General features: G+C 72.5%; 37 protein-coding genes. 13 read left to right on the forward strand and 24 right to left on the reverse strand.

Translation table 11 applies throughout. The features are described 5' to 3' along the window. Window positions 1–124: 124 nt before the first annotated feature. The 7 genes from AB0J46_RS48755 to AB0J46_RS48785 form a co-directional block, all read right to left on the reverse strand. Window positions 125–670 (reverse strand): isochorismatase family protein, encoded by a 546-nt coding sequence (locus AB0J46_RS48755; RefSeq protein WP_364343285.1) that lies wholly within the window; start codon window positions 668–670, stop codon window positions 125–127. Window positions 671–1678: 1008 nt separating this feature from the next. After that, entirely contained in the window at window positions 1679–4615 is a 2937-nt protein-coding gene (locus AB0J46_RS48760; protein WP_364343288.1) for a ComEC/Rec2 family competence protein, read from the reverse strand. 1 nt (window position 4616) lies between these two features. After that, complete coding sequence (locus tag AB0J46_RS48765; protein ID WP_364343291.1) at window positions 4617–5258, reverse strand: ComEA family DNA-binding protein; 642 nt, start codon at window positions 5256–5258, stop codon at window positions 4617–4619. Window positions 5259–6505: 1247 nt separating this feature from the next. Continuing rightward, on the reverse strand, window positions 6506–7321 hold the full coding sequence (locus AB0J46_RS48770; RefSeq protein ID WP_364343294.1) for a DegV family protein: 816 nt from the start codon (window positions 7319–7321) through the stop codon (window positions 6506–6508). A 35-nt stretch (window positions 7322–7356) separates the two neighbouring features. Beyond that, window positions 7357–8565, reverse strand: coding sequence for an imidazolonepropionase (gene hutI, locus AB0J46_RS48775; protein WP_125633626.1), 1209 nt, complete (start codon window positions 8563–8565; stop codon window positions 7357–7359). Window positions 8566–8992: 427 nt separating this feature from the next. Beyond that, entirely contained in the window at window positions 8993–10405 is a 1413-nt protein-coding gene (gene hflX, locus AB0J46_RS48780) for a GTPase HflX (protein WP_352322792.1), read from the reverse strand. 84 nt (window positions 10406–10489) lie between these two features. Further along, entirely contained in the window at window positions 10490–11182 is a 693-nt protein-coding gene (locus AB0J46_RS48785; RefSeq protein ID WP_364343298.1) for a DUF4097 family beta strand repeat-containing protein, read from the reverse strand. 157 nt (window positions 11183–11339) lie between these two features. Between AB0J46_RS48785 and aceB the strand changes: the two genes are divergently transcribed. From aceB to AB0J46_RS48820, 7 genes are all read left to right on the forward strand, one after another. Beyond that, window positions 11340–12917: a malate synthase A gene (aceB, locus tag AB0J46_RS48790; protein WP_364343301.1), complete on the forward strand. Its 1578-nt coding sequence runs from the start codon at window positions 11340–11342 to the stop codon at window positions 12915–12917. A 142-nt stretch (window positions 12918–13059) separates the two neighbouring features. Further along, on the forward strand, window positions 13060–14499 hold the full coding sequence (locus AB0J46_RS48795) for an FAD-linked oxidase C-terminal domain-containing protein (protein ID WP_364343304.1): 1440 nt from the start codon (window positions 13060–13062) through the stop codon (window positions 14497–14499). Beyond that, window positions 14499–15692, forward strand: a complete 1194-nt coding sequence (locus AB0J46_RS48800) for an FAD-binding oxidoreductase (protein ID WP_364343307.1) — start codon at window positions 14499–14501, stop codon at window positions 15690–15692. Before AB0J46_RS48795 ends, AB0J46_RS48800 begins: the two co-directional genes overlap by 1 nt. A gap of 2 nt (window positions 15693–15694) precedes the next feature. Next, complete coding sequence (locus AB0J46_RS48805) at window positions 15695–16897, forward strand: heterodisulfide reductase-related iron-sulfur binding cluster (protein ID WP_364343363.1); 1203 nt, start codon at window positions 15695–15697, stop codon at window positions 16895–16897. Then, a complete protein-coding gene (locus tag AB0J46_RS48810) occupies window positions 16894–17643 on the forward strand; it encodes an IclR family transcriptional regulator (protein WP_364343310.1) in 750 nt (249 codons plus the stop codon). Before AB0J46_RS48805 ends, AB0J46_RS48810 begins: the two co-directional genes overlap by 4 nt. Window positions 17644–17681: 38 nt before the next feature. Beyond that, complete coding sequence (locus AB0J46_RS48815; RefSeq protein WP_358291960.1) at window positions 17682–18422, forward strand: IclR family transcriptional regulator; 741 nt, start codon at window positions 17682–17684, stop codon at window positions 18420–18422. A gap of 4 nt (window positions 18423–18426) precedes the next feature. Next, entirely contained in the window at window positions 18427–18639 is a 213-nt protein-coding gene (locus tag AB0J46_RS48820; protein ID WP_352322770.1) for a DUF2277 domain-containing protein, read from the forward strand. Between the two features lie 22 nt (window positions 18640–18661). Here the strand turns inward: AB0J46_RS48820 and AB0J46_RS48825 are convergent, their stop codons facing one another. Beyond that, window positions 18662–19072, reverse strand: coding sequence for a hypothetical protein (locus tag AB0J46_RS48825; protein WP_352322769.1), 411 nt, complete (start codon window positions 19070–19072; stop codon window positions 18662–18664). 93 nt (window positions 19073–19165) lie between these two features. Between AB0J46_RS48825 and AB0J46_RS48830 the strand changes: the two genes are divergently transcribed. Then, window positions 19166–19843, forward strand: a complete 678-nt coding sequence (locus AB0J46_RS48830; RefSeq protein ID WP_352322768.1) for a response regulator transcription factor — start codon at window positions 19166–19168, stop codon at window positions 19841–19843. After that, window positions 19840–21099 carry a HAMP domain-containing sensor histidine kinase gene (locus AB0J46_RS48835; RefSeq protein ID WP_364343315.1) on the forward strand — a complete coding sequence of 420 codons (1260 nt, stop codon included), beginning with the start codon at window positions 19840–19842 and terminating at the stop codon, window positions 21097–21099. The genes AB0J46_RS48830 and AB0J46_RS48835 overlap by 4 nt, the downstream gene beginning before the upstream one ends. Here the strand turns inward: AB0J46_RS48835 and AB0J46_RS48840 are convergent. The 12 genes from AB0J46_RS48840 to AB0J46_RS48895 all read right to left on the reverse strand — a co-directional run bounded on the left by AB0J46_RS48840 (window position 21086) and on the right by AB0J46_RS48895 (window position 35651). Continuing rightward, window positions 21086–21754 (reverse strand): HNH endonuclease family protein, encoded by a 669-nt coding sequence (locus AB0J46_RS48840; protein WP_364343318.1) that lies wholly within the window; start codon window positions 21752–21754, stop codon window positions 21086–21088. The genes AB0J46_RS48835 and AB0J46_RS48840 overlap by 14 nt on opposite strands. A 60-nt stretch (window positions 21755–21814) precedes the next feature. Next, a complete protein-coding gene (locus tag AB0J46_RS48845) occupies window positions 21815–24916 on the reverse strand; it encodes a 2Fe-2S iron-sulfur cluster-binding protein (protein WP_364343321.1) in 3102 nt (1033 codons plus the stop codon). Beyond that, the gene (locus AB0J46_RS48850) at window positions 24913–25161 is read right to left on the reverse strand and encodes a sarcosine oxidase subunit delta (RefSeq protein WP_358291951.1); all 249 of its coding nucleotides are present in this window, start codon (window positions 25159–25161) and stop codon (window positions 24913–24915) included. The genes AB0J46_RS48845 and AB0J46_RS48850 overlap by 4 nt, the downstream gene beginning before the upstream one ends. Beyond that, on the reverse strand, window positions 25161–26363 hold the full coding sequence (locus tag AB0J46_RS48855) for a sarcosine oxidase subunit beta family protein (RefSeq protein ID WP_364343325.1): 1203 nt from the start codon (window positions 26361–26363) through the stop codon (window positions 25161–25163). Before AB0J46_RS48855 ends, AB0J46_RS48850 begins: the two co-directional genes overlap by 1 nt. Continuing rightward, window positions 26360–28753 carry an FAD-dependent oxidoreductase gene (locus tag AB0J46_RS48860; RefSeq protein WP_364343328.1) on the reverse strand — a complete coding sequence of 798 codons (2394 nt, stop codon included), beginning with the start codon at window positions 28751–28753 and terminating at the stop codon, window positions 26360–26362. The genes AB0J46_RS48855 and AB0J46_RS48860 overlap by 4 nt, the downstream gene beginning before the upstream one ends. Before the next feature lie 82 nt (window positions 28754–28835). After that, window positions 28836–29459, reverse strand: a complete 624-nt coding sequence (locus AB0J46_RS48865) for a GNAT family N-acetyltransferase (RefSeq protein WP_364343331.1) — start codon at window positions 29457–29459, stop codon at window positions 28836–28838. Between the two features lie 26 nt (window positions 29460–29485). Further along, a complete protein-coding gene (locus tag AB0J46_RS48870; protein WP_358291943.1) occupies window positions 29486–30244 on the reverse strand; it encodes a glucose 1-dehydrogenase in 759 nt (252 codons plus the stop codon). A 1-nt stretch (window position 30245) separates the two neighbouring features. Then, window positions 30246–32525: a tetratricopeptide repeat protein gene (locus tag AB0J46_RS48875; RefSeq protein WP_364343334.1), complete on the reverse strand. Its 2280-nt coding sequence runs from the start codon at window positions 32523–32525 to the stop codon at window positions 30246–30248. 19 nt (window positions 32526–32544) lie between these two features. After that, window positions 32545–33300, reverse strand: coding sequence for a hypothetical protein (locus AB0J46_RS48880; protein WP_364343337.1), 756 nt, complete (start codon window positions 33298–33300; stop codon window positions 32545–32547). A 52-nt stretch (window positions 33301–33352) separates the two neighbouring features. After that, window positions 33353–34165 carry a diaminopimelate epimerase gene (gene dapF, locus AB0J46_RS48885; protein ID WP_352352416.1) on the reverse strand — a complete coding sequence of 271 codons (813 nt, stop codon included), beginning with the start codon at window positions 34163–34165 and terminating at the stop codon, window positions 33353–33355. A gap of 9 nt (window positions 34166–34174) precedes the next feature. Then, a complete protein-coding gene (gene miaA, locus AB0J46_RS48890; protein ID WP_358291935.1) occupies window positions 34175–35080 on the reverse strand; it encodes a tRNA (adenosine(37)-N6)-dimethylallyltransferase MiaA in 906 nt (301 codons plus the stop codon). A gap of 40 nt (window positions 35081–35120) precedes the next feature. Beyond that, window positions 35121–35651, reverse strand: a complete 531-nt coding sequence (locus tag AB0J46_RS48895; protein WP_364343341.1) for a methylated-DNA--[protein]-cysteine S-methyltransferase — start codon at window positions 35649–35651, stop codon at window positions 35121–35123. Between AB0J46_RS48895 and AB0J46_RS48900 the strand changes: the two genes are divergently transcribed. Then, entirely contained in the window at window positions 35650–36552 is a 903-nt protein-coding gene (locus AB0J46_RS48900) for a ribonuclease Z (RefSeq protein WP_358291932.1), read from the forward strand. The genes AB0J46_RS48895 and AB0J46_RS48900 overlap by 2 nt on opposite strands. Before the next feature lie 22 nt (window positions 36553–36574). Here the strand turns inward: AB0J46_RS48900 and AB0J46_RS48905 are convergent, their stop codons facing one another. The 3 genes from AB0J46_RS48905 to AB0J46_RS48915 form a co-directional block, all read right to left on the reverse strand. Next, window positions 36575–37246, reverse strand: a complete 672-nt coding sequence (locus AB0J46_RS48905; RefSeq protein WP_364343345.1) for a hypothetical protein — start codon at window positions 37244–37246, stop codon at window positions 36575–36577. A 38-nt stretch (window positions 37247–37284) separates the two neighbouring features. Further along, window positions 37285–38031 carry an isocitrate lyase/phosphoenolpyruvate mutase family protein gene (locus AB0J46_RS48910; protein WP_364343348.1) on the reverse strand — a complete coding sequence of 249 codons (747 nt, stop codon included), beginning with the start codon at window positions 38029–38031 and terminating at the stop codon, window positions 37285–37287. 81 nt (window positions 38032–38112) lie between these two features. Further along, window positions 38113–38652, reverse strand: a complete 540-nt coding sequence (locus tag AB0J46_RS48915) for a hypothetical protein (protein ID WP_364343351.1) — start codon at window positions 38650–38652, stop codon at window positions 38113–38115. Between the two features lie 325 nt (window positions 38653–38977). On the opposite strand from AB0J46_RS48915, the gene AB0J46_RS48920 reads away from it, so the two are divergent. After that, on the forward strand, window positions 38978–39424 hold the full coding sequence (locus AB0J46_RS48920) for a hypothetical protein (RefSeq protein WP_364343354.1): 447 nt from the start codon (window positions 38978–38980) through the stop codon (window positions 39422–39424). Between the two features lie 57 nt (window positions 39425–39481). Here AB0J46_RS48920 and miaB read toward each other — a convergent pair whose 3' ends face one another. Further along, complete coding sequence (miaB, locus tag AB0J46_RS48925) at window positions 39482–40975, reverse strand: tRNA (N6-isopentenyl adenosine(37)-C2)-methylthiotransferase MiaB (RefSeq protein ID WP_364343357.1); 1494 nt, start codon at window positions 40973–40975, stop codon at window positions 39482–39484. A 137-nt stretch (window positions 40976–41112) separates the two neighbouring features. On the opposite strand from miaB, the gene AB0J46_RS48930 reads away from it, so the two are divergent. After that, window positions 41113–41868, forward strand: coding sequence for an amino acid ABC transporter ATP-binding protein (locus AB0J46_RS48930; RefSeq protein ID WP_358291921.1), 756 nt, complete (start codon window positions 41113–41115; stop codon window positions 41866–41868). 25 nt (window positions 41869–41893) lie between these two features. Further along, entirely contained in the window at window positions 41894–42745 is an 852-nt protein-coding gene (locus AB0J46_RS48935) for a glutamate ABC transporter substrate-binding protein (protein ID WP_364343360.1), read from the forward strand. Window positions 42746–42866: the final 121 nt, after the last annotated feature.

A 42866-nucleotide genomic window follows, 5' to 3' on the forward strand; every position in this document is an offset into this window, starting at 1 on the left:
GGGCGAGGGGCGCGGCCTGAGGGCGAGGGGCGCGGCCTGAGGGCGAGGGGCGCGGCCTGAGGGCGAGGGGCGCGGCCTGAGGGCGAGGGGCGCGGCCTGAGGGCGAGGGGCGCGGCCGTGATCGCTAGCCCGACAGGCCGTGCAGAGCGGTGATGACGCCGCGGCCGACGGGGGTGGTGAAGTCACGCACCATGCTGGTGACGAAGCTCGCCACGGACGTCACCGTGCCACCCGCCGCTTCGATCTGGCGGAAGGCCGCGCTTTCCGTGCGCTCCGACATGCCGCCGCTCGCGTCAACCGGCACGATCACGTCATAGCCGTCAGCCAGGGCGTCGAGCGCGGTGTGCAGGACGACGATCTCCAAGGTCACGCCACAGACGACCAGCGTTTTGCGGCCCTCGACGGCGATCGCCTCGCGCCATGCCTGGTCGTCCCAGCAGCACGGTCCGCCGCGCACGAAGGGGGACGCCTCGGGAAGTTCGGCGATGACACCGGGCCCCCCGGGCCTGGGGGCGACCGACACGGTGAAGGGGATGTCCAGCGCCTGCGCGACCGTGCCGAGCACGCCAGCCGACCGCCTGATGACGTCGGGGCTGTTCGTGCTGCTCAGGGCCACGATGCTGTCCTGCAGGTCGGCAAAGACGATCTGCACGGTACGGGAATCGATCACTATTCTCTCCCAAAATCGTTCATAAGCCGAATGATAAGAGGACGGTAGCATGTCGCACATGAACGATGCCAAGTGAATCTGCCCCCGCTTCCGGCTCAGCGGGCCGACTCGCGACGCCCTGCTCGAGCACCTCAACCCCATCTGGGCACCCTCGAACGGCTCCACGCCCCGACCAGCCGTGGGCCACCGCGCCGCGAGGCCCGCCCATGCCACCACCGCCGACCCCGACCTTCGGTGGCCATGGCCTCCCGAAAGCCACGGGCCCTGTCCGGACGCCAGTGGCCCTGTCCGGACGCCAGTGGCCATGGCCTCTCAAGGCGGCCGCCGCAGAGCACCGCGCTTCTCACGGCGGCTGACGGTCACACCTGCCCCTGACCTCTGCAAGCAGCGCAACACTGCCGAGAGGTTGTGGAGCGGGCCGGGGCGACTCTTCACGCCAGCGGCAAGGCGATCTCCCGGCAGGAACGCTGCCCGGACAGAAGATCCGCGGGGCCGGCCTTCCGGTTCGACAGAATGCCCGGCAGCCATCCGAACGGCCCACGCCAGCGGGGAGCCCTTACTGCCCCGGGCCCTTTCGACCGGCCCGGAGACCTTCTTTGCGCGTGAAGAGACACCGGCCCCCGACCCGTTGACATCCCCGTCCGGAAGACCGGCTCGCCACCAGGCGCGAACAGTCACCACCCCAAGAACCGCTGACATCCCCGTCCAGGAGATCGGCTCGCTGCCAGGCGCGAACAGTCACCGCCCCAAGAACCGCTGGCATCCCCGTCCAGGAGATCGGCTCGGCATCGGACGTGAAGAGGCACCGGCCCGAGACCCACCGTCACCCCCGTCCGGAAGACCGGCTTGCCACCAGGTGTGAGACGTCACCAGCCCGCGACTCACCCATAACCTCGACCACGGCCCCGGCGGCCAGTTCCTGATCCGTTCGGGCGACCCACCGGTGCCAGCCCCCTGCTCCCTTCCGCCTCGGTGAGCCTGGGTCGCGCTCGTTCGCTGTCGGATCACTCATGGTCCACGGGGGACTACGGCCAGGCTGCCTTCGTGTTCGACGACTGCCAGGTCGCCCGATCGATCGGTGCGGTAGATGGCGGTGCCGAGGCGGTGGAGGAGGGCGAGGGTCGATGTGGCCGGGTGGCCGTAGTCGTTGCCGGCGCCCACGCTGATCAGGGCGGCCCGTGCACCCAGCGAGCCGAGGAAGGCCGGGGACTGGCGATTCGAGCCGTGGTGCGGGGTCTTGAGGATGTCGGCATGCAGGGCGAGGTGGCGTGCGAGATCGTCCTGGGCCTCGGTCTCCAGGTCTCCGGCGAGCAGGGCGGAACCGGCGCGCCAGCGTACGTGGATCACGACGCTGGAGTTGTTGATCACGCTGCCTTCGCCTTGGCCGTTACTCCCGCCTGACGCCGGGTCAGGGGCGACGACGGTGAACTCGGACGGGCCGAACCGCCATCGCGCGCCAGGTTCCGCGTTCCCTTCGGGAATCCGGTGTCGAGCCAGTACGGCCGAGATCCGCGCGCTGGACTGCACCGCCGTCGGCCGAGGGCTGACGATCACGGCTCCCACCCGCCGGTTCCTGAGCACGCCTGGCAGGCCGTCAACGTGGTCGGCGTGCGGATGGGTCAGGACGAGCAGGGGAACGTCCTCGACGCCGAGCCTGCGCAGGCATCGATCCATGACGACCGGGTCAGGACCGGTGTCCACGACCACGCCTCGTCCAGGTCCGGCCGCCACCACCAGCCCGTCGCCCTGCCCGACGTCGCACATCACCATCAACCAGCCCTTAGGCGGCCAGGCTCCCGTCAGCGGACGGATCACCAGCACGGCGACCAGAGCGGCTCCTGCCGTCAGCAGCGCCATCGTCCGCCAGCGGCGGTGCCTGAGCACCGGGATCGCGACGGCCACGGCGAGGGCGAGGAGCGCCAGCCCGGGGAGGCCGCCCGGCCAGGGCAGGGTGGCGAGAGGCACGTTCACGGCCCAGCGAGCCACGGTGACGATCCAGCCCACCGCGTATCCGGCCGGGATGACCAGCATGCCGGCGGCGTCCGGCCAGATCGGGGCCACCAGGGCGGCGGCGAAACCGAGCAGGGTCGCGGGGGCAACGGCGGGAGCCACGAGCAGGTTGGCGGGCACCGCCACCAGCGTCAACTGACCCGACATGAGCACCAGGACGGGCGTCACGGCCGCTTGCGCGGCAGCCGCTACGGCCAGCGCCTCCGCCAGCCATCTCGGCAAACGGCACCTCCTTGCGACGGCACGTCCTCGGCCGGTGGACGCGTCTTCGGGGAGAGAGGTCGCGCGGCAGTCGCCGGCCTCTTCAGATGCACTTGCCGCACGCCCATGTACGCTGCCGCGTCCCCTTCCCTTCTCCGGTTTCCGGTCTGTCGTCGTGGGCGCTTCGGTGGCGTCGCGGTCGCCGATCTCCGTCGGTGGAGGAGTGGAGAGTTTGTCGCGCCAGCGTGGTGCGAGGAGGAGGATGCCGGCGGTCGCCACGACCGAGAGGGCGAAGCCGTACGAACGCGCCAGTTCCGGCGCGAACAGCACCAGCAAGAGGACGGTTGCCGAGAGGGCGGCGAGGCCGTCCTTCGCCCGCCCGGTACCCAGGGCGAGGGCCGCGGCCAGCCCCATCAACAGGGCACGCAGAACGCTCGGGGACGGCCTGGCCACCACGGTGAACGCAAGCATCGCGACGGCCGCGAAGACGGCTCTCAGCGGCAGGGAGAGGCCGACCAGGCGGGAGAGCGCCAGGGCGGCGCCTGCGACGATGGCGAGGTTCGCGCCGCTTACGGCGTTCAGGTGGCTCAGGCCCGCTTCTTTGAGGTCGGCGGCCACCTGAGGGTCGATGCGGGAGACGTCTCCGACGACCAGACCGGGCAGGAGGCCACGCTGGTCGGGCGGGAGCGGGTCGGCGGCTGTCCGGAGGCCGGTTCTGAGGGTGCCCGCCATGGTCTGCATGGACGAAGGCGATGTCAGGATGCGGGGCTCGCCTCGTACCAGGAGGATGGCTGCCACCAGGTCGCCGGGCGTTGGTTGCGCCAGGCGCCCGGTGACCTGCAGGCGTTGGCTCGGCAGCAGGGTGCTCCAGGCGTTGCCGCCGGCGAACACCGTGATGGGGACGTCTACGGCCTGGCGTTCCGGTGGCGCGGATGCCTGCGCCACATCTCCGTCATTGCCTCCAGGGACATCGGGACGGTTCCCCCCAGGTTGACCGGTAGTGGATCTGCCTCTCTGCCCCACAGCCGACTCGATGATCTTGAGCGTGGCCGGGATCACGTAGCTGTCCCGGTTGAAGTGGCCGCTTCTGCGTGGCCTGCGCTTCGGGTCGTCGGACAGGACGATCTGGGCGGTCACGTTCGCGTTCCTGGCGGCGAGCTCGGCCACCGGGCCGGTGGTCAACGCCTGGACGCGGAAGGCGACAGACGCGGACGCCGCCGCCGCGCAGATGAGTGTCGCGAGCACCACGTTCCGCCAAGCCCCCAAGAAGGGCGAAGGCCGACCGGGAGGGATCCATCCAGAGGGAGAGGGCGACGAACGTCGCGACCGGTGGCGGCTGAACGGCAGGAGCAGTGGAAGGGCGTACAGGACGGATCCGAACGACGCAGGCAGGAACCTGCTGATCAGCGAACCGATGAGGGGCCAGCGGGTGAACGGCGAGCTGGTGCGCCAGGTCAGGACGCCTGCGGCCAGGGCGGTGATGGCGGCTGTCGTCATGCCCACAATGGGCGATTGGTCGAGCATGATCAGGGCGCTGGCCCAAGCGGACAGCGCCGGGAGGACCAGTGTCCAGGAGCGCTTGTGCTCGCCGCCGTCTGCGATGGCCAGGCGCAGAGGGTCGGTGGCGGCAGGGCGCGGAGGACCGGTGGTGGCGGGGCGCAGAGGATCGGTGGCGGCGGGGCGCATGGGGATTGCAGAAGGGCAGGGGGTCGAGGGGTCGTTGAAGTGCGGCATGTCAGACGCGGACCTTCGGCTTGATTTCCTCATACTTTCTCGGGCCGATGCCACTCACCTCGCGGAGCTGGTCCACGCTGGTGAAGCCGCCGTGGGCGGTGCGGAACTCGGCGATCCTGGCGGCCAGCACCTCTCCCACTCCCGGGAGTTCTTCGAGTTGGTCGGGGGTGGCGGCGTTGAGGTCGAGGATGGCTGTGGCGGGGTCCGAGCCGGGATATCCGGGAGGTACGGCGGGGACGATCCCAGAGGGGGCGCCCACGATGATCTGCTCTCCGTCGATCAGGCGTCGGGCCAGGTTGAGGGGGCCCGTGGAGGCGCCGTGTTTGAGCCCGCCCGCCGCCGTCACCGCGTCCGTCACGCGGGAGCCCTGCGGGAGCAGGTAGACGCCGGGGTTGCGGACCTTGCCCGCCACCTGGACGGTCACCTTGGCGGCAGTGGGTGACGGGGATGGAAGGCTTGTCGCGGGTGGCGGCGGGAGGGGCTCCGGGGTGGGCTGGGAACGCCAGACGAAGAAGACGGCGACCGCGACGGCCAGGGCACCGACGGCGACGAGCACGCGCAGGCCGGGCTTGCTGAGGTCGATGGTGCTGGAAGGCTGGGCCGAGGTGATGGCGTCGCGGAACGCTTGGAAGGTCGGGGGCATGGGAGCGGGGCTGCCTGTGATCCGCCGAGGGATGTGCGGGGGCGCCCCTGTGGCCGCCTGCCGCTCGATCCCCGGCCCGCTCCGACGCCCAGCCCGACGCTCGGCTCCGGGGACGCTCTCCTCCGGTTCATCCTGCCGCTCTGCCTGCTGCTCAGGCTGCGACATCGCCTGAGGCCCCGCCGAACGCCCTCCCGCGAATTCGGGCCGAGGCTCACCCCACAACTCGGACGACGGCTCACCCCCGCCAGCACTCCCCGGCTCGAAGGAAGGCGCAACCCCACGGTCGCCCCACAGCTCGGAAGCTGACTCAACCCCACGCCCATCCCACCGCTCGGAGGATCGCTCAACCCCGCGCCCATCCCATCGCTCGGAGGAGGGCTCACCCCCACGCCCACTCCACGACTCGGAAGCCGTAACCCCACGGTCGCGCCACGGCTCGAACGAGGGCTCAACCCGATGCTCGGCCTCCGGCTCGGACCGAAGCTCATCCCCCAGGTCGGCCTGGGAGGCCCTCTTCGGGGCAATCTGGCGGGTGGACGGCCTCGCCTGCGAGTCACGCCAAGACCCCGCCGGAAGGAGCTCCCACGCCCGCGCCAAGCCCGCCGGAGAAGGGTCCGTCAGAGACGGGCCTGCGCAGGAAGGGCCTGTGAGAGAGGCGGACGCAGCAGCCGCCGGTGCGGGTGGCGCGGAACCAGGAGCAGCGAACGTAGGACAGGCGGACGCAGGAGCCCCCAGCGCAGGAGCCGCGAACGCAGGAGCACCTGGCGCAGGAGCTGCCAGTGCGGGTGGCGCGGAACCAGGAGAAGCGAGCGTTGGAGACCCGAACGCAGAAGCCCCCAGCTCAGGAGACCCGGACGCGGGAGCTCCCGGTGCAGGAGCTCCCGGCGCAGGAGACGCGGGCACGAATGAAGAGGGCGCGGAAGAAGCGGAAGCCGAAGAAGTAGGCGCAGCGAATGGCAGGGATGTGCTGAGTCGGGAGGTCGGAAGGTTCTGGGCCTCGTCGCCGTAAGGATGTCGGTTGCGTCGTCCCGGACGCGGCCGCCGGGCAGGACTCGTGATCGACCGGAGCCTGGATTCGGCTATGGTCCGCTCTGCCGTCGGGTCCTGAGATCGCACGCCGACGAACCTAGGGACGCCACCCCCACCCCCGAGCCACCGAACCGAATTCTGGGGACGACGGCCCCAACAAACGAGACGGCTGTGGAAAACACAGCACCGACCAGAGAAAGGCCCAAAAAAAAGCCGGTCTACCCCTCGTACGCCGTAACGGTCACCCCCAGCATCCCCGGCCCCACATGAGCCCCGATCACCGCCCCCACCTCCACCACCCGCACCTCACGAACCCCCGCCACCCGCTTCGACAACCGCTCCCCCAACGCCTCGGCCCGCCCCCGAGCCCCCATGTGCTGCACCGCCACCCCGGCCCCGCCCAGCTCCACGGCCGCCTGCACCGCCAGGTCCTCCAGCCGCGCGATCGCCCGTCCCGACGTCCGCACCTTCTCCAGCAGGGAGATGCGCCCGTCCACGATGTGCAGCAGCGGTTTGATCATGAGGGCCGACCCGAACAACGACGTGGCGGCGCCGATGCGGCCGCTCCGTCTCAGGTACTCCAGGGTGTCCACGTAGAAGAACGTCCGGGTGACGGCGGCGGTGCGGCGGGCGGCGTCGGCCACGTCGGCCAAGGAGGCTCCGGCGGCGGCCGAGCGCGCCGCCGCCAGCACGGGATAGCCCAGGCCCATCGCGATGGACCGGCTGTCGATCACCTCCACCGGCACCGGCGCGTCCTTGGCCGCCGCGAGGGCGGACTCGACGGTGCCCGACAGTTCGCCGGACAGGTGGATCGAGACCACGCCCGTGGCGCCGGCGGCGGCCAGCTCGTCGTAGCAGGCCGCGAACCGGGCGGGCGACGGACGTGAGGTGGTGGCGGTGGCCAGGTCGCCGGTGAAGGAGTCCTCGTCGAGCGGGATGCCGCGGGCGACCACCTGCACCGGCACCACCGTCACACCGGGCACAGCGGGCAGGTAAGCGGTGGAATCGGTGACAACGGCGACAGAGGGCGGCATATCCCGAGATTAGCCACCCGCCCCCGAGTCCGGGGTTACTGGACCGGCGTGCCGCCCCGCCAGACCCGGCGCGGCTTGAGCCCGAAGGACCAGGCGAAGGCGCCTTCGTGGTCGGCGTCCCACTGGACGATGTCGGCCAGCCGCCCGGGAGCCAGCACCCCGCGGTCGGGCGCCCCGAGGACGGTCGCGCCGCCCAGCGTGGCCGCGCGCAGCGCGTCGTTGACGCTCATGCCGAACGCCGACACCGCCATGGCGATGACCAGCGACATCGAGGTGATGCCGCAGTAGCCGGGGTTGTGGTCGCTGCCGAGGGCGATCTGCACGCCGTGCTTGATCATCTGACGGACCGGCGGCACGTGGCCGCGCTGCAGCGCCGTGGCCGGGCAGACCACCGCGGGCACGCCGTAGCGGGACATGATCGCGATGTCCTCGTCGGACATGTGGTGCAGACCGTCGGCGGAGGCGCAGCCGAGCTCGGCGGCCAGCTGCACGGCGCCGCGACGGCTGAACAGGCCGGCGTGGATGCGCGGGAGCAGCCCCACGTTGCGGCCCGAGGCGAGGACCCAGCGGGACTCCTCGGTGGTGAAGTGGCCCTCGTCGCAGTAGACGTCGACGCTGTCGGCGCCGGCCGCCGCCGCGTCGGCGCACCAGGCGCCCACGGCCTCGACGTACTCGCGCTGGCGGCCGAAGTACTCGGGAGGCACGACGTGCGCCGCGAGGAAGGTGACGTGCACCCGCGGCATCATCGGCTCCTTCTCCAGCTCGCGCAGGAGCCGCACGTCGGCCAGCTCGCCGTCGCGGGTGAGGTGGTAGCCGGTCTTGGCCTCGACGGTGGTGGTGCCGCTGAGCAGCCAGCTCCGCAGCCGCTCGCGCACGCCGTTGCACAACGTCCAGGGGTCGGTGCCGCGCGTCACGGTGACGGTGGAGCCGACACCGCCGCCCGCCGCGGTGATCGAGGCCGCGCTGGAGCCGCCGGTGCGGATGGCCAGCTCGGCGTAGCGGTTGCCGGCGTAGACCGGATGCGTGTGGGCGTCGATGAGGCCGGGCGTGACGAGCGCGCCGCCGAGGTTCTCCACGTGGTCGACGTCGACGATGTCGTCGACGACGCCGGGCACGCTCTGCGGGAGGTCGGGCGCCCGCCCGACCCAGGCGATGCGGTCGTTGTGCACGAGGATGGCCGCGTTGCTGAGGACCTCGTTACCCGTCCACAGGCGGCCGATGTTGGTCAAGAGCCGAACGGTCATCGCACCACCGCCCCCTGCAGGCGCAACACCCAGCGCACGGCCTGTGCCGCGCCCACTGAGTCCGCTCCGGGTCCGGACGACATGGGGGGTCTCCTGCTCTCATCCGCGTGATGTTGTGCGGTGACCGTATCGCCGGAGACATGACCCGGCGATTTCAGTTCAGTTACGTTATTTCACAGCCGGGCTTGGTGTACAGGGTTATTCGGAAGAAAGACCACTCATCCCATCCGTCACCCAGCCACGCCTCGCCCCCCTGGCCCCCGCTGACGACTGCCGCACTCGACGTCGTCATCCGAAACCCAGAACCGAAACCAAAAAACCAGACCAACGTTGGGTCTGGCCATCCTAGCAACCCCAGGGTTCCGGGACCACTGCACTATTTGGGCAGCTCTGCGCTACTTTGAGCGAGAGCTGCCCAGCCGTCCCGCTAAGAGACGCGTTCGACCGGCTTGCCCACCCGCTCCAGTTCCTGGAACAGGCTCGGCAGCACGCGGGCGTGCAGGACGGTGCCGTCCTGGACGTGTTCCACGGAGAGCACCTCGCCCTCCTTGTGGGCCCGCGAGACCAGGTCGCCCCGGTCGTAGGGCACCAGCAGGTGGACCTCGTGGTCGAGGCGCGGCAACCGCTCCTCGATGAGCCGCATGAGCTCGGGGACGCCCTTGCCGGTGCGGGCGGAGACCACGATGCTGTCGCGCTCGCGCCTGGCGATGCGGTCGAGCACCTCCTGGTCGGCCGCGTCGGCCTTGTTGATCACCACGACCTCGGGCACCTCGGAGGCGCCTTCGATGTCGGCGAACACCTCGCGGACGGCCGCGAGCTGACCCTCGGGGTCGGGGTGCGAGCCGTCGACGACGTGCAGGATCAGGTCGGCGTCGGCGACCTCCTCCAGCGTGGACCGGAACGCCTCGACGAGCTGGTGGGGCAGGTGGCGCACGAAGCCGACGGTGTCGGCGATCGTGAACAGCCGGCCCTCCGGCGTGCGGGCGCGGCGCACGGTCGGGTCGAGCGTGGCGAACAGCGCGTCCTCGACCAGCACACCCGCACCGGTGATGCGGTTGAGCAGCGAGGACTTGCCCGCGTTGGTGTAGCCCGCGATGGCCACGGCAGGGACCTCGCGCCGCTGGCGCCGGTGGCGCATGGTCTCGCGTGAGGTGGACATGCCGCTGATCTGGCGGCGCAGCTTGGACATGCGGTCGCGGATGCGGCGCCGGTCGAGCTCGATCTTGGTCTCACCGGGGCCGCGGCCGCCGATGCCCACGCCGCCCGCGGCGCGACCGCCGACCTGACGGGACAGGTTGCCGCCCCAGCCTCGCAGGCGCGGCAGGAGGTACTGCAGCTGCGCCAGCTCGACCTGGGCCTTGCCCTCACGGCTCTTGGCGTGCTGGGCGAAGATGTCGAGGATCAGCGCCGTACGGTCGATGACCTTGACCTTGACCGTCTCCTCCAGCTGGCGGAGCTGGCCGGGGGTCAGCTCGCCGTCGCAGATCACGGTGTCGGCGCCGGTCGACTCGACCACGTCGCGCAGCTCCAGGGCCTTGCCCGAGCCGATGTAGGTGGCCGGGTCGGGCTTCTGGCGCCGCTGGATGAGCCCTTCGAGCACCTCGGACCCGGCGGTCTCGGCCAGGAGCTTGAGCTCCAGCAGGGAGTTCTCGGCGTCTTCGGCGGTTCCGGAGGTCCAGACACCGACGAGGACGACCCGCTCGAGCCGCAGCTGCCGGTACTCGACCTCGGAGACATCCTGGAGTTCGGTGGAGAGGCCCGCCACGCGGCGCAGCGCCTGGCGCTCCTCGAGGTCCATGTCGCCGGTCTCGAACTCGTCGAGCGCGGTGTATTCGTGCATTCGTGTCATCTCTATGAGGGAACGTCTGGACACCTCGGTGTCTTCCCACGATGGTGGCACGACATCCCCGGCGTCATCACCTGGTTATCCCGCCGAAAGCGTCACGTCGCCGGAATCGGCGCTCAGGGAGATCTTGCGGGGCGAGGCAGGGTCGGACTTGACCGAGACGGTGGCGTCACCGGACCCCACGTCCGTTCTGACGTCGTAGGAGCCGGTGGGCACGCGCAGGACGACGTCGCCCGAGTCGCAGTCCAGTTCGACGCTGTCGGGCGGGGAGGTGTACTTGAGCTCGATGTTGCCCGAGTCGTTCGTGGCGTGCACCTTCTTGCCGGTCATGCCCGAACCGTCGAGGTCGCCGGAGCTGACCCGTGCGTCGAGCTGCCCGCTCAGCGCCCGCAAGGTGGCGTCGCCGGAATCCATGTCGAGATCGACGGCAACGCCCTTGGGGATCTCGATCTTGTAGTCGACGCTGCAGCTCCCCCAGTTCGAGGGGCAGTCGTACGTCACGAAAAGCGCGTCGGTCTCGACCTTGTGCTGCGGCTTGGGCTTGTCGTCGTTCCGCCAGCGCAAGGTCTCGACGACACGGACGGCGGGACCGTCGGTCTCGGTGATCACGACATCGCCGTTGTCACTCTTGACCCGCAACTTGGAGACCTTGTCCTTGACCTCGTAGGACACAGTGTCCTGGTTGGAGGAACCGCCCAGGCCCTCAAGCCCGCAACCGGTCAGCACCAGCGCGGCGGCCAGCAGCCCGCCCGCCACAGCAATCGTCTTCATGTCCCCGATCTTTTCGCGGGCATGACCCCCTCCGCATCGGGGATGCCCCCGACGACGCCCCAGGGGTACCCCAGCCTTTGACCCGGGAACCCTGGGCGGAGTAGCTTCACTTCCACAATCCAGAATCGGTTTTCCACTCTACGGAAAAGAGGGGGACATGGAGATCACCGGCCCGATGCTCGAACGGTTCGACGAGATCCTCACGCCGGAGGCGCTCGGCTTCGTGGCGGCTCTCCAGCGGGAGTTCGGCGCCAGGCGGCTGGAGCTGCTCGAAGCCCGCCAGACGCGTCAGGCGGAGCTGTCGGCCGGCGGGACGCTCGACTTCCTGCCGGAGACCAAGGAGGTCAGGGAGGGCGAGTGGCAGGTCGCGCCGCCGGCCCCCGGCCTGGAGGACCGCCGTGTCGAGATCACCGGGCCGGTCGACAGGAAGATGACCATCAACGCGCTCAACTCCGGCGCCAAGGTGTGGCTGGCCGACTTCGAGGACGCCAACTCGCCCCTGTGGGAGAACTGCGTGTCCGGGCAGCTCAACCTGCGCGAGGCGCTCGACCGGGCGATCGACTTCGAGACCGGCGGCAAGACGTACGCGCTGCGGCCCGACGACGAGCTGGCCACGATCGTGGTGCGCCCGCGCGGCTGGCACCTGGACGAGAAGCACGCCCAGGTGGACGGGCGGCCGGTGTCGGCGTCGCTGTTCGACTTCGGGCTCTACTTCTTCCACTGCGCGCGGCGTCAGCTCGACAAGGGCAAGGGGCCGTATTTCTACCTGCCGAAGATGGAGTCGCACCTGGAGGCGCGGCTCTGGAACGACGTGTTCACCCGGGCCCAGGAGCTCCTGGGCATCCCGTACGGGACCATCAGGGCGACCGTGCTCATCGAGACCTATCCGGCGGCGTTCGAGATGGAGGAGATCCTCTACGAGCTGCGCGACCACTCGGCCGGGCTCAACGCGGGCCGCTGGGACTACCTGTTCAGCGTGATCAAGAAGTTCCGCACGCGGGGGCGGGAGTTCCTGCTGCCCGAGCGGAACGCGGTGACGATGACCGCGCCGTTCATGCGGGCCTACACCGAGCTGCTGGTGCGCACGTGCCACAAGCGCGGCGCGCACGCCATCGGCGGGATGGCGGCGTTCATCCCCTCCCGGCGCGACGCCGAGGTCAACGCGGTGGCGCTGGAGAAGGTGCGGGCGGACAAGACGCGCGAGTCGGGCGACGGGTTCGACGGCTCCTGGGTGGCGCACCCCGACCTCGTGCCGGTGTGCCGCGAGGTGTTCGACGGCGTCCTGGGGGCGCGGCCCAACCAGCTCGACCGGCTGCGCGAGGACGTCCGCGTCTCGGCCGCCGACCTGCTGTCGGTCTCCGAGACGCCCGGCGAGATCACCGAGACGGGCCTGCGCAACAACGTCGACGTGGCCCTGCGCTACCTGGCCGCCTGGATGGGCGGGCTGGGCGCGGTCGCGATCCACAACCTCATGGAGGACGCCGCGACGGCCGAGATCTCCCGTTCGCAGATCTGGCAGTGGATCCACAACGACATCACGCTGGCCGACACCGGTGAGCAGGTGACCAAGGAGCTGGTCGAGCGGATCATCGCCGAGGAGCTGGCCCGGATCTCGGCCGAGCCGGGCTACGACGAGCGGCTGTTCGGGCAGGCGACGGCGCTGTTCAAGGAGGTCGCGCTGGACGACGACTTCGCCGAGTTCCTGACGCTGCCGGCGTACGCCCAGATGCCGTAGATGTTGAAATTTCCGCTTATGTCCGGCGCGCCAGCGCCGGACATAAGCGGACCCCCCGAAACCCAGCCAAACTGCCTCCGAAAACTGGCCAGACCGGTGGAAACAGTCGCACACTAGAGGTGACGGATCTGGAGAGTGACTGGTGCTCGACACGCTGACGGCGGCGCTGCGCTCGCTGCTGCCTCCCGACTCGGTGATCACCGATCCGGTACGCCTGCGCACCTACGAGTGCGACGGCCTGACCAGCCACCGGGCGACACCGGGCGTGGTCGTGCTGCCCGCGACGGCCGAGCAGGTCGCCGGGGTCGTCCGGATGTGCAACGACTTCGGGGTGCCGTTCGTGGCCAGGGGGTCGGGCACGGGCCTGTCCGGCGGCGCGCTCCCCCGCGAGGACGGCGTGCTCATCGTCACCTCGAAGATGCGCCGGATCCTGGAGATCGACCTGCCCAACCGCAGGGCCGTGGTCGAGCCGGGCGTGACGAACCTGGCCATCACCGAGGCCGTGCGCGACGCGGGCTACTACTACGCCCCCGACCCCTCCAGCCAGCAGGTCTGCTCGATCGGCGGCAACGTGGCGGAGAACTCCGGCGGCGCCCACTGCCTCAAGTACGGCTTCACCGTCAACCACGTCGAGGCGTGCGAGATCGTCACCCCGGACGGCGACCTGGTCGTGCTCGACCGCATGGACCCGGGCTACGACCTGCTCGGCGCGTTCGTCGGCTCGGAGGGCACGCTGGGCATCGCCACCAGGATCACCGTGCGGCTGAGCCGGGCGCCGGAGGCGGTGACCACGGTGCTGGCCGCGTTCGAGGACATCGAGCAGGGCGGCCGGGCGGTGTCGGCGATCATCGGGGCGGGCATCGTGCCGGCCGCGATCGAGATGATGGACGCGCTGGCCATCGAGGCCGCCGAGGCGGCGGTCGCCTGCTCCTACCCGCGAGGGGCGGGCGCGGTGCTGATCGTGGAGCTGGACGGGCCGCGGGAGTCGGTCGAGCGGGAGTTCGCCCGGCTGACGGAGATCTGCTCGGACGCCTTCGAGCTGCGCGTGGCGGCCGGTCCCGAGGAGCGCGCGGCCATCTGGAAGGGGCGCAAGTCGGCCTTCGCGGCGGTCGGCCGGATCAGCCCGGCCTACATCGTCCAGGACGGCGTCGTGCCGCGCACGTCGCTGCCCGGCGTGCTGGCGGCCATCGACCGGCTCTCGCGCGAGCACGGCATCAGGGTGGCCAACGTCTTCCACGCCGGCGACGGCAACCTGCACCCGCTGGTGCTGTTCGACGACGCCGAGCCGGGCGCGGGCGAGCGGGCCGAGGCGGTCTCGGGCGCGATCCTCGACCTGTGCGTCGAGCACGGCGGCTCGATCACCGGCGAGCACGGCGTCGGGGTGGACAAGGCCCGCTACATGCCGAAGATGTTCACCGGCGCCGATCTGGACACCATGCAGCTCGTCCGGTGCGCGTTCGACCCGGGCGGCCTGTCCAACCCGGGCAAGGTGTTCCCCACGCCGCGGTTGTGCGGCGAGGTGCCGGGCGTGCGCAAGGGCGCGCACCCGCTGGTCGAGTCGGGCAGGGCGGAGCAGTTCTGATGGCGGATCCGTTCTCGGGCGCCGGCGTGCCGGTCAGGGCGGCCGGGCCCGAAGACCCCGCGCACCGGTGGGGCGCCCGGTGGGTGGCGCTGCCGGGGACCGTCGAGGAGGTCGCCGCCGTGCTGCGCGCGTGCGCCGCGGCCGGCCTGGCGGTGGTGCCCGCGGGAGGCGGCACGAAGCTGCACTGGGGGCCGCCGCCGGAGCGGTGCGACGTGCTGCTCGACCTGTCCCGCCTGGACGCGGTCCTGGAGCACGCGGCGGGCGACCTGGTGGTGCGCGCGCAGGCCGGCGTGCGGACGGCGGCACTGGCGGCGGCGCTCGCGGCTCGCGGGCAGGAGCTGGCGCTCGACGTGCCGTTCGCCGAGCAGGCGACCGTCGGGGGCACCCTCGCCGCCGCCCTGCCGGGCCCCCGCGCCTTCCGCTACGGCACCGCCCGCGACCTGCTCATCGGCGTCACGGTGGTGCTGGCCGACGGCACGATCGCCCGGTCGGGCGGCAAGGTGGTCAAGAACGTCGCGGGCTACGACCTCGGCAAGCTGTTCACCGGCTCGTACGGCACCCTCGGGGTGATCGCGGAGGCCACGTTCCGGCTGCATCCGCTGCCCGGCGAGCGGCGCTGGGTGGTCGCCGGGATGCCCGCGGACGACGTGCCGGGCGTCGCGGCGGCGCTGGCGGCCGCGCAGGCCGAGCCGAGCGCGGTCGAGGTGGACCGTCCGGAGCCGGGCGGGCCGGTGACGCTGGCGGTGCTGGTGGAGGGCACGGCCGCGCGGGCACGCGCCGCGGCGCTGCGCGACCTGACCGGCGGCGGGGCGGTGACCGGCGAGCCGCCGTCCTGGTGGGGGGTCGTCCCACGGGGTGAGGTGCTGGTCGAGGTGCGTTTCCCGCCCGCGGCGGCCGGCGCCGTGCTGCGGGCGGCGGCCGGGTGCGGCCTGTCGCTGCGCGGGTCGGTGGTCGCCGGCCGGGTGCTGCTGGCGACGGGCGCGCCCGTCGCCGAGGACACGCTGCCGGGCCTGGTGAGCGGGCTGCGGGAGCGGGTCGAGGCCGCGGGCGGCCGGGTGAACGTGCTGGCCGCGCCGTACGCCGGGGTCGACAGGTGGGGGCGGGTGAGCGCGCTGCCGTTGATGCGGCGGGTCAAGGAACGGTTCGACCCTGGGCGCAGGATGTCGCCCGGACGGCTGGCGGGAGGCCTGTGACCATGGACCCGGAGCTGATCGGCGACTGCGTGCACTGCGGGTTCTGCCTGCCGACGTGCCCGACGTACGCGTTGTGGGGCGAGGAGATGGACTCGCCGCGCGGGCGCATCCACCTGATGAAGCAGCACGTCGAGGGCGTTCCGGTCACCCCGGAGATGGCCGGGCACTTCGACGCCTGCCTGGGCTGCATGGCGTGCGTCACGGCGTGCCCGTCGGGCGTGCGCTACGACCGGCTGATCGAGCAGACCCGCGCCGAGGTCGAGCGCACGCACGTGCGCGAGTCGCGGGAGCGGGCGGTGCGCGAGATCGTGTTCAGCCTGTTCCCCTACCCGCGCAGGCTGCGGCTGCTGCGGCCGACGATGTGGCTGGCCGGGCGGATGGCGGCGTTCCTGACGCGCGTCCATCCGAGCCTGGGCGCCATGGCCGCGCTCGCGCCGCGCGTGGAGCACCGGCAGCGCCTGCCGCGCCTGGTCAGGGCCAGGGGCAGGCGCAGGGCCGTGGTGGGCATGCTCACCGGGTGCGTGCAGGGCGAGTTCTTCCCGCAGGTGAACGCGGCCACCGCGCGGGTGCTCGCGCTGGAGGGCTGCGACGTGCTCGTGCCGGCCGGGCACGGCTGCTGCGGGGCGCTCAGCGTGCACGCCGGGCGCGCCGATCAGGCCCGGCGGCTGGCCCGCCGGACGATCAGCGCGTTCCGGCGGGCGGGGGTCGAGACGGTCGTGGTGAACGCGGCCGGCTGCGGGTCCGTCATGAAGGAGTACGGCGAGCTGTTCGGCGCCGATCCCGGGTTCCGGGTGCGGGACCTGTCGGAGTTCCTGGCCGAGCTGGGCCCGGCGGCCAGGCGGCATCCGCTGCCGCTCACCGTCGCCTACCACGACGCCTGTCACCTGGCCCACGCCCAGGGCGTCCGGGCGCAGCCGCGCGAGCTGCTGCGCGGCATCCCCGGGCTGGAGCTGCGGGAGGTCCCCGAGTCGGCGATCTGCTGCGGGTCGGCGGGGACGTACAACATCCTGCAACCGGAGGCGGCCCGCGACCTCGGCGACCGGAAGGCCGGGGCGGTCGCCTCGACCGGGGCCGAGCTGCTGGTCTCGGCCAATCCGGGATGCACGATGCAGATCGCCACGGCGATGCGCCGGGCCGGGAAGGAGATCAGGGTGGCCCACACCGCCGAAGTGCTGGACGCCTCCCTGCGCGGGGTGTCGCTGTGAGCGTGCAGTCGGTCGAGCGGGCGCTCGACGTGCTGGAGGCGCTGGCCGAGCACGGCGGCGAGGCCGGGCTGTCGGAGATAGCGGCGCGGACGGGCCTGCCGTACGGGACCATCCACCGGCTGCTGCAGACGCTGCTCGCCCGCGGCTACGTGCGCCAGGAGTCCGACCGCCGGTACGCGCTGGGCGGCGGGCTGGTCCGCCTGGGCGGCATCGCGGAGAGCATGGTGGGCGGGTGGGCGCAGCCGTACCTGACGCGGATGGTGGAGCTGTCCGGCGAGACGGCGAACCTGGCGGTGCTCGAAGGGGACTTCGTCGTCTACGTGGCGCAGGTGCCCTCGCCGCGCAGGCTGCGTATGTTCGCCGAGGTCGGCAGGCGGGTGCTGCCGCACAGCACGGCCGTGGGCAAGGCCCTGCTGGCCGGGCGGGCGGCCGCCGAGGCGATGGCGGTGTTCGAGCGTACGGGCATGCCGCGGCGCACCCCGAACACGATCACCGACGCGGCCGGCATGCTGGCCGAGCTCGCCCGGGTCAAGGAGTACGGCTACGCGACGGACCTGGGCGAGGAGGAGCTGGGCGTCCACTGCCTGGCGGTGCCCGTCCGGGACGGCGAGCGGGTGGTGGCCGCGATGTCGGTGTCGGGGCCGGCCGAGCGCATCGACGCCCTCGACCGCGACGAGCTGGCCGAGGGCATGCGGAGGATCGCCGCCGACTTCGGCCGCGAGCTCGCCCCGGCCTCGTCGAAGTAGCGCCTGCCGTCCGGCTCCGGCGGCTATTCTGTTGCGCTGTGAGCAACAGCACGACGGTTCAGTCCGTCGACCGGGCCATCGCGATCCTGGAGATCCTGGCCCGCGAGGGCGCCACCCGGGTGACGGACCTCGCGGTCGAGCTCGACGTGCACAAGTCCACCGCGTTCCGGCTGCTGGCCGCCCTGGAGCAGGGCGGGCTGGTGGAGCAGAGCGGCGACCGGGGGCGCTACCGGCTGGGGTTCGGCGTCGTACGGCTGGCCGGCGCGGCCACGGCCCAGCTCGACCTGTCCAGGGAGGGCCGCGAGGTGTGCCTGCGGCTGGCCGAGGCGGTCGGCGAGACCGTCAACATCGCGGTTCCCCAGGACGGCGACACGGTCAACATCAGCCAGGTGCGCGGCCCGGCGGCGATCAGCGGCCACAACTGGGTCGGCCAGCGCACCCCGTCGCACGCCACCTCCAGCGGCAAGGTGCTGCTCGCCTTCGGCGCCCTGCGCCTGGCCGGCGAGCTGGAGCGCTACACCCCCCGCACCGTCACCTCCCCGGACGGCCTGGGCCTGGAGGAGATCAGGCGGCGCGGCTGGGCGGCCACGGTGGAGGAGCTGGAGGTCGGGCTGAACGCGGTGGCGGCGCCGATCAGGGGGGCCGACGGCTCGGTGGTGGCCGCGGTCAGCGCGTCCGGGCCGTCGTACCGGCTCACGCCCGAGCGGCTGCCCGAGGTCGGTGAATTGCTGGCCGCGGGCGCGAGGGAGATAAGCCAGCGCATCGGCTATTACCGTTGAGAGCATGTGCAGAAGCATCAAGACCCTGCGGCCGCCGTACGCCGAGAGCGTGACCGAGGACGACGTGCGGGCCGCCGCGCTCCAGTACGTCAGGAAGATCTCCGGATTCCGGGCCCCGGCCGCCCACAACGCCGAGGCGTTCGACCGGGCCGTGGAGGCGATCACCAGGGCGTCCGAGGAGCTGCTGGGGGCGCTGGAAGTCCGCGGAGGTCGGTGACGCGTCCGCGCCGGCGGGCCGGTCAGCGGGTGGCGGGGCCGTCGGGGGTGCAGAAGATCTTGAGTTCGACCTCCTCGCCGTCCTCCGGCTCGAACTCGACCTTCGCCTCGCGGGCCGGGCCGGGCTGGACGCCGTCCACAGAGTAGCCCTGGGCCGGGCTCCAGGAGCGCAGGGTGACCAGGCCGCCGGAGCAGGAGGCGATCACCGTGCCGGCCTCGGTGCGCATGAGCCGGTCCTGGGCGCGGGCGGACGTCCGCGGCATGGGCGTGGCGGCGCGCGCGGTGGCGGTGGAGAGCGCGGCGCGCACCTCCGGCCCGCTGAGCACGCGGCTGGACGTGCCGGTCACCCCGGTTCCGAGCAGGCCGAGCACGGCCACGGCCGCCCCGGTCGCGGCGGCCGCGGTGACAGCCCAGGCCAGCACGAGACGCTTCATGCTCCCACCCTCCCCCACGTACGGCTAAGCGCAGGTTAAGGCGACGCTAACGATGCTCGGTGCATCACCACGGACCGTCTACGGTTTGGGTGTATGGCTGACATCCTGCTCATCGAGGACGACGTGACCATCCGGACGTCGTTGAGCCGGGGCCTGCGCGATCTCGGCCACGCGGTCTCCTCCTCCCCGACCGCGCTGGAGGGGTTGCGGCTGGCCGTGCAGGACCGTCCCGACCTGATCGTGCTCGACCTGGGCCTGCCCGACCTCGACGGCGTCGAGCTGCTGCGCATGTTGCGGGCGGTGAGCCGGGTGCCGGTGATCGTGGCGACCGCCCGCGACGGCGACGCCGAGATGGTGCCCGTCCTGGACGCGGGGGCCGACGACTACGTGGTCAAGCCGTACAGCGCCCGGCAGCTCGACGCCCGGGTGCGGGCGGTGCTGCGGCGCGCGGGCGAGGCCGCGCCCGAGCCGCTGGCCGTGGGCGGGCTGCGAGTCGATCCCCGGGCGCGCACGGCCACGCTCGACGGCGTGTCACTCGACCTCACGCCGCGCGAGTTCGACGTGCTGCACTTCCTCGCGGCCCGGCCCGGCGAGGTGGTCACCAAGCGCGAGCTGCTGACGGAGGTGTGGCGGCTGCCGTACGGCGGCGCCGACAAGACCGTGGACGTGCACCTGTCGTGGCTGCGCAGGAAGCTCGGCGAGACCGCGGCCGAGCCCCGCTACCTGCACACCGTCAGAGGCGTCGGGGTCAAGCTGGTCGGGCCGTCGTGAGGCGCTGGCTGGCGCTGCTGGTGGCGGCGACGACGTCGCTCGTGCTGATCGCCCTGCTGGTGCCGATGGCGCTGCTGATCGGCACCGTGGCCGAGAACGGCGCGATGAGCCGGGCCACCGCCGCCGCCGAGTCCGTCGCGGTCGCGGTCGGCACGTCCGACCTGCCGCTGGCCGTGGAGCAGGTGCCGCGGCGGGTGACGGTGTTCCTGCCCGGCGGGGGCACGATGGGCGCGCCCGCCGCCCGCTCCGACGCCGTGCGGCTGGCCGCCACGGGCCGCAGCGTGACCGCCGTCGCCCCCGGCGGCCGGGAGGTGCTGGTCTCGGCGCAGTCCCCTGACGGCACGGCCGTGATCAGGGTGTTCGTGCCGGACGACGAGCTGACGCACGGCGTGCGGGCGGCCTGGCTGGCGCTGCTCGTGCTCGGGCTGGGGCTCATGGTGCTCGGCATCGTGCTGGCCGACCGGCTGGCGCTGGCCGTGACCAGGCCCGTGGTCGGGCTGGCCCGCGTGTCGCACCGGCTGGCCGGCGGCGACCTGAGCGCGCGGGCCGAGCCGGGCGGGCCGCCGGAGGTGCGGTCGGTGGCGCTGGCGCTCAATCATCTGGCCGGGCGCATCGGCGACCTGCTGGCCGCCGAGCGCGAGTCGGTCGCCGACCTGTCCCACCGGCTGCGCACGCCGCTGACCGGGCTGCGGCTGGAGGCCGAGTCGCTGCGCGACCCGGAGGAGGCCGCCCGGGTCCAGAACAGGGTGGACGCGCTGGAGCGGGCGGTCAGCGCGGTCATCACCGAGGCGCGGCGGCGCTCGGCCGGGCGCGGCTCGTGCGACGCGGCCGAGGTGGTGCGCGAGCGGGTGCGGTTCTGGTCGGTGCTGGCCGAGGACCAGGGGCGGCCGGTGTCGGTGTCGCTGCCCGACGCGCCCGCGCCGGTCGCCGTCGGCGGCGAGGAGCTGGCCGCGTGCGTGGACGCGCTGCTCGGCAACGTGTTCGCGCACACCCCGGAGGGGACCGCCATGGCCGTGCGGCTGTCGTCCCGGCCGGGCGGGGCCCTGCTGGTCGTCGAGGACTCGGGGCCGGGGTTCGACCCGGGGTCGCTGGAGCGGGGGATCAGCGGGGGCGGCTCGACCGGCCTGGGGCTGGACATCGCGCGGCGCACCGCCGAGTCGTGCGGCGGCACGCTCGCCGTCTCGGCGCCCGAGGGCGGCGGGGCCCGTGTGGAGCTGACGCTGACCGCCCCCGGCGAGGCCCTCAGCAGTCCTTGAGTATGCCTTCCATCGCACTCTTCTCGCCGTCGGTGATCCAGACGTCGTACTTGCTCTTCACGTCGATCTGGCGGGCGATGTAGGCGCACCGGTACGCCTTGCGCGGCGGCAGCCAGGTGGCCGCGTCGGAGTCGCTCTTCTGGTTGTTCAGCGGGCCGTCCACCGCCAGCAGGTTCAGCGGGTCGTTGGCGAACTCCCTGCGCTTGGTGGGCGACCACTGCTGCGCGCCCTTCTGCCAGGCGTCCGACAGCGGCACCAGATGGTCGATCTGGACGGCCGTGCTGGTGTCCTGGCCGCGCTTGAACTTGATGGTCTTGCCGCTGTAGGGGTCGTCCAGGGTGCCGGTGAGGACGATGCAGTCGTGGGTGCCCGACTTGAACGTCTCGTCCTTCAGGTCGCGCTTGAGGATGTCGTTGCGGGTGTCGCAGCCGTTGTGGTCGACGTCGGCCCAGGCGGGGCCGAACTCGTCGCGGTCGAAGCCAGTGCGCGGGGCACGTCCCTTGACCTTGAGCTTGTCCAGTTTCTTGCGGGCGTCCGAGACCGACGCGGAGTCCGGTTTGGCCGGGTCCGGGCCGCCCGACTGCGCCTCCAGGCCGCCGCAGCCGGCCAGCATCGTCACCATGGCCAGACCGGCCGTGAACGCGCGTGTGCGCACGTGATCCCCCAGACTTCGGTTTTCGTAAAGTCTAGGTATAGCAAGTACCCTTAAATGGTCTTATAACGCCAAAAGGGCGTCCAAGAGCCACTCTGCCAGGTACGCGGTGAACGACGACCTGACGTGGATCCGGTACTCGCCGGCCGCCCGCCGTTCCAGGATCACCGAGGCCCGGCCCAGCAGCGTCTGCGCGTGCCCGGGGAACACGTCGGGATGCAGGTCCACGGGACAGCCGGTGATCAGGACGTCCTCCGCCGCCGGCCCGGACAGCTCCAGGATCGTCCGCTGCCCCGAGACGTCCACCCAGCCGGGCCCCGGCGCGGCGTCCCCGGTCACCAGCCACCACGACGGGCCGAGCCGCAGGCCCACGCCGGGATCGGCGCCCCTGACCTCCCACATCGGCTCGAACGGCAGCTCGCGCAGCCGCACCGACGGCCCGCTCGCCGCCGCGAACCGGTCGGCGAACGCCGCCGCCGGGCTCTCCCGCGCCGGAACGCCCCCGAGCACCGCGGGCGCGTCCGCCTCCAGGGGGTCGCCGTCACGGCGGGTGTTGTCCGGGTCGTACAGCACCGGCTCGACGACCGTCACGCCGGTGGCCGCCGCCCCCGACACCGCCGTGAGCCGGTCCCCGGGCACGACGTCCCTGACCATGGCCAGCCCGAACGTCCGGCCGAGCGCCGCACTGGCGTAGCCGGAGGTGACGTGCCCCAGCATGGGCGCGCCCGGCCCGCCCCTGACGAGCTGGGCGCCCTCCTCGATCGGCGCCGCGGGGTCGTCGGCGAGCAGGCCGACCAGGCGTTTGCGGCCCTCGCGGGCGGTGTCGGGTCGGGCGTGCGAGCGTCTGCCCACGAAGTCGGGCTTGCGCGCGGAGACGATCCACGACATGCCGAGGTCCTGCGGCGTGACCGTGCCGTCGGTCTCCTGGCCGACGATGGCGAACCCCTTCTCGGCCCGCAGCACGTGCATCGCCTCGGTCCCGTACGGCACCGCGCCCAGCTCCAGCACCGCCGCCCACAACGCCCTGCCGTACGGCCAGGGCACGTTGACCTCGTAGGCCAGCTCGCCGGAGAAGCTGATCCGGAACACCCGGCCGGGCACGCCGAGCACGTCCGTCTCGGCGTAGCGCATGAAGGGCAGGCCGAGCGCGCCGGGCGCGACGGCGGCGATCACCCGCCGCGCCTTGGGGCCGGCCACGGCGACCGTCGCCCAGTGGTCGGTCACCGAGGTGAAGGAGACGTCGAGCCCCGGCCACTCGGTCTGGTGCCACTCCTCCAGCCAGTCGAGCACCGCGGCGGCGTTGCCGGTGGTCGTGGTCATCAGGTAGCGGTCCTCGGCGAGCCTGGTCGTGGTGCCGTCGTCGAACACCATGCCGTCGGCCCGGCACATGAGCCCGTAGCGGCAGGCGCCGACGGCGAGCGTGGAGTACATGTTGGTGTAGATCCGGTCCAGGAACGCGCCCGCGTCCGCGCCCCGAATGTCGATCTTGCCCAGGGTGGAGGCGTCCATGGCGGCGACGGAGGTGCGGGTGGCCCGGCACTCGCGCGCCACGGCGGCCTCCATGGTCTCGCCGTCCAGCGGGAAGTAGCGGGGGCGCTTCCACTGGCCGACGTCCTCGAACGCCGCGCCCGCCGCGACGTGCGCGGCGTGCATGGCGGTGGTCCTGACCGGGTCGGAGAGCGCGCCGCGGTCGCGCCCGGCCAGCGTCGCGAACGACACCGGCGTGTACGGCGGCCGGAACGTGGTCGTGCCCACCTGCCCCGGCGCGGTCCCGAGCAGCGCCGACATCACGCCCACGACGACCGTCCCCGACGTCTTGCCCTGGTCGGCGCCGGTGCCCGCGGTGGTGTAGCGCTTGACGTGCTCGACCGAGCGCATCCCGGCGCCGGTCGCCCTGGCCAGGTCGGCCACGGTCACGTCGCGGTGCAGGTCGGCGAAGGCGGGCTCGTCGCCGTCCCCCTCGACCAGCCACAACGCCGCAGGTGGCCGCGGGGGGCGCTCGTCGCAGTCGGGCACGCGGAGTTCGCGGGCGGCGGATCCGGCGGCCTCCCGGCCGGCGGCGTGGCCGTCGGCGATGGCCTCGCGGGTGCCGTACCGGCCGCGGCAGGCGCCGGCGGAGCATTCGGCCTGCGCCGAGACGTCCGGGACGAACGCCTGCACCCCCTCGTCGAAGCGCACCCGTCCCTGCGACTGGCTGAACAGGTGCACGGCGGGGTTCCAGCCGCCCGCCACGGCCAGCAGGTCGGCCTCGATGTGCCGCTCCCCCACCCGCACGCCGGTCAGCACGCCGTCCGCGCCGGCCGTGGTGCCGGTGATCACCTGCCCGGCCAGGGCGTCGGGGGTGAGTCCTTCGGGGCGCGGATCGACGATCGCGGCGATCTCCACGCCGGCCGCCCGCAGGTCCGCGGCGGCCTCGTAGCCGGAGTCTGCGCAGGCCAGGACGACCGCGCGGCGGCCGGGGAGCACGCCGTACCGGTTGGCGTAGGCGCGGGCGGCCGAGGCCAGCATGACGCCGGGCCGGTCGTTGCCGGGGAAGGCGAGCGAACGCTCGTGGGCGCCGGTCGCCAGGACGACCCGGCGGGCCCTGATGTGCCACAGCCGCTCGCCGCGCGCCCGCCGCTCGACGGCCACCACGTAGTTGTGGTCGTGGTAGCCGACGGCCGTGGTCCTGGTGAGCACCCGCACGCCGGACAGGTCGAGCGAGTCCACCCAGTCGAGCGCGGGCGCGCCGTCGAGCAGCACCCGGCTGTTCAGCAGGTCGCCGCCGAGGCGGGGCTGGTCGTCGAGCAGGATCACCCGGGCCGCGCGCGCCGCGGCGGCCGCCGCCAGCCCGGCCGGGCCGCCGCCGACCACCAGCACGTCGCAGTGCAGGTACCCCTTGTCGCAGCGCCGGTCGTCGGCCGCGTCGAGGTCCACCCGGCCCTTGCCGCGCAGGCTCCACGCCTCCAGCCCGTCGTACAGCTCCACGGTCGTGGCCGCCAGCATCGGGTCGGCGCCCACGCGGACCAGGGCGTTCGGCTCCTCGGGACCGGCCGAGAAGACGCCGCGCGGGCGGCCGGACTCCACACCCCGGCCCACCACCCGCACCCCGTTGCGCAGCAGCGCGGCGGCCAGCGTGTCGCCCGGTTCCCCCTGGAGGGGACGGCCGTCGAAGGTGAACCTCATGGCGCCTTCCTGATCTCGTGCGTGACCGTGTGCCGTTCGACGGTGAACCAGGTCCGGCAGCCGTGCGTGTGGAACCAGCGTTCGCGGAACCAGCCCTTGGGGTTGTCGCGCAGGAAGACGTAGGCGGCCCACTCCTGGTCGGAGAGCTCGCCCGGGGCCTGCGGGTAGGGGATCCCGGCCTGGCCGCCGTAGTGGAACTCGGTCTCGTCGCGGGGGCCGCAGTGGGGGCAGTCGAGGAGCAGCATCAGTGGGCCACCGCCGCCGCGCCGTGCTCGTCCACGAGCGCGCCCGTGGTGAACCGCTCCAGCGCGAACGGCTCGGCGAGCGGGTGCGGCCGGCCGTTGGCGATCGTGTCGGCGTACACCCAGCCGGAGCCGGGGGTCGCCTTGAAGCCGCCGGTGCCCCACCCGGCGTTGACGTAGAGGCCGTCCACGGGGGTGGCGCCGATGATCGGGGAGGCGTCCGGCGAGACGTCCACGATCCCGGCCCACGTCCGCAGCACGCGGACCCGGCTGAACAGCGGGAACAGCTCCAGGGCCGCCGCCATCTGCGCCTCGATCACGTGGCACCCGCCGCGCTGCCCGTAGGAGTTGTACGCGTCGATGCCCGCCCCCATGACCAGCTCGCCCTTGTGCGCCTGGCTGACGTACACGTGGACGGCGTTGGACATGACGACGCAGTCGAGCACCGGCTCCAGCAGCTCCGACACCAGCGCCTGGAGCGGGTGCGACTGCAGCGGCAGCCGGATCCCGGCCCGTTCGGCCAGGACCGAGGTGTGCCCGGCCGAGGCGAGCGCCACCGTGCCCGCCGCGATGGGCCCGCGCGAGGTGCGCACGCCGGTCACCCGGTTGCCGGTGATCTCGAACCCGGTCACCTCGCAGCCCTGGATCAGGTCCACGCCGTACGCGTCGGCCTGGCGGGCCAGCGCCCAGGCGACGTGGTCGTGCTTGGCGATGCCGCCGCGCCGCTGCAAGGTGGCCCCCAGGACGGGGTAGCGGGCCCGGCCGGAGACGTTGACGATCGGGCAGAACTTCCTGACCTCGTCGGCGTCCAGCCATTCGGCGTCCACGCCGTTGAGCCGGTTGGCGTTGACCCGCCGCCTGCCCTCGCGCACGTCGTGCAGGTTGTGCGCCAGGTTGAGCACGCCGCGCTGGCTGAACTGCAGGTCGTAGTCCAGTTCCGCGCTCAGGCCCTCCCACAGCTTCAGCGAGTGCTCGTAGAGGGCGGCGCTCTCGTCCCACAGGTAGTTGGAGCGGATGATGGTGGTGTTGCGGGCCATGTTGCCGCCGGCCAGCCAGCCCTTCTCCAGGACGGCGACGTTCGTCAGGCCGTGGTTCCTGGCCAGGTAGTAGGCGGTGGCCAGGCCGTGCCCGCCGCCGCCCACGACGACCACGTCGTAGGAGGGCCGCGGATCGGGGTTGCGCCAGAGGAAGCCGGGGTGGGTCAACGTCTGATCTTCTCCATCCGGGGGTCGAACAGCGGCTCGGCGGCGACCTCCGCGGGCACGCGGCGGCCGAAGTACGAGATGTCCACCCGCGTCCCCGGTCCGGCCAGCTCGGCCGGCAGCCAGGCGTAGGCGATCGGACGGCCGATGGTGTGCCCGTACGCGGCGCTGGTGACGTACCCGGCGACGCGGCCGGCGTGCCGGACCGGTTCCTTGCCCATGACCACCTCGGCGCTGAGCAGCGGCACGAGCCTGCGGGACGGTTCGGCGCGCAGCGCGTCGCGGCCGTGGAAGTCCTTGTCCTCCTTGACCGCGAAGCCCAGCCCGGCCTCGTACGGGTCGTGCTCGGTGGTCATGTCCACGCCCCAGAGCCGGTACCCCTTCTCCAGCCGGAGGCTGTTGAACGCGGCCCGCCCGCCCGCGACCGGCGTCCCGGCGGACCGCAGCGTGTCCCACAGCTTGAGCCCCATGTCGGCGCCGGTGTAGAGCTCCCAGCCCAGCTCGCCCACGTACGAGACGCGCATCGCGAGCACCGGCACCTGCCCGACGTACCCGGACCGGCAGGTGAAGTAGCGGAAGCCCTCGTTGGACAGGTCCATGTCCGTGAGCCCCTGCACCAGCTCCCTGGCCTGCGGCCCCCACACGCCGACGCAGCAGGTGCCGGGCGTGATGTCCCTGATGTGCACCCCGCGGGGGGCGTGCCGGGTCAGCCAGTCGAGGTCGAGGTTGCCGTTCGCGCCGAGCTGGAACCTGTCCTCGGCCAGCCGCGCCGCCGTGAGGTCGGAGCGGATGCCGCCGCCGGCGTCCAGCAGCAGGGTGTAGGTGACCGTGCCGGGCTTCTTGTCCACGTTGTTGGTGGTCATGTGCTGGAGGAAGGCCGCCGCGCCCGGACCGCTGACCTCGATGCGCTTGAGCGAGGTCATGTCGTAGAGCGCGACCCGCTCGCGGGTGGCCCACGCCTCGGCGGCCGCGATGGGCGACCAGTAGCGGCCGGCCCACGCGTCCCGCCGGTCGGCGCCGATCCGCGGCTCTTCGAGGCCGGCGAGCAGCGGCTCGTTCGCCTCGAACCAGTGCGGCCGTTCCCATCCGGCCGATTCCAGGAAGTACGCGCCCAGCTCCACCTGACGCGGATGAAACGGGCTGGTCCGCATCGGCCGCGGCGACTCCATGGGCTGCAACGGGTGGATGACGTCGTAGACCTCGACGAAGTTCTGCCTGCCGCGCTCCTCGACGTAGGCGGGCGACAGCTGCGCCTGCTCGAACCTGGCCGGCTCGCACTCGTGCAGGTCCACCTGCGACCGGCCGGTCACCAGCAGCTCGGCGACCGCCCTGGCCACCCCGGCCGAGTGCGTCACCCAGACGGCCTCGGCCAGCCAGAACCCGTCCAGGTGCGGCGCCTCGCCGATCAGCGGGAAGCCGTCGGCGGTGAAGGAGAAGACGCCGTTGATGCCGTCCTCGTACTTGGAGCCGGCCAGGGCGGGCAGCAGCTCGGCGGCGTCGCGCCAGGCGGGTTCGAAGTCCTCCTCGGTGAACGACTGGACCGAGGGCATGGTGGTGCCCTTGGGGCCGATCTCGTGCTGGGCGACCGGCATGGGGCGGTGGGCGTAGGAGCCGATGCCGATGCGGTCGCCGTGCTGCCGGGCGTACAGGTCGCGGTCCTGGTGGCGCAGGATGGGGCCCTCGGGCTGCGGGGGCAGGGGGCCGGACTTCGCGTACTGGTGGGCCAGCGGCAGCAGCGGCACGGTCAGCCCGGCCATCTCGCCGATCGACGGGCCCCAGAATCCGGCCGCGCACACGACCACGTCGGCCGGGATCGTCCGGTACTCCCCGGCGGCCAGGCAGGAGACGCCGGTGACCCGGCCGCCCTGCTGCTCGACGCCGGTCACGGTGTGCCCGCCGAGGAAGCGCGCTCCCCGTTCGGCGGCTCGCGCCGCCTGCGTCTCGCCGCAGGCCACGGCGGCGGCCAGGCCGTCGCTCGGCACGTGGAAGCCGCCCAGCACCCGGCCGCGGTCCAGCATCGGCCACAGCTCGGCGCACTGCGCGGCGTCCAGCAGGCGGCCCTCGACGCCCCACGACTGCGCCCAGCCGAGCTTGCGGTGCAGGTCGGTCCAGCGCTCGGGGGTGGTGGCCACCTCCAGGCCGCCGACCTGCCGGAAGCAGTGGGCGCCGAGCGCGGTGTACTTGCGCACGGTGTAGGCGGCGAACTCGGTCATGGTCTTGGACGGGTTCGTCTGGAAGACCAGGCCGGGGGCGTGCGAGCTGGAGCCGCCCGCGGCGAAGAGCGGGCCCTGCTCCACCACGGTGACGTCGCTCCAGCCGCGCTCGGTGAGCTCGTCTGCCACCGCGCACCCCACGATCCCGGCTCCGATGATCACCACGCGCGGCCGACCCATCACGCCTCCGGTTGTTCCTTAATACGCAACACGCACCGGACTACGCAACGAACATAAGGCCCTGGCTCCCCGCGGACAAGTGCTAGCCGAGCGGCGAGGTGTCCCGTCCCAGGTACGTCACCGGCCCGGCGTCGGCCACCGCCAGCTCCGCGAAGCCGAGCCGGTCGTAGAACGCCCGCGCGGGCGCGTTCGTGCTGACCATCCCCAGATGCAGCCGCGGCACCCCGGCGGCGCGCAGACCGTCGACGAAGGCGCTCATGAGCCGGCGTCCCCAGCCCTTGCCCTGCCAGCCGGGCAGCAGGTCGATGTGCAGGTGGGCGGGATGGCCGGCCAGCTCGGGCACCAGCATGCGCTCGGGCCGGTGGTGCAGGGCGAGCATCACGTCGTCCGCGGTGACCGGCGGGTCGGCGGGAAGGGGGCAGCGGGCCGCGGCCGCCGGGATCCACTCCTCGCGGTAGCGGCGGACGAACGCCGCCGTGTCCGCGGTGCCCACGACATAGCCGACGGCCTGGCCGGTGCCGTCGTCCACGACGTGGGCGTGCTCGGGCTCCAGGGTGACGTAGGGGGCGGCGAAGATGTCGCCCATGAGCAGGTCGGAGGCGTACTGGCCGCGGGCGTCGCCACCGGCGTCGGCCGTGCGCACGCAGACGTCGTAGACGGCGGCCAGATCGGCCGGACGGTAGGAACGTACGAAGGGGGCGGTCATTCCCGACAACGTACTAGAAGGACCGTCTAGGTGATCAGGATGCCGCCGTCCACGGGCAGCGTGACACCGGTGACGTACGACGAGGCGTCGGAGGCCAGGAAGACCGCCGCCGCCACCAGCTCGGCCGGATCGCCGGGCCGTTTCATCGGCACCCGCAGCTCCAGCATGCGTTCCAGGTAGCCGGGCGGGTACTGCTCGGTCATCTCCGAGGCGAAGAACCCCGGCTCCAGGCAGTTGACCCGGATGCCGCGCCGGGCCGTCCACTGCTGGGCCAGGTCGCGGGTGAGCCCGGCCACGGCCGCCTTCGACGCGCTGTAGGCGGCCTGCGGCAGCCCGGCGGTGGTCGCGCCGAGGATGCTGCCGATGTTCACGATCGACGAGCCCGGCCGCATCACCCGCGCGCACGCCTGTGCCATCCAGTACGTGCCGTGCAGGTTGATCTCCACCACCCGGCGGAACTCCTCGGGCCGCTCGCGCAGCGCGGGCACGGCGGTGCCGACCCCCGCGTTGTTGATCAGCACGTCGACCGCGCCGAACTCGGCCACGGCCGCGGCGACCAGCGCGTCGCACTCCTCCGGCGCCGCCACGTCGGTCGGGACCGGGAGGCAGCGGCGCCCGGTCTCCTCGACCAGGCGCCCGGTCTCCGCCAGCCGGTCCGCGCGCCGGGCGCCGATCACGACGTCGGCGCCGGCCTCGGCCAGCCCGCGGGCGAAGGCCACGCCCAGCCCCGACGATGCGCCCGTGACGATGGCGACCTTGCCGTCGAGGCTGAAGCGCTCCAGCACGTCAGAGCCCGTATTCCTTGACGATGCGCTCGTGCCGCTCGACCTCGACGTCGATCTCGCGGGCCAGGTCGAGCCAGGCCAGCGGGTGCACCCAGCGCTCGGTGGCGTCGTCGAGCAGGGCGTCGACCTCGGCGGCCGACACGTCCGGCGGCACCGCGACCCAGCCGAACACGCCCGGCAGCGACTCGCCGCTGGTCGGGTGGGTGACGGTGTAGTTCTCGTCGCTGTAGACCCACATCGGCCAGCCGCGCTCGGCCATGACCTCGGTGAACTCCGCCCAGTCCTCCTCGCTCGGCGCGGCGCCGTCGAAGAAGTAGCTGGTGTAACCGCCGGGACGCAGGATGCGCACGGCCGCGAACGGCGGCACGAAGTTCTGCTGCTCCTGCGGGTCTTCCGGGACGGGCTCCAGCAGCTGCGGGTCGAACACGACCAGGTCGCCGGCGTTGTAGTCCATGCCGCGCGGCTGCGGCAGCGCCAGCCGGGCGGTAGCCGGGCCGGTGCGGATGGACAACACCTGGCGCTGGCCGCCGTCGGGCGCCGGGAGGATGAGCCGGATCAGGCCCATCTCCTCCTCGATCGGGCCCTGCTTGGACTTGATCGGCATGCCGATCCTGGCCGCGCCCTTGCGCACGGTGTCCCAGTCTTCCGCCGAGGTGGCCATGACGACCATGCGCCAGACGTCCTCGTCGGTCAGCTCGTCGAGCACCTCGGCCAGGACGCCGGCGGCCCTGTCGTTGTGGTCGAGCTGCTGGGCCGCGCCGGACAGCAGGCGCCTGGCCTCGATGCCGGCCCCGGCCGCGACCGCGTGCTCGGCGGCGTCGAGCGTCTCCGGCCAGCGCTCGCGGGCGCTGTGGAGCCTGGCCAGCGCGAGGTACTGGGCGGCGTGCGGCAGCAGCGCGGCCATCTGCTCCAGCCGCTCGTCCTGGCGGGCCTCGATGAGCAGGGTGGTCAGGTAGGCGATGTCGTCGGGGTCGGCCGAGGCGATGTCGCCGGAGTCGACCAGCAGCTTCCAGTAGATGTCGGCGCCCGCCGCGGGGAAGCCGAGGAAGCCCAGCGTGGTGGTGTGGCGGCGGGTGGCCTCCAGGTCCTCGCCGGACAGCGGCGCGAGCCAGCCCACCCACTTCTCGGGGTCGGCGTTGAAGCCGTCGGCGGCGTCGAACAGGCCGACCCGCTCGGTCAGGGGCCCGGGGGCCGCGGGCTCGGAGGTGGCGTCGGCGGCGGCCCGCAGCGCGGCGACGCGCTCGGTCAGGTCGCCGGTCTCGCCGCGCAACTCCGCCGCGCCGGACTCGGCCAGGTCGGCCAGCAGGCGGGCCTGCCACACGCCGTTCCTGGCGAGGGCCAGCTCGCCCGCGACCAGCGCGAGCTCGACGCGGGCGCGGTAGCCGCCCATCATGCCGAAGTAGTCGATCCACTGGCGCAGCACCCGGCCGAGCTGCCAGGTGTTGGTGATCTGGGAGGATCCGGCCAGCTTGGCGACCGCGCGCGACCACTCGACGAAGACCCGCGGGTGCTCGCCGACCACGTCGAGGTCGGGCAGCGCGTCGACGGCCTCGGCCGTGCGGCCGAGCTCGGCCAGGATGAGCGCGCGGCGCACGCCCTCGCGGTGGGCCTTGGCGGGCGGGTCGTCGGGGGCGAAGTCGGCGGCGGCCTGCAGGGCGGCCAGCGCGTCGTCGGCCCGGCCGGCGGCCAGCAGGGCGCGGGCGCCCTCGGCGCCGAGCTCCCAGCTCGCCTCGCGACCGGCCGTGCGCAGCCGCTCGACCGCGGACTCGGCGTAGGCGACGGCCTCGCCGGCCTTGCCCGCGTCGACGAGCGCCGCGACGTACTGGGTGACCAGGCCGCTGAAGGCGGGCCGCTCCGGGCTCATGCCCTCCAGGAAGGCGCCCACCGTCTCCAGGCGGTCACCGGCGTAGCCGGGGCCGTCGGTGTTGGCCCACACGACGGCCATCGCCTCGACGGCGGCCGGGGTGGCCGGGCAGTCGCGCACGTCTTCGCGCTGGGCGAACGTGAGCAGCTGCCGCGCGTCGTCGATGGCCACCGCGCCCTGGGCCCGGTCGCCGATGCGGCCCATGAGGTGCCAGTAGCGGGCGTAGAACTCCAGCCAGGGCAGCTCCAGCGTCTCGGCCTGCTGGGCGATGGCCGGGGCCATCACGTCGAGCTGCGGATACCGGCCCTCGTAGGCCTGTGCGGGAAGGTCTCCCAGCGCCATGGCGAGGCCAACGTTGCCCGCCTCGGAAAGCTGCTGCTGGGTTTCGCCGACCCAGGCCCAGATGTCCACGTCCATGGGCAGTCAGTCTGCCAGGTCAACGAGCGTGCCCAAAACGCAGAAGCTCGATCAGCTCGTCCGATTCGTTGTCGCGCAGGACCGAGAAGGCCGGGGCCATCAGGTCGTCGGTGGTCTCCTCGACCTGGGCCCGCCGTGCCACGACGTCGGGGCCGGGGGTGGCGTAGGGCTCGGGCCAGGTGAAGAACCTGGCGATCGTCACGCCGTCGGCGTAGCCGAAGGGGGTGGTGTCGTGGACGGCGGCGAGCGTGGCCTCCAGGGGGTGCAGGCCGGCCGCGAGCACGGCGTTGGCGTGCAGGCCCCCGCGCAGCTCGCGCAGGACGTGCATGAGCTGGACGGCGCGCGCCGGCGGGTCGTCCGGCAGCGGAACCGCCCGCCAGCCGGCGAACAGCGGCGCGCCCACCGGCGAGGCCTGCGCGACGACCGGTTCGAGCAGCTCGGCGATCCGGGCGCAGCCGTCGTGGCCGCCGAGCTTGCGCCGGCCCCACTGCCTGCACGCCTCGGTGTAGAGCTCGACGGCCTGCTCGACGGGCATCTTCCTGCCGCCGTTCCAGCTCTCCTCGACGTGGGCGGCGGGGAAGAAGACCGCCACCGAGGTGACCACGTCGGCGTGGCACTCGCCGAGCACCCCGCAGCGCCCGCGGAAGTACAGCTCGCGCGGGCCGAGCCCGTGCTGCTCGCAGACGGCCTTGGCCTCGCGGGAGACCATGAAGCCGCCGCCGTACTGGCCGATCGGCGCCTTGACCTGGACCGCCGTGGTACGCGGGTCCGCCATCCTCAACCCCTCCTCGGTTCGGAAAGTGGACCCAGCATCCCTCAGGAGAACATCATTCTGCAAGCATCAGCTCGCCGCTCGCCAGGATCACCGCCGGGCCGGACAGGTAGCTCGTGTCCTCGTCGAGGATGACGGTCAGCGAGCCGCCGGTGACCTCGACGGTCCAGGTGCCGGTGGTGTCGCCGGACATGTGCGCGGCGGCCACGGCGGTCGCCACGGCTCCGGTGCCGCAGGACCGCGTCTCGCCCGAGCCGCGCTCGTAGACCCGCATCACCACGCGGCTGACGCCGACCGGGTTGAACAGCTCGATGTTGACGCCCGCCGGGAACACCCCGGTGTCGAAGCCGGGCTGGTGGCTGAGGTCGAGCTGGACGACCGGGTCGCCGATCGCGCAGGCCAGGTGGGGGTTGCCCATGTCGACGTGGAGACCGGGGTACTCGTGGCCGCCGACGCCCGCCACGCTCTCGCCCAGCACGGCAGGCTTGCCCATGTCGACCGTGATGTCGCCGTTGGGCTCGACCCGGACCCGGCGCGGGCCGCCCCTGGTGGCCAGGCAGAACTCCGTCCCCTCCACCAGCCCCGCGTCCACCAGGTAGCGGGCGAAGACGCGTACGCCGTTGCCGCACATCTCCGCGACGCTGCCGTCGGCGTTGCGATAGTCCATGAACCAGTCGGCCACCGCGGCCTGCTCGGCCACCTCGGCGTGCTGCTTGGTCCTGGCGACCCGGAGCACGCCGTCGGCGCCGATCCCGGCCCGCCGGTCACAGATCTTGGCCACGAGCGCGGCCGTCACTTCCACGCCGTCGTCGGGATCGGGCAGGATGACGAAATCGTTCTCGGTGCCGTGCCCCTTGAGAAACCGCATTGCCTGAGTTTATGCCGCACCCGGGTCGGCGATGTGCGCCAGGGATCGTTCAAGCAGGTCGGGGGCGTCGTACGGGAGCCAGCGCACCCGCGGGTCGCGGCGGAACCACGACTCCTGGCGGCGGGCGAAGCGCCTGGTGGCCCTGACCGTCTCGGCGAACGCCTGCTCCTCGGTCCACTCCCCCTCCAGGAACCGGATGACCTGGGCGTAGCCGAGCGCGCGGCCCGCCGTGCGCCCCTCGGCCAGGCCCTGCCCGAGCAGCGCGCGGACCTCCTCGACCAGGCCCGCCGCCCACATGCGCTCGACCCGCAGCTCGATGCGCTCGTCGAGCACGGGCCGCGGCACCTCCAGGCCGAGTTGCACGCTCGGATAGACGGCGTCGTAGGACGGCATGGTGGCCGAGAACGGCCGGCCGGAGTGCTCGATCACCTCCAGCGCGCGCACGATGCGGCGGCCGTTGCTCGGCAGGATCGCCTCGGCGGCGGGCGGGTCGAGCTCGCGCAGCCGCTCGTACAGGGGGGCCGGGCCGCGCTCGGCCAGCTCCGCCTCCAGCCGGGCCCTGATCACCGGGTCGGTGCCGGGGAACTCCAGGTCGTCGAGGGCCGCCCGGACATAGAGGCCGCTGCCGCCCACCAGCACCGGGACGTCGATCTTCGCGAACAGCTCCCTGGCCAGCCGCTGGTACTCGGCGACACTGGCCGTGACCGTGACGTCCCAGATGTCCAGCAGATGGTGCGGGACGCCGCGCTGCTCGGCGGGGGTGAGCTTGGCCGTGCCGATGTCCATGCCGCGGTAGAGCTGCATGGAGTCGGCGTTGACGCACTCGCCCCCGAGCCGGAGCGCGAGGTCGACGGCGAGATCGGACTTCCCGGCCGCCGTGGGGCCCACGACGGCGATGACTGGCTGCTGGCGCACACCGACCAGTGTGTCAACTGTCCGGGTGTGGACGGACCACCTACAGGTCGAGGAGCGTCGGCTGGAGGTATCCCTCGTGGGTCAGCAGCCAGCGCTTGGTCTCGACCCCCACGCCGCCGCTGAACCCGCCCAGCCCGTTGCCCGCGACCACCCGGTGGCAGGGCACGATGATGGGGATCGGGTTGGAGCCCATGATCGAGCCGATGCCGCGGGCGGGCACGCTCGACCCGGCCTGCCGGGCCAGCTCGCCGTAGGTGACGGCGGTGCCGTACGGGACGCGGTGCAGGGCCTGGAGCACCTGCAGCCGGGAGCCGGTCATCAGCCGCCAGTCCACGGGGGTGCTGAACGTGCGCAGCTCGCCGGCGAAATAGGCGTTCAGCTCGGCGACCGCGCAGGCCGTACGATCCGCATCATGAACCTCAGCCAGGCCGAGCCGGCCGGCCAGTCCGGCGGGCGACCCCCATCCCGAGGCGACCAGCCCCCGCTCGGTGACGGCCAGGACGAACGGGCCGACCGGCGTCGGCACCTCGGCGAACGCGACCGTGGACAGCGTGGACTGCGTGGTCATCATGTCCTCACGTGAACTCGTGGTGCTGGGCACCTCCAGCGCGGTGCCCACCCGACACCGTAACCACAACGGGTACCTTCTGCGCTGGGACGGGCAAGGCTACCTTTTCGACCCGGGCGAGGGCACGCAGCGGCAGATGCTGCACGCCGGGCTGAGCGCGAACGACGTCCACTGGCTGTGCGTGACCCACTTCCACGGCGACCACTGCCTGGGCGTGCCCGGGGTCGTGCAGCGCATCGCCCGCGACCGGGTGCGCCATCCGGTGCGCGCGGTCTTCCCCGCCGCCGGCGAGACGTACTGGCGCAGGCTGCGGCACGCGGCCGCGTTCGCCGACACGAAGGTGATCGAGGAGCATCCGGTCTCCGGCGCGCTGGCCGGGGTGGGGCCGCTGATCGCCCGCCGCCTGTCCCACCCCGTCGAGTCGTACGGCTACCGCGTCCAGGAGCCGCCCGGCCGCCGCATGCTTCCCGACCGGCTGGCCCGCCACGGCATCCGCGGCCCGGAGGTCGGCGAGCTCCAGCGCACCGGCTCGGTCCGGGGCGTCACGCTCGCCGAGTGCAGCGAGCCCAGGCCGGGGCAGAGCGCCGCGTTCGTCATGGACACCCGCCTGTGCGACGCCGTGTTCGAGCTGGCCTTCGGGGCCGACCTGCTGGTGATCGAGTCGACGTTCCTGTCCGCCGAGAGCGCGCTGGCCAAGGAGTACGGGCACCTGACGGCGTTCGAGGCGGGCGTGGTGGCGGCCGACGCGGGGGTGCGCAGGCTGGTGCTCACGCACTTCTCCGAGCGGTACGGGTTCGCCGAGGAGCCGGCGTTCGTGGCGGAGGTGCGGCGCAGCTACGACGGCGAAGTGATCACCGCCCGCGACCTGATGCGCATCCCCGTCCCCCGCCGCCCCCAGGCTTGACGCGCCTCCCGGTGCCGCCTCGTCAGCGCCACACGCCGGTGAAGTAGCCGACGCCGTAGGGCGACGACCGCATGAGCAGCGTGCCGGTCAGCGGCGTCCCCTCGGCGGCGCCGGCCAGCACCTGAAGGGCCGCGCGGCCGGTCACCCAGAGCCGGTCGGCCTCGACGGGGTCGAGCGCGGCCAGCGCCGCCGCGTCGGCCCTGCCGACCGCCTCGGCGATCACGTCGTCGTACGGCCCCGCCGCCTCGTCGTACCGGCCCGGGGCCCGCGGGGTCAGGCAGGCCGAGCCGTCGGCCATGACCAGCAGCGCGACCCGTCCGAGGGCGGCCAGCCCGGCACCGATCGCCCGGCACTCGGCCGGATCGGCATCAAAGGCGACCGCCTGCGCGGGCACCCCGTCGGCGTCGTTGGCAGGGGGCTGTTCGGGGTCGTTCAGGAGGCGGCGGCCGACGGTCAGGGACAGCGGCAGCACAGGCGCGCCCTCGCCCACCATGATGTCGAAGCCCCAGGGCCGCAGGGTGCCCGCCGCGGCGCCGTCGTAGGAGCGGGTCGTCTCCGCGCCGCCCACCACGACCAGCACGTCGGGACGGGCGGCCCGGAGCGCGGCGACCGCGGTACGACATGCCGCGCGCAGCTCGGGCAGCCCGGTCACGATCAGCGGGGTTTGCGGGCAGACGGCCGCGGCGACAAGCACGAGCGCAAGCGTACGCGCCACCCGCCCCGACCCGGCGGTCAGGTCGTGTAGGGGTCGCGGCCTTGCGCGATGGCGGTGAGCAGGCCCTGGGTGCAGGCGTGGGCCGCCTGGTGGAGGCCGCCGCCGAAGCTGATCCTGGCCACCCCCAGCTCCGCCAGCCGCGCGTACGACGGCGCCTTCGGCCGGAACAGGATGTTCACCGGCCCGCCCACCTCGCCGACGAGGGCCGCGATCTCGCCCTCGTCGGCCAGCGTGATCGGGTACACGCAGTCGGCCCCGGCCTCCAGGTAGCGCCGCCCGCGCGACACCGCCGCCGCCCGGTCGCGCAGGCCCCGCACGTAGGTGTCGACCCGGGCGTTGATCACCAGGGCGTCGCCCGCGGCCGCCCGCATGCCGGCCAGGAAGTCCGCCTGCGCCCCGGCGTCGACCAGCTCGCCGGTACGCGGGTCGGAGTCCTCCACGTTGCAGCCCACCGCCCCGGCCTCGGCCAGCCGCTCGGCCAGCTCGGCCGGCGCGAGCCCGTAACCGCGTTCGACGTCGGCGGTCACGGGCACGTCCACGGCCCTGGCGATGCGGGCGACGGCGGCCATCATCTCGCCGACCGGCGTGCTCTCGCCGTCGGCGTACCCCAGCACGCGGGAGACGGCCGCGCTGCCGGTGGCCACCACCGGGAACCCGGCTTCCTGGACCGCGCGCGCCGAGGCGGCGTCCCAGACGTTGGGCAGGATCAGCGGGCTGCCGGGCACGTGCAGCCGTCGCAACGTGGCCGCTCTGTCAGTCGTCATGCCCGGCACCCTACGAGGACGGCCGGCTCTCCAGCAGATCCATTACCGGCCGGAAAGGGCGAGCCACTTGGAGGCGGTGTCTCAGCAGCCGCTCTTGGCGCACTGGCCGCTGAGCACCCCGGCGGGGCCGTCGGCGGGATTGTCGCCGTCCGGCTGCGGGGCCTTGGCGGACGGCGTGCCGGGCTTCTTGCCGGTGCCCGTCTGCGTCGTGCCGCCGGTGCCGCCGGTGCCGTCGGAACCGGTCGACCCCTTGTCGGCGGGGTCGGAGCCGCCGCCCGTGTCCGTGACGGCGTCGCCCATGGCGGAGTCGTCGGAACCGTCGGTGGGCAGGCCGTCGTCGGGGGCGTCGGTGGTGGCGTCGCCCATGGTGGCGTCCTCGTCGGCCTCGAACACCTCGTCGCCGGCGCTCGTGGCCGGGGACGGGCGGCCGGAGCCCTGCTCCTGCTGGGTGCTCTGGCCGGGCTTGGCCGCCAGCAGGTAGCCGGCGCCGCCCGCGGCGAGCACGCCCACGAGGGCGAATGCGGCGATGACGGCGGTCTTCCTGCTCTTGCCCGGGGGTCTCGGGGACGAGCCCGGCCCGGAGAGGATCTCCTGACGATCCGTCTCGGTCGGATCATGCATGGTGGTGCAGCTCCCTGCGGTCGTATCGGGGAAAGCTCGCCGGCTTCCGCGGGTGATGGACCACACTAGCCGCATCAGCCGAATGCTCGCACACCAATCACAAAGGAATCACGACTTGTCCCCCCAAAGATCTGTTTGCCCAGGTGGCCGTCCCCGGCTGGGCGCCGCGGCCGGGGCGGCCGGGGTACTCGTCACGGCCGGGCTCGGGATTTTCCTCGCATTCACCAGTTCTCCGGAATCGCGCCCGCAAATCCGCCGTGAATTCGATCAGGAAACACCGCTTATCCCAAGATCGTATTTTCCTTCGCAGATCGCGGGCTCGCCGGTGGCCGAGCCGTCACCGGCGCCGCCCACCCCGTCCGCGGGCCCCTGGTCGCCCGGCCCCTGGTCGCCGGGGTGGATGGAGGCCGTGCCGGCGCCCGACCGGCCCACGACGGCGGAGCCGGAGCCGGGCGAGCCCTCGCTCCCTCCGGGCAAGGGCAGGCCGGTGAAGGGCGAGCTGTCGTCGCCGCTCGCGCCCAGGGCGCTTCCCACGCGTCCGCCGCTGGTCGCGCCGCCGCGTCCGTCCCGGCGGGCCGCCGTACGCCGTCCGGCTCCGCACGCGTCCCCGCAGGCGCCGCCCGGGGAACGGGTCGTCCCCGAGCCGGACCGTCAGGCGCCTCCCCCGCCGCCGCCTCCCTCCGTACGGGCCGGCGGGCCCGACCCGTGCGCCACGTTCGACGACTTCCGCCGGCAGCCGTGCTACAGCTTCCTCGACCGTCTCAGGCGCTGACCCACGCGGAACACCCCGCCGTCCCGAAGGAGCGGCGGGGTGTCGGAACGCGGTGGCTCAGTGGGCCGAGCAGGCTCCGGCGGCCGGGGCGGGAGCCTCCGGGCGGCCGACGGACGGCATGCCGAGCAGCACGCCGGGCCCCTTCGCCGGGGCGCCCTGGCGCGCCTCCCAGGCGTCGCCGGCCCGCGTGCGCCGCACCGCCCGGACCGCGCCGTCGGCGACCAGGTGGTGGGGGGCGGCGTAGGTGACCTCGACGGTGACCATGTCACCGGGCCTCGGGGTCTCCTCGCCCACCGCGAAGTGCACGAGCCTGTTGTCGGCGGCGCGGCCGGACAGGCGGCGCGTGGCGTCGTCCTTGCGGCCCTCGCCCTCGGCGACCAGCACCTCCAGCGTGCGGCCGACCTGCTTCTTGTTCTCCTCCCAGGAGATCTCCTCCTGCAGGGCCACCAGGCGCTCGTAACGCTCCTGGACGACCTCCTTCGGGATCTGGTCCTCCATGGTGGCCGCCGGGGTGCCCGGACGGATGGAGTACTGGAAGGTGAAGGCGTTGGCGAAGCGGCTCTGCCGGACGACGTCGAGGGTGGCCTGGAAGTCCTCCTCGGTCTCGCCGGGGAAGCCGACGATGATGTCGGTCGAGATGGCCGCGTCGGGCATGGCGGCCCGCACCCGCTCGATGATGCCGAGGTAGCGCTCGGCGCGGTAGGAGCGGCGCATGGCCTTCAGCACGCGGTCGGAGCCCGACTGCAACGGCATGTGCAGCTGGTGCATGACGTTGGGCGTCTCGGCCATGGCGGCGATGACGTCGTCGGTGAAGGCGGCCGGGTGGGGCGAGGTGAAGCGCACCCGCTCCAGGCCCTCGACGTCGCCGCAGGCGCGCAGCAGCTTGCCGAAGGCCAGCCGGTCGCCGAACTCGACGCCGTAGGTGTTGACGTTCTGGCCGAGCAGGGTCACCTCCAGGACGCCCTGGCCGACGAGCGTGCGCACCTCGGACAGGACGTCGCCGGGACGGCGGTCCTTCTCCTTGCCGCGCAGCGACGGCACGATGCAGAACGTGCAGGTGTTGTTGCAGCCGACCGAGATCGCGACCCACGCCGCGTAGGCCGACTCGCGCTTGGTGGGCAGCGTGGAGGGGAAGACCTCCAGCGACTCCTTCAGCTCGACCTGCGCCTCGCCGGCCACCCGGGCCCGCTCCAGCAGCACCGGCAGGGATCCGATGTTGTGGGTGCCGAAGACGACGTCGACCCAGGGCGCCTTGCGGACGATCTCGCCCTGGTCCTTCTGGGCCAGGCAGCCGCCCACCGCGATCTGCATGCGCGGGTTGTCCATCTTGGCCGGCCGCAGGTGGCCGAGGTTTCCGTAAAGGCGGTTGTCGGCGTTCTCCCGCACGGCGCACGTGTTGAACACGACGACGTCGGCCGTCCGGCCGTCGGGGGCCGGCACGTAGCCGGCGTCTTCCAGCAGGCCGGAAAGGCGCTCGGAGTCGTGCACGTTCATCTGGCACCCGTATGTGCGCACTTCGTACGTGCGGGCGCTCTCCTGGGTCACAGTCATGGCAGGTTCAAGGGTAGTCGTTGTCCGGCTCGCGGCAGCCGCCCCCGTCTAAAACACCAGCTTGACGGCACGATGTGACCGGATCGGTACCACCTGGTTAGTGACCAGCGTCTTAATGACCTCTACCGTTTTGGTCCATGACGGAGAACGGCGACGCCACTCCACTCGTTCAGTTGGAGGGCGTCAACAAGCGCTTCGGGGCGTTGCACGTCCTGAAGGACATCAACTTGACCGTCTCTCGTGGCGAGGTTCTGGTGGTCATCGGGCCTTCGGGCGGTGGAAAGTCCACGCTGTGCCGGACGATCAACCGCCTGGAGACGATCGACGACGGCAGGATCGTGTTCGACGGCCAGGTGCTGCCCGAGGAGGGCAGGGGGCTGGCCAGGCTGCGGTCCGAGGTCGGCATGGTGTTCCAGTCCTTCAACCTGTTCGCGCACAAGACCATCCGCGAGAACGTCACGCTCGGCCCGATCAAGGTGCGCCGCAAGGACCGCCAGGCGGCCGACGCGCGGGCCATGGAGCTGCTGGAACGGGTGGGCATCGCCGCGCAGGCGGACAAGTACCCGGCCCAGCTCTCCGGCGGCCAGCAGCAACGGGTCGCGATCGCACGTGCGCTGGCCATGGACCCGAAGATGATCCTCTTCGACGAGCCCACCTCGGCCCTGGACCCGGAGATGGTCCAGGAGGTGCTCGACGTGATGATCGGGCTGGCACGTGACGGCATGACGATGATGGTCGTCACGCACGAGATGGGATTCGCCCGCCGGGCCGCCAACCGGGTGGTCTTCATGGCGGACGGGCAGATCGTGGAGGAGAACACCCCCGACGAGTTCTTCACCAACGCGCAGACCGACCGCGCGCGTGATTTCCTTTCGAAGATCCTCACGCACTGAGATTTTGAGGCAGGTATACATGCACATGCGTCGTTTGGGAGCGGTGGTCACGGGAGTGGGCATGCTCGCCGCTCTGGCCGCCTGCGGCGGTGACAAGACCTACGCCAGCGTCCTGGAGAAGGTTCAGGACGGCGGCAAGGTCGTGGTCGGCACCAAGTGGGACCAGCCGAGCCTGGGCTTGAAGAAGGGGTCGGAGCCGGAGGGCTTCGACGTCGACGTCGCCAAGGCCGTGCTGAAGGAGATGAACGGCGGCAAGGACGCCCAGATCGAGTGGAAGGAGTCGGCCTCCTCCAACCGCGAGCCCTTCCTCCAGAACGGCACCGTCGACATCATCTTCGCCACGTACTCCATCACCGAGGAGCGCAAGGCGAAGGTGTCCTTCGGCGGCCCGTACGTGATCGCGCACCAGGACATCATGGTGCGCAAGGACGACGCCGCGATCAACGCCCCGCAGGACCTCAAGGGCAAGAAGATCTGCAAGGCGGCCGGCTCCAACTCCTACAAGCGCGTCACCGACCCGCCCCCGGACGGCAAGCTCGACATCGACGCCACGACCGTCGACGCGGCCAACTACTCCGAGTGCGTGCAGAAGCTGTCGGGCAGCAACCTCGACGCCGTCACCACCGACGACCTGATCCTGGCGGGCTTCGCCAAGCAGGCCGGCGGCAACTTCAAGGTGCTCGGCCAGGGCTTCACCGACGAGAAGTACGGCATCGGCCTGAAGAAGGGCGACACCAAGACGTGTGAGGCCGTCAACACCGCGGTGAAGAAGATCTGGGACAACGGCACCATGAAGCAGCTGCTGGAGAAGTGGTTCGGCGGCATCGAGGGCCTGAAGCTGTCGGAGACCGCGCCCCCGGCCGAGGGTTGCAGCTAGTCACGCCAGAGGCGGCGGCCGGGGTCAACCCCTCCCCCCCCCCAAGAGGGAGTGCAACATGGATTTAAAAAAAAAAAAAAAAAACCCCCAACACAAAGGGTAGAGGGGTATCAAAAAAGAA

This window comes from Nonomuraea sp. NPDC049758, from assembly GCF_040674635.1.
In the GTDB taxonomy this organism is placed as follows: Bacteria; Actinomycetota; Actinomycetes; order Streptosporangiales; family Streptosporangiaceae; genus Nonomuraea.

Excerpts from the sequence above, each read along its gene's own strand:
- AB0J46_RS48915 (WP_364343351.1), bottom strand. The coding sequence starts at position 38,652 with ATGCATGATCCGACCGAGACGGATCGTCAGGAGATCCTCTCCGGGCCG.
- AB0J46_RS48900 (WP_358291932.1), top strand. The coding sequence starts at position 35,650 with ATGTCCTCACGTGAACTCGTGGTGCTGGGCACCTCCAGCGCGGTGCCC.
- AB0J46_RS48770 (WP_364343294.1), bottom strand. The coding sequence starts at position 7,321 with ATGCCGCCCTCTGTCGCCGTTGTCACCGATTCCACCGCTTACCTGCCC.
- AB0J46_RS48800 (WP_364343307.1), top strand. The coding sequence starts at position 14,499 with ATGGCGGATCCGTTCTCGGGCGCCGGCGTGCCGGTCAGGGCGGCCGGG.
- AB0J46_RS48930 (WP_358291921.1), top strand. The coding sequence starts at position 41,113 with ATGACGGAGAACGGCGACGCCACTCCACTCGTTCAGTTGGAGGGCGTC.
- hutI (WP_125633626.1), bottom strand. The coding sequence starts at position 8,565 with ATGACCGTTCGGCTCTTGACCAACATCGGCCGCCTGTGGACGGGTAAC.
- AB0J46_RS48845 (WP_364343321.1), bottom strand. The coding sequence starts at position 24,916 with ATGAGGTTCACCTTCGACGGCCGTCCCCTCCAGGGGGAACCGGGCGAC.
- AB0J46_RS48785 (WP_364343298.1), bottom strand. The coding sequence starts at position 11,182 with ATGAAGACGATTGCTGTGGCGGGCGGGCTGCTGGCCGCCGCGCTGGTG.
- AB0J46_RS48820 (WP_352322770.1), top strand. The coding sequence starts at position 18,427 with ATGTGCAGAAGCATCAAGACCCTGCGGCCGCCGTACGCCGAGAGCGTG.
- AB0J46_RS48910 (WP_364343348.1), bottom strand. The coding sequence starts at position 38,031 with ATGACGACTGACAGAGCGGCCACGTTGCGACGGCTGCACGTGCCCGGC.
- AB0J46_RS48895 (WP_364343341.1), bottom strand. The coding sequence starts at position 35,651 with ATGATGACCACGCAGTCCACGCTGTCCACGGTCGCGTTCGCCGAGGTG.
- AB0J46_RS48825 (WP_352322769.1), bottom strand. The coding sequence starts at position 19,072 with ATGAAGCGTCTCGTGCTGGCCTGGGCTGTCACCGCGGCCGCCGCGACC.
- AB0J46_RS48830 (WP_352322768.1), top strand. The coding sequence starts at position 19,166 with ATGGCTGACATCCTGCTCATCGAGGACGACGTGACCATCCGGACGTCG.
- AB0J46_RS48860 (WP_364343328.1), bottom strand. The coding sequence starts at position 28,753 with ATGGGTCGGCCGCGCGTGGTGATCATCGGAGCCGGGATCGTGGGGTGC.
- dapF (WP_352352416.1), bottom strand. The coding sequence starts at position 34,165 with ATGCGGTTTCTCAAGGGGCACGGCACCGAGAACGATTTCGTCATCCTG.
- miaB (WP_364343357.1), bottom strand. The coding sequence starts at position 40,975 with ATGACTGTGACCCAGGAGAGCGCCCGCACGTACGAAGTGCGCACATAC.
- AB0J46_RS48935 (WP_364343360.1), top strand. The coding sequence starts at position 41,894 with ATGCGTCGTTTGGGAGCGGTGGTCACGGGAGTGGGCATGCTCGCCGCT.
- AB0J46_RS48880 (WP_364343337.1), bottom strand. The coding sequence starts at position 33,300 with ATGGCGGACCCGCGTACCACGGCGGTCCAGGTCAAGGCGCCGATCGGC.
- AB0J46_RS48760 (WP_364343288.1), bottom strand. The coding sequence starts at position 4,615 with ATGCCGCACTTCAACGACCCCTCGACCCCCTGCCCTTCTGCAATCCCC.
- AB0J46_RS48765 (WP_364343291.1), bottom strand. The coding sequence starts at position 5,258 with ATGCCCCCGACCTTCCAAGCGTTCCGCGACGCCATCACCTCGGCCCAG.
- AB0J46_RS48875 (WP_364343334.1), bottom strand. The coding sequence starts at position 32,525 with ATGGACGTGGACATCTGGGCCTGGGTCGGCGAAACCCAGCAGCAGCTT.
- AB0J46_RS48850 (WP_358291951.1), bottom strand. The coding sequence starts at position 25,161 with ATGCTGCTCCTCGACTGCCCCCACTGCGGCCCCCGCGACGAGACCGAG.
- aceB (WP_364343301.1), top strand. The coding sequence starts at position 11,340 with ATGGAGATCACCGGCCCGATGCTCGAACGGTTCGACGAGATCCTCACG.
- hflX (WP_352322792.1), bottom strand. The coding sequence starts at position 10,405 with ATGCACGAATACACCGCGCTCGACGAGTTCGAGACCGGCGACATGGAC.
- AB0J46_RS48865 (WP_364343331.1), bottom strand. The coding sequence starts at position 29,459 with ATGACCGCCCCCTTCGTACGTTCCTACCGTCCGGCCGATCTGGCCGCC.
- AB0J46_RS48805 (WP_364343363.1), top strand. The coding sequence starts at position 15,695 with ATGGACCCGGAGCTGATCGGCGACTGCGTGCACTGCGGGTTCTGCCTG.